The sequence below is a fragment of the Falsiroseomonas tokyonensis genome (assembly GCF_019024325.1).
GTDB lineage: Bacteria > Pseudomonadota > Alphaproteobacteria > Acetobacterales > Acetobacteraceae > Falsiroseomonas > Falsiroseomonas tokyonensis.
This window is the reverse complement of record NZ_JAFNJS010000016.1, coordinates 1-45,254: the sequence shown is the minus strand read 5'-3', so window position 1 is coordinate 45,254 and position 45,254 is coordinate 1. Positions and strand designations below refer to the sequence as shown.

General features: G+C 68.1%; 50 protein-coding genes. 10 read left to right on the top strand and 40 right to left on the bottom strand.

Going from position 1 to position 45,254, the window contains the following annotated elements; genetic code table 11:
* Positions 1–143: 143 nt before the first annotated feature.
* The 3 genes from J3S20_RS28315 to J3S20_RS28305 are packed head-to-tail and all read right to left on the bottom strand — an operon-like array spanning position 144 to position 2,621.
* Complete coding sequence (locus J3S20_RS28315) at positions 144–998, bottom strand: segregation and condensation protein A (protein WP_216840287.1); 855 nt, start codon at positions 996–998, stop codon at positions 144–146.
* A complete protein-coding gene (locus tag J3S20_RS28310; RefSeq protein ID WP_216840286.1) occupies positions 988–1,620 on the bottom strand; it encodes a hypothetical protein in 633 nt (210 codons plus the stop codon). Before J3S20_RS28310 ends, J3S20_RS28315 begins: the two co-directional genes overlap by 11 nt.
* Positions 1,617–2,621: a tyrosine-type recombinase/integrase gene (locus J3S20_RS28305; protein ID WP_216840285.1), complete on the bottom strand. Its 1,005-nt coding sequence runs from the start codon at positions 2,619–2,621 to the stop codon at positions 1,617–1,619. The genes J3S20_RS28310 and J3S20_RS28305 overlap by 4 nt, the downstream gene beginning before the upstream one ends.
* Positions 2,622–2,825: 204 nt before the next feature.
* On the opposite strand from J3S20_RS28305, the gene J3S20_RS28300 reads away from it, so the two are divergent.
* From J3S20_RS28300 to J3S20_RS28265, 8 genes are all read left to right on the top strand, one after another.
* On the top strand, positions 2,826–3,116 hold the full coding sequence (locus J3S20_RS28300) for a hypothetical protein (protein ID WP_216840284.1): 291 nt from the start codon (positions 2,826–2,828) through the stop codon (positions 3,114–3,116).
* Positions 3,117–3,440: 324 nt separating this feature from the next.
* Entirely contained in the window at positions 3,441–4,373 is a 933-nt protein-coding gene (locus J3S20_RS28295; RefSeq protein ID WP_216840283.1) for a replication protein RepA, read from the top strand.
* A 67-nt stretch (positions 4,374–4,440) separates the two neighbouring features.
* Positions 4,441–4,725, top strand: a complete 285-nt coding sequence (locus J3S20_RS28290) for a type II toxin-antitoxin system Phd/YefM family antitoxin (RefSeq protein WP_216840282.1) — start codon at positions 4,441–4,443, stop codon at positions 4,723–4,725.
* A gap of 4 nt (positions 4,726–4,729) precedes the next feature.
* Positions 4,730–5,158, top strand: coding sequence for a type II toxin-antitoxin system VapC family toxin (locus J3S20_RS28285; protein ID WP_343215323.1), 429 nt, complete (start codon positions 4,730–4,732; stop codon positions 5,156–5,158).
* The gene (locus J3S20_RS28280; RefSeq protein WP_216840281.1) at positions 5,155–5,907 is read left to right on the top strand and encodes a ParA family protein; all 753 of its coding nucleotides are present in this window, start codon (positions 5,155–5,157) and stop codon (positions 5,905–5,907) included. Before J3S20_RS28285 ends, J3S20_RS28280 begins: the two co-directional genes overlap by 4 nt.
* 19 nt (positions 5,908–5,926) lie before the next feature.
* Entirely contained in the window at positions 5,927–6,916 is a 990-nt protein-coding gene (locus J3S20_RS28275) for a ParB/RepB/Spo0J family partition protein (RefSeq protein WP_216840280.1), read from the top strand.
* 246 nt (positions 6,917–7,162) lie between these two features.
* Positions 7,163–8,056 carry a DUF3991 and TOPRIM domain-containing protein gene (locus tag J3S20_RS28270; protein ID WP_216840279.1) on the top strand — a complete coding sequence of 298 codons (894 nt, stop codon included), beginning with the start codon at positions 7,163–7,165 and terminating at the stop codon, positions 8,054–8,056.
* 186 nt (positions 8,057–8,242) lie between these two features.
* Entirely contained in the window at positions 8,243–8,884 is a 642-nt protein-coding gene (locus tag J3S20_RS28265) for a MobC family plasmid mobilization relaxosome protein (RefSeq protein WP_216840278.1), read from the top strand.
* 49 nt (positions 8,885–8,933) lie between these two features.
* On the opposite strand, the gene J3S20_RS28260 is transcribed toward J3S20_RS28265, so the two are convergent.
* The 17 genes from J3S20_RS28260 to J3S20_RS28180 all read right to left on the bottom strand — a co-directional run bounded on the left by J3S20_RS28260 (position 8,934) and on the right by J3S20_RS28180 (position 24,552).
* A complete protein-coding gene (locus J3S20_RS28260; protein ID WP_216840277.1) occupies positions 8,934–10,007 on the bottom strand; it encodes a relaxase/mobilization nuclease domain-containing protein in 1,074 nt (357 codons plus the stop codon).
* Positions 10,008–10,009: 2 nt separating this feature from the next.
* Positions 10,010–10,810, bottom strand: a complete 801-nt coding sequence (locus tag J3S20_RS28255; protein WP_216840276.1) for an LPD7 domain-containing protein — start codon at positions 10,808–10,810, stop codon at positions 10,010–10,012.
* Positions 10,811–10,984: 174 nt separating this feature from the next.
* Entirely contained in the window at positions 10,985–13,024 is a 2,040-nt protein-coding gene (locus J3S20_RS28250) for a type IV secretory system conjugative DNA transfer family protein (protein ID WP_216840275.1), read from the bottom strand.
* A complete protein-coding gene (gene virB11 / locus J3S20_RS28245) occupies positions 13,021–14,052 on the bottom strand; it encodes a P-type DNA transfer ATPase VirB11 (protein ID WP_216840274.1) in 1,032 nt (343 codons plus the stop codon). The genes J3S20_RS28250 and virB11 overlap by 4 nt, the downstream gene beginning before the upstream one ends.
* Positions 14,049–15,161, bottom strand: a complete 1,113-nt coding sequence (gene virB10, locus J3S20_RS28240; RefSeq protein ID WP_216840273.1) for a type IV secretion system protein VirB10 — start codon at positions 15,159–15,161, stop codon at positions 14,049–14,051. The genes virB11 and virB10 overlap by 4 nt, the downstream gene beginning before the upstream one ends.
* Entirely contained in the window at positions 15,161–16,015 is an 855-nt protein-coding gene (virB9, locus tag J3S20_RS28235; RefSeq protein WP_281419645.1) for a P-type conjugative transfer protein VirB9, read from the bottom strand. Before virB9 ends, virB10 begins: the two co-directional genes overlap by 1 nt.
* The gene (locus J3S20_RS28230) at positions 16,015–16,722 is read right to left on the bottom strand and encodes a virB8 family protein (RefSeq protein ID WP_216840271.1); all 708 of its coding nucleotides are present in this window, start codon (positions 16,720–16,722) and stop codon (positions 16,015–16,017) included. Before J3S20_RS28230 ends, virB9 begins: the two co-directional genes overlap by 1 nt.
* Before the next feature lie 26 nt (positions 16,723–16,748).
* Positions 16,749–17,018 carry a hypothetical protein gene (locus tag J3S20_RS28225; RefSeq protein WP_216840270.1) on the bottom strand — a complete coding sequence of 90 codons (270 nt, stop codon included), beginning with the start codon at positions 17,016–17,018 and terminating at the stop codon, positions 16,749–16,751.
* 11 nt (positions 17,019–17,029) lie between these two features.
* On the bottom strand, positions 17,030–18,049 hold the full coding sequence (locus J3S20_RS28220) for a type IV secretion system protein (RefSeq protein ID WP_216840269.1): 1,020 nt from the start codon (positions 18,047–18,049) through the stop codon (positions 17,030–17,032).
* Complete coding sequence (locus J3S20_RS28215; protein WP_216840268.1) at positions 18,046–18,480, bottom strand: EexN family lipoprotein; 435 nt, start codon at positions 18,478–18,480, stop codon at positions 18,046–18,048. Before J3S20_RS28215 ends, J3S20_RS28220 begins: the two co-directional genes overlap by 4 nt.
* A 14-nt stretch (positions 18,481–18,494) precedes the next feature.
* Positions 18,495–19,193 carry a type IV secretion system protein gene (locus J3S20_RS28210; protein ID WP_216840267.1) on the bottom strand — a complete coding sequence of 233 codons (699 nt, stop codon included), beginning with the start codon at positions 19,191–19,193 and terminating at the stop codon, positions 18,495–18,497.
* A gap of 14 nt (positions 19,194–19,207) precedes the next feature.
* Positions 19,208–21,622: a VirB4 family type IV secretion/conjugal transfer ATPase gene (locus tag J3S20_RS28205; protein ID WP_216840266.1), complete on the bottom strand. Its 2,415-nt coding sequence runs from the start codon at positions 21,620–21,622 to the stop codon at positions 19,208–19,210.
* On the bottom strand, positions 21,615–21,953 hold the full coding sequence (locus tag J3S20_RS28200) for a type IV secretion system protein VirB3 (RefSeq protein ID WP_216840265.1): 339 nt from the start codon (positions 21,951–21,953) through the stop codon (positions 21,615–21,617). Before J3S20_RS28200 ends, J3S20_RS28205 begins: the two co-directional genes overlap by 8 nt.
* A gap of 2 nt (positions 21,954–21,955) precedes the next feature.
* On the bottom strand, positions 21,956–22,282 hold the full coding sequence (locus J3S20_RS28195) for a TrbC/VirB2 family protein (protein WP_216840264.1): 327 nt from the start codon (positions 22,280–22,282) through the stop codon (positions 21,956–21,958).
* Entirely contained in the window at positions 22,279–22,995 is a 717-nt protein-coding gene (locus J3S20_RS28190) for a lytic transglycosylase domain-containing protein (protein ID WP_216840263.1), read from the bottom strand. Before J3S20_RS28190 ends, J3S20_RS28195 begins: the two co-directional genes overlap by 4 nt.
* Before the next feature lie 30 nt (positions 22,996–23,025).
* On the bottom strand, positions 23,026–23,439 hold the full coding sequence (locus J3S20_RS28185; RefSeq protein WP_216840262.1) for a hypothetical protein: 414 nt from the start codon (positions 23,437–23,439) through the stop codon (positions 23,026–23,028).
* Between the two features lie 453 nt (positions 23,440–23,892).
* A complete protein-coding gene (locus tag J3S20_RS28180) occupies positions 23,893–24,552 on the bottom strand; it encodes a hypothetical protein (protein ID WP_216840261.1) in 660 nt (219 codons plus the stop codon).
* A gap of 397 nt (positions 24,553–24,949) precedes the next feature.
* On the opposite strand from J3S20_RS28180, the gene J3S20_RS28175 reads away from it, so the two are divergent.
* Positions 24,950–26,890, top strand: a complete 1,941-nt coding sequence (locus tag J3S20_RS28175; protein WP_216840260.1) for a ParB/RepB/Spo0J family partition protein — start codon at positions 24,950–24,952, stop codon at positions 26,888–26,890.
* Between the two features lie 755 nt (positions 26,891–27,645).
* Here the strand turns inward: J3S20_RS28175 and J3S20_RS28170 are convergent.
* The 16 genes from J3S20_RS28170 to J3S20_RS28095 form a co-directional block, all read right to left on the bottom strand.
* Positions 27,646–28,119 carry a DUF411 domain-containing protein gene (locus J3S20_RS28170; protein ID WP_216840259.1) on the bottom strand — a complete coding sequence of 158 codons (474 nt, stop codon included), beginning with the start codon at positions 28,117–28,119 and terminating at the stop codon, positions 27,646–27,648.
* Between the two features lie 183 nt (positions 28,120–28,302).
* Positions 28,303–28,689: a c-type cytochrome gene (locus J3S20_RS28165; protein ID WP_343215322.1), complete on the bottom strand. Its 387-nt coding sequence runs from the start codon at positions 28,687–28,689 to the stop codon at positions 28,303–28,305.
* Between the two features lie 207 nt (positions 28,690–28,896).
* Positions 28,897–31,266: a heavy metal translocating P-type ATPase gene (locus tag J3S20_RS28160; RefSeq protein WP_216840257.1), complete on the bottom strand. Its 2,370-nt coding sequence runs from the start codon at positions 31,264–31,266 to the stop codon at positions 28,897–28,899.
* A gap of 14 nt (positions 31,267–31,280) precedes the next feature.
* Positions 31,281–31,751 (bottom strand): hypothetical protein, encoded by a 471-nt coding sequence (locus J3S20_RS28155; protein ID WP_216840256.1) that lies wholly within the window; start codon positions 31,749–31,751, stop codon positions 31,281–31,283.
* Positions 31,752–31,782: 31 nt separating this feature from the next.
* On the bottom strand, positions 31,783–31,992 hold the full coding sequence (locus J3S20_RS28150; RefSeq protein WP_246603362.1) for a DUF2933 domain-containing protein: 210 nt from the start codon (positions 31,990–31,992) through the stop codon (positions 31,783–31,785).
* Between the two features lie 127 nt (positions 31,993–32,119).
* Positions 32,120–32,323: a heavy-metal-associated domain-containing protein gene (locus J3S20_RS28145; RefSeq protein WP_216840254.1), complete on the bottom strand. Its 204-nt coding sequence runs from the start codon at positions 32,321–32,323 to the stop codon at positions 32,120–32,122.
* 163 nt (positions 32,324–32,486) lie between these two features.
* Complete coding sequence (locus J3S20_RS28140) at positions 32,487–32,633, bottom strand: DUF411 domain-containing protein (protein WP_216840253.1); 147 nt, start codon at positions 32,631–32,633, stop codon at positions 32,487–32,489.
* Between the two features lie 19 nt (positions 32,634–32,652).
* Positions 32,653–33,489 carry a copper resistance D family protein gene (locus tag J3S20_RS28135; protein ID WP_216840252.1) on the bottom strand — a complete coding sequence of 279 codons (837 nt, stop codon included), beginning with the start codon at positions 33,487–33,489 and terminating at the stop codon, positions 32,653–32,655.
* Positions 33,490–33,513: 24 nt separating this feature from the next.
* Positions 33,514–33,891, bottom strand: coding sequence for a copper resistance CopC family protein (locus J3S20_RS28130; RefSeq protein WP_216840251.1), 378 nt, complete (start codon positions 33,889–33,891; stop codon positions 33,514–33,516).
* Between the two features lie 54 nt (positions 33,892–33,945).
* A complete protein-coding gene (locus J3S20_RS28125; RefSeq protein WP_216840250.1) occupies positions 33,946–34,848 on the bottom strand; it encodes a DUF305 domain-containing protein in 903 nt (300 codons plus the stop codon).
* 698 nt (positions 34,849–35,546) lie between these two features.
* A complete protein-coding gene (locus J3S20_RS28120) occupies positions 35,547–36,917 on the bottom strand; it encodes an ATP-binding protein (protein ID WP_216840249.1) in 1,371 nt (456 codons plus the stop codon).
* Positions 36,914–37,657 carry a response regulator transcription factor gene (locus tag J3S20_RS28115; protein ID WP_216840248.1) on the bottom strand — a complete coding sequence of 248 codons (744 nt, stop codon included), beginning with the start codon at positions 37,655–37,657 and terminating at the stop codon, positions 36,914–36,916. The genes J3S20_RS28120 and J3S20_RS28115 overlap by 4 nt, the downstream gene beginning before the upstream one ends.
* 35 nt (positions 37,658–37,692) lie before the next feature.
* Positions 37,693–38,418: a copper resistance protein B gene (locus J3S20_RS28110; protein ID WP_216840247.1), complete on the bottom strand. Its 726-nt coding sequence runs from the start codon at positions 38,416–38,418 to the stop codon at positions 37,693–37,695.
* Positions 38,418–40,208, bottom strand: coding sequence for a copper resistance system multicopper oxidase (locus tag J3S20_RS28105; protein WP_216840246.1), 1,791 nt, complete (start codon positions 40,206–40,208; stop codon positions 38,418–38,420). Before J3S20_RS28105 ends, J3S20_RS28110 begins: the two co-directional genes overlap by 1 nt.
* 16 nt (positions 40,209–40,224) lie before the next feature.
* Positions 40,225–40,776 (bottom strand): cupredoxin domain-containing protein, encoded by a 552-nt coding sequence (locus J3S20_RS28100; RefSeq protein WP_343215320.1) that lies wholly within the window; start codon positions 40,774–40,776, stop codon positions 40,225–40,227.
* 130 nt (positions 40,777–40,906) lie between these two features.
* Positions 40,907–41,314, bottom strand: coding sequence for a hypothetical protein (locus J3S20_RS28095; protein ID WP_216840245.1), 408 nt, complete (start codon positions 41,312–41,314; stop codon positions 40,907–40,909).
* 531 nt (positions 41,315–41,845) lie between these two features.
* Here J3S20_RS28095 and J3S20_RS28090 point away from each other — a divergent pair.
* A complete protein-coding gene (locus tag J3S20_RS28090) occupies positions 41,846–42,709 on the top strand; it encodes a DUF932 domain-containing protein (protein WP_216840244.1) in 864 nt (287 codons plus the stop codon).
* A gap of 120 nt (positions 42,710–42,829) precedes the next feature.
* On the opposite strand, the gene J3S20_RS28085 is transcribed toward J3S20_RS28090, so the two are convergent.
* The 4 genes from J3S20_RS28085 to J3S20_RS28070 form a co-directional block, all read right to left on the bottom strand.
* Positions 42,830–43,450 carry an SCO family protein gene (locus J3S20_RS28085; RefSeq protein ID WP_216840243.1) on the bottom strand — a complete coding sequence of 207 codons (621 nt, stop codon included), beginning with the start codon at positions 43,448–43,450 and terminating at the stop codon, positions 42,830–42,832.
* Positions 43,451–43,452: 2 nt separating this feature from the next.
* Positions 43,453–43,947, bottom strand: coding sequence for a copper chaperone PCu(A)C (locus tag J3S20_RS28080; protein ID WP_216840242.1), 495 nt, complete (start codon positions 43,945–43,947; stop codon positions 43,453–43,455).
* 451 nt (positions 43,948–44,398) lie between these two features.
* On the bottom strand, positions 44,399–44,725 hold the full coding sequence (locus J3S20_RS28075; RefSeq protein WP_216840241.1) for a YnfA family protein: 327 nt from the start codon (positions 44,723–44,725) through the stop codon (positions 44,399–44,401).
* Positions 44,722–45,254 (bottom strand): M23 family metallopeptidase (locus tag J3S20_RS28070; RefSeq protein WP_343215319.1); only part of this gene is annotated, 533 nt, incomplete at its 5' end. The genes J3S20_RS28075 and J3S20_RS28070, both read right to left, overlap by 4 nt.

The window sequence follows — 45,254 nt, the reverse complement described above, 5'->3', positions numbered from 1 at the left end:
GCCTCCATGCGTGAGAATCTCCACGCATACAAAAGCACAGCCCAATCAGGCAAGTTCTTTATGACACAGTAGTACTAGAAGGGGCCAAGCGAGGCGAGAGCTTTCGCGTTGAGGTCGATCTCTCTGAAGGCAGACAGCGCCGGTCACGCTGCTTCGATATCCAGCGAAGGCGGACGATGCACCGATGTCGGGTCTTGTCCCAAGCCGGGCACCCCGGATCCCAGTCGGCGCGCGCTACTTTGAAGATGGATAGCGCCGAAGGCGGCCTCCTGCTCGAGCGTGACCGCCCCGTCACGCCCGAGCTCGAGCGCAGCGACGAGCGTGCTGGCGATCGCCGCACGCCGCTGCAGCGGTGTGCTCGCCCTTTCGCCGCCGCCCGGGATGAAGTGCGCAAGCGGAGCGCCCTGCACGGGTAGTGCTGCCAGCAGCTCGCGGATCCTCGCCAGCGCGTCCGGTACGCGCCAGAGCGGCGGTGGGTTCGGCCGGTAGACGAGGTGGCGCATCGGCAGGGCGATCAGCCGCAGGCAGGCGCGCAGCAGCTCGGTGATGTCGGCCAGCGGCATTGGCGCGGGGTCTGGCTCCGGCGCCCCTCGCCCGAAGACCTCCCGGCCCAGCTGTGGCCGCCTCTCGAGCCAGTCCGCCATCGCCTGCACCGCCGCGCGGTCGGCCAGCCGCCGCCGCAGCTCGGCCGCCTCCGCCTGCGCCGCCCGGTCCGGCTCGGAGCCCGCCGGCAGCAGCAGCCGCGAGCGCAGCAGCAGCAGCCAGGCGGCCATGACCAGCCAGTCCGCCATCTGCGACAGCGGCACCCGCCGGCCCGCGATGGCGCGCTCCACCGCCGCGCCAAAGGCCTCAGCCAGTTGCACGACTGAGATCGCGGCGAGGTCGACCCGCTGCGCCCGGGCGAGCTCGAGCAGCAGGTCGAGCGGTCCCTCATAGCTGCCGAGCCGCAGCGCCGGCGCGCCGGAGTTGCCCAGCTCGACGTCGCCGTCAGGGGCCATCGTAGAGTGGCCGCAGGTCAAGGCGCAGGCCGGGCCAGCGGGCGCGTAGCGCCAGCAGCACGGGCCAGGGGGTCCAGTCGGCGGACCAAAAGCCGGCCCAGAACAGGCCCGGGTCGCGCCGGCGCGCCCCGCCCCGCCCGCCGATTGGCAGCTCCACCACGCCGCGCAGCGCCTCCGTCGTGCCCCAGTGCGACCAGAGCCAGGCACGGCTGTCTGGGTCGTCCGGCCCGAGCCGCAGCAGGCGGTCGGGCACCGGCAGCAGGCGGTGCAGGTCGAGTGGGCAGGCCCGGCTCTGCGGCGCGCGCTCGGCCACCAGCTGGCCTCGTGCTTCGACCGCATCCCGAAGCTGGCCGGCGAGGATTCGGGCGCCCTCCAGGCTGATGGTGCGGCGGGCCGGCGGCGGCGGGGCCAGGAGCAGGTGGAACCAGCGCTCTGCCGCGGCGCCGTGGTCATGGGTCCAGGGGATTACGCCGGCGCCGGCGGCGGCTGATCGGAACAGCGCCACCGCCTTCGGCGCGCCCGTGACCCGCAGATGGTGGTAGAGCCAGTCGGTGTCGCCCGGCGCGAGAGGCGCGGCCGCCCCCTCCCCGTCCCGCGGCTCGGCGGCCGGCGCCGCGGTCACAGGTCGAGCAGTTTGGTCGCGCTCTCCGTCACCAGCTTCGCGCGCCGGACGTAGCCGCGCATGGTCTTGAGGTCGCGGTGGCGGGTATGGTCCATGACCTGCTCGTCGCGGGCGCCGGCCATATAGGCCTCGGTGACGAAGCCCGCCCGCAGCCCGTGCGGCGACAGGCGTTCGCCGCCGTCCACGGTGATGCGGGCGGCGGCGGCCCGCTTCAGGAGGATGTCGCGCACGGCGTCGCCGCCCAGCGCCCGGTGCTCGATGGTCCCCCAGCGGTCGATCTTGCGAAACACCGGGCCGTAGCGGCAGTCCGAAATCTCGAGCCAGGTTTCGAGGGCGCGCACCGGGCAGGTCTCGGGGCGCTTGCCGCGGGTGATGCCGAGCTCGACCCCCCTGCCCTCCTGATCGGTCTTGGAGGAAGGCAGCATCAGACGCGCCCCCGCCTCGGTAAACCGCAGATGCTCGCGCTCGACCGCCACCAGTTCGGAGCGGCGCAGCGCCCCGGCAAAGCCGAGCAGCAGCAGCGCCCGGTCGCGCAGGCCGGCGAGGTCGCCACCGCAGGCGGCGACGAGCTTCTTCAGCTCGGCCGAGGTCAGGGCCGCCGCCTGGCGCCGGCGGCTGCCATGGGTCCGGAAAATGCCGCGGAGCGTGGTGCGGATGACAGGATGTCCGGCGGACCAGTCGAGACCGCGCAGGCGGTGGGCATGGCCGATGGCGGCCAGCCGTCGCTCGAGCGCGGAGCGGCCGTAGAGCGGGGCCTGGGCGGCGAGGTAGGCGGCCACCGCCGCGGGCTCGGCCGGCAGCGGGGCGCAGCCGGCAGCCTGGCACCAGGCGGTGAAGTGGGCCCAGTCGGTGGCGTAGGCGCGCAGCGTCTCGGGCGCCAGCGCGTCACGAGCATAGGCCTTCGCCGCAGCCAGGGCTGCCGCGGCCAGCGGCGTGACGGCCGCGGTGTCGGGCCGGGCGATCGGCAAGACCGCGGTCTCCTTGATCGCCGCCGCCTCCATGCGCCAACTCCCTCCCCCGGAGGCGGGACTCTGGCGGAGAACCGCCATTGCGGCAAGCATCTCCTCACACGCGGTAAGGGAGACTTATCGCGGGTGACCGTCTGACGCGACTTGCCTCAACCCGGGCGGACTTCACCTCATTGCGCCTCGAATTCAGATCCGACGCTAAAAGCTTGTCGGTCATTCGGCAGGCCCTTGCCCCTCATGACCCATCCCCGCTCCCGCGCCCCGACGGCCACCCTCGCCGACAAGCAGCAGGCCATCCAGCCGACCGCGCTGCTCATGGGTCACGTCGCGGGACAGCGACAATTCGGCGAGGTCCGACACCAACCTTTCGAGGGGACCGCGAAGCTGGTCCTCCTGCGCGCCGCTGGCGCCGCGGCCGGAAAGCTGCCTTTGGTCGCGCGCCGCAGCGGGACGGCCTGGTCGAGAGTAAAAGCGGGCAATCCCGGCCTCGCGGTTCGTTGCATCCTCGACGAGGCTAGGCGGTGTTAGGTCCGGCCCCAGCAGCCCGCCTTCGTGCAAGCCGCCATCTGCCTTTCCGGCCATTCGATTCGCGCCCAGAGACGCTGAGTTATCCCGTGGGGTCTCCCGACACCGCTTCAGTTATCCAGAGCAGACCCGCTTCGTCCCGTGGGGTCTCCCGACGCTCTGTGTGGGGTTAGGTGACGCGAATCGGGGTTATCCCGTGGGGTCTCCCGACCACTCTACTAGTAAGAATCTAATACCCTTCAAATAGCTTCGTCGGTTAACCCCACACTTGACCTAGGGAACCCAACTCCTTCAACTTGCTCGCATCGGGTATGTCAGGAGGGAGCCATGGGGGAGCTACATCGGCTGGTCCTGCTGCACGGCAAAGAAAAGGCTCGGGAGATGGTCCCGGCCAAGCAGCGTACCCTCGTCGATATCGCTGCCGAGGTCCTCTGCGACGACGCGCAGCGGCTCGGCATTACCTACTCCGGCTTCTGCCTAACCGGCTTCCCGCACAAGAAACTCGACGATGATGAAGTCTGGGAAAAGCGCGGGCACAACGTCACGCTGCTCATCGAACCAGGCCGCCTGCGGATGGGGCCGGGGCCTGCCACGCTGCTGGGCGTTCCCTACGGCGCCCGTGCGCGGATGATCCTCATCTACCTCCAGACGCAGGCAGTCCGGACGGGCAGCCGGGAGGTCAGGCTCGGGGGCTCCATGCGCGACTGGATGGGGCGCATGGGCATGTCCGTCGGCGGCGAATCCGCCCGCGCACTACGCGACCAAGCACGCCGCATAAGCGCCTGCTCGATTAAGTTCTTTTGGACAACGGCTGATGCCCAGGGCCGCGCGCAGGATGGCTTTGAGCGGGGTGCGATTGTCCGCAGCGGCCTCTTCTTTCGCGAGGACGACGCAGGCGGCCAAGCCAGTTTGTTCGACGACGTCGTGACGCTCGACGAGACCTTCTACAAGGCCCTACGGGACCATCCCGTGCCGCTCCTGGAAAGCGCCATCCGCCGGCTCAAGGACCGGTCCATGGCGCTCGACATCTACGTTTGGCTTGCCTACCGGCTCCACGTACTCGACCGCGTCACGCCTGTCGGCTGGACCTCCCTGCATGCACAGTTTGGCGGCGGCTTCAAACATGCTCGGCAGTTCCGGCCTCAGTTCCTAGACGCGCTTTCAGCCGCGACGGCAGCCTATCCAGAGGCAAATGTTAGTCTCTCCGAGACAGGCATCACCCTCTCGCCATCGAACCCGCCAATCCGCAAGTTGGCGTGAGCGTCGGGAGACCCCACACCTAAAAGGACACTTGAACCGGTCGGGCAACCGGTCCTATCTATCCCTCATGTCCAGCACCCATTTGGCCGCGACCTTTGTCGGCGCCCACGACGCCAAGACCCGCCTCGCCGAGCTTCTCGATCGCGTCGAGCGAGGCGAGGAGGTAGTCATCACTCGACACGGGCGCCCGGTCGCAAAGCTCAGCCGCACCGGCCCTGGCCACAACGTTGCCGCCGCGCGCGCCGCCGCCGCAGCTCTCATGAAGCTCCGCGAGGAGATTGCTGAGGAGGCCGGAGGCCCTTTTCCCCTCGCCGAGATCCTCGCGCTCCGCGACGAAGGTCGGCGGTACTGATCCGGTGCCCGGCTTCGTGCTCGACGCTTCCGTGACCCTCGCCTGGGCGCTGGCCGGCGAGGTCCGGGCGGAGGAGGCCCGCACCCTCGCGCTCCGCGTGGCCGAAGAAGCTGCCGTCGTGCCAGCGCTATGGCGGCTGGAGGTCGGCAATGGCCTACTCATGGCCGAACGGCGGGGGCGTGTTAGGCCGGAGCGCGTGGACGCCGTCTTGCGCCAGCTCGGCGAGCTGCCGATCGAGATCGACGCGGAATCCAACGCGCGCGCTTGGAACGGCACGGCCGCTCTCGCCCGCAGGCATAGCCTCACCCTCTACGACGCTGCCTACCTAGAACTCGCCGCCCGCCGCAGCCTGCCGCTGGCGACTTTCGACGGACAGCTTGCCCGCGCCGCGGCGGCCGAAAAGGTGCCGCTTGCAATGGATGCTGCGCCATGAAGACCCTTGTGGTGATGAACGAGAAGGGCGGCGTCGGGAAAACCAACATCGTCGCGCACGCTGCCTGGTACTTCGCAGAACGCTACCGTACCCTCGTCATCGACCTCGATCAGCAAGCCAATCTCTCGTACACGCTCCAAGCCTACGGCTGCCCCGTGGAGAGCGTGCAGCTTTTTGGTGAAGCGACCGCAGTCCGGCCACGTGACGGCGGGGGCGGCACTCTCACCCGCTCAACGCGGGCGCTGATGGAGGTCGAGCGGGCACCAGAATCTGTTATTGGCGTATTCCGCGACAGCATCCGCGCCAACGACTCAGCCTACGACATCTGCGTCATAGACACGCCCCCTGCCCTTGGTATGCGGACCTTCGCCGGGTTGCTCGCGGCCGACGCAGTCCTCGCGCCGATCGGCGTCAACGACTACAGCCTCGCTGGCATCACCGAGCTCATGCGCGCCATCAAGGGTGTTGCCACCCACTACAATCGGAAGGAGCCGCACTTCCTTGGCCTCCTTCCCTCCCTGGTCGACCGCAAAAGTAAGCGCGAGCGCGAGCTGTTTGAGCAACTTGCCGGCCAGCTAGGGAAAATTCTGTTCCCCGGCATCGTTGCAAAGCGTGATGCTTATGCGAGGGCCGGCAGTGAGGGCATCCCTGTCTGGCGCATGAAGGGTCAAGCCGGCCGCGAGGCAGCTGAGGAGATCCGCGCCATCTTCTCTCGCATCGAAACCAGCATGGAGCTGACTCATGGCTAAGGCAGCTTTTGGCGGCGGCATGCTGACCTCGCTCCGGGCTTCTTTCGGCGACGACACAGGCGCGGCAATGAAGCTGCGGCTTGACCAGGTGGAGGAGGACCCGGACCAGCCGCGGCAGGCTTTTGACCCCGAGGAACTTGAGCAGCTCGCCGCCTCCATCCGCGTGGTCGGCGTCCTGCAGCCGATCGCCGTGCGCCCACTGGCTGGGGACCGCTACCGCCTGGTCTACGGCGCCCGGCGCCTGCGCGCGGCGAGGCTCGCGGAGCGTAGCCACATCCCAGCCTACGTGGTGGAGGAGGAGCAGGCCGGACTAACGGCGCAGGTCATCGAGAACCAGCTCCGCGCCGGGCTCAACAACAGCGACTTGGCGGAGGCGATCCGGCGGCTGTCCGAAGGCGGGATGAAGGTGAAGGAGATCGCTGTCGTCACGGGCTTGCCGGACTGGCGCCTGCGCCACTTCCGCGCCGTGCCGACGTTGCCGCCCTTCTTGCTGGCGCGCCTGGACCAGGCCGATATGCGGGCGCTCTACGAGCTCCAGGGGGTGTGGGAGAAGGCAAAGGAGCCAACACGAGAAATGCTGGAGACGGCGGTCGGGGCGCTGCCTAAGGACGAAATGCTGACGGTGACGGAGGCTCGGCGGATCATTGGTGCCGTGACCGGGAAGCCGACGCACAGCATTGCCCTGGAGCGGCCCCCGGAAGCCCCGACGGATACCCCTCCCCCGTCCGTCGCCGACGAGCCCGAGCCCGAGCCTGCGCGAGCGCCACCCGTTAGTCCATCGGCAGACAAGTCGCGCCATCCGCCCGCCTCATCCCCCAAGCCCTTGACGACGCCGTCTAACACCAAGCCGGGCAAGCGGCCGGAAGTCGTAGTCGCGATGGCCGATGGGAAGCGCGGCGCCCTTGTGCTCGACAGGAAGCCGTCCGGCAGCGGACTCGCTTTGGTGGAAGTCGAAGGCGAGGTGGTGGAACTGCCCTGCGGCGACCTGCGTCTGGTCGAGGTGAGATAGCTCCTTCCCGCGCCTCCGGCGCCGATTGAAGGGGAACCACGTGGCGCCGCCCCAAGGTTCCCCAGACACGCGCCTTAAGGCACGTCACACCCGCTTCGGATCGCCTGGCGGGGCCGCCGCGCGGCCGGCGCAGGCCGGATTGCGTTGTGACCCCAGATAACGGCCGTGGCGGTGCGCGTGGCCGCTGAAAGCGGGCAACCAGGAAGGCGCGCCGAGCGTGCCTCTCAAGCCGCTGGTGAGGGCATCATGGCCGGATACGACAACGAGATCGACGCGCTCCGAGCGCGGGTGGACTGCCGGACGGTGCTCGAACGGGCGGGGTGGCAGCTCGATATAGCTGAGAGCACGCGCCGGGCGGTGAAGTACCGGCTTGGCGCAGGGCGCATCGTCATTGTTACGCACGAGGGCAGGGGGTGGTTCGATCCCCTCGGTAGCGGGCGCGGTGACGTGTTGGCCCTGGCGCAGCACGTCTGGGGCGGCACCCTCGGTCATGCGCGGCAGCGACTACGGCCGCTTGCCGGCATCGCGCCGAGCTTGCAACCGGCCGAGGCGGCGCCGAAGCGGTTGAAGTTCGACCCGGATGCTTGGCACAAGGCGCCGCCGCCACGGGTAGGATCTGCAGGATGGCGCTACCTAATCGGGGAGCGGGGATTGCCTGCATCGACCGTCTCCCGCGTCGTGGCAGAGGGCTGTTTGCGCGAGGGCATTCTCGGCACGGGCTGGGGTGCCCATGCGGATGCTGAGGGCCGGATCGTCGGATGGGAGATGCGTGGCCCGCGCTACAAGGGGTTCGTAGCCGGTGGGACCAAAGCGATCTTTGCGGCCGGCGCCGAAAAGTCGCGGCGCCTCGTTGTGTGCGAGGGCATGATCGACGCGCTGAGCCTTGCCAGTCTGGAGGGATGGCGAGAGTGCACGCGCTACGTCTCGACCGGGGGCGGTTGGCGGGACGCCGCAATCGGGTCCCTTCGGACGCTGCTGGTGCCGGGGAGCCTGCTGGTGGCTGCGACGGATCGCGGCACGGGGGGAGAGCGTCTGGCGGAGCGGCTTGCCCAGATTGCGGCTGGGTTCGAGGTCGCGTTTGAGCGCCTGCTCCCGGCCAACAAGGACTGGAACGACGACCTGCGTGCCGGCATAGGGTAGGGTGCTGGCCCGAAGGATCGCACACGGTGTGCGGTAGGGACCATCACGGATGAGAGCGGAGCGCTGCATAGCACTCCCTCCCTCTTGCCCAGATCCATCGCACACAGTGTGCGTTCGAAGGAGGGAGTACTGGCCAAGTCGGACTAGGGCCGGATATGCTTGTTGTAGGTGTTCTATGAGACAAGCATGCCCGTACCCGCCGATAAGACGCTCCTCAACGCCTATGTGGACCGCGATCTCGCGGATCGCTTCAAGGCCTGGGCCAGGCCGCACGGAGGCGTTTCCGCCGCCCTTCGCAGGGTGGTCGAAGGTGCCGTCGCGGAGCACGAGCCGGAGCCGCCCCTCGGTGCTGCTGGCTTCCATGTCACGGTGCGGCTGCGCGAAGGAGAGCGCGAGCTCCTGCTCGCCGCTGCACGGGCTCGGGGCATGCCGGTAGCCGCCTACCTGCGCTCTCTCGCAGTCGTTCACCTGGCTGGGCGCCCGCAGTGGGGCCCGGAAGAGGCAGAGGCGTTGCGGGAGCTTGGTGGCGAGCTCAGGCGTATCGGCAACAACGTCAACCAGATTGCCCGCGCTCTAAACGTTGCCGTCCAGAAGGGCGAGTATCCGGCTGGGCAGGGGGCGGAGGCCAAAGAGGCAGCGAGGCTGGTCCGCGCACAGTTGCGCCGCCTCCTGGCGATCTACACCGGCAACTTGGGGCGTTGGGGGCAGGTTCGAGAGGGTTTGGAGGGAGTGCCGCGAGGGCTGATCGCCGAGGCTGAGGAGCGCGAGGGGCGGTCGCGAGCAAAGCGCCGGCCGAAGCCGAGGAGGCCCGCATCCTTCAATGGCTAAAGCGCTAATTGTCGAAGTAGGCGATGGACCGCACACGCTGTGCAATCCACTATTTCCTGCGGCGCAGCGGATTGGGTTCGGGGACAGGCGTCGGCAAGCTGCCCTGCCCAAGCGTCGGGATTGCGGGCTCAGGCGGCAACAGCGGTGTGGCGGTGGGGGCGTCCCGGCCGCGCCGCAGTTCTGCTGCAAGCGCCTGCCGCCGATTCAGTGGAACTGGCATGCCCGCGACAAAGGTGCGGATGTCGGCCGCCAGACGCCGGTCGGTCTCGTCGCCCGCGTCCAGGATCTCGGCGTTAGTCAGGTAGGCGGCTCGAATGGACGCCTGCCGCTGCTGGATCGCCTTCTCCCAACCTTGGGGCTCGCGTAGTGGCGCGGCCGCGTCGCCAGCGGCCCTCCGCCGCTCCTCGCGGACGGCGCGCGGCTCGAGGCCGCGCAGCCGCACTTCCCGCACCACGGTCCGCTCCGCCTTGGCGACCAGGCCCCGCGCATGCCGCGGCGTGGCCTCCGCCACCACTCCGAGCCGCCGCAGCTCGGTGGCGAACCGCTCCCGCCACGCCTGGAGGTCGGCCGGGCCGGCAACCAGGCGCCGGCCATCGCTACCCACGGCGCGGACGGTGACGTGCACGTGCGGATGGTCCCGGTCGTCGTGCCGGACCATCAGCCAATCGTGGCGATTGCCGAAGGTCTCCCGCGCCCAGGCGCGGGCGGCGTCCTGCACGCGGTCGGGCGGCGCACCGACGGGCATCGAGAGGATGATGCCGACCGATTGCGCCTTCTCCGGCCCGACGCGCACGCCGCGGTCCCGCTCCATCAGCGCGTTTGCCATGAGCCAGTCTTCATGCAGCGCCCGTAGGGCAGCGCGGTCGGAGACCGGCTGGCCGTCCTGCGTCTCGGCCTCCAGGCGGCCGTTACGCGTCAGGTAGTCGAAGTGGGACTTCAGGTGGACGATGCCGCGCGAGCGGCCGGTGATCTTCACCATCACTTCAGGCGCGCGGCGCACGATGCGCGCCAGCCGCGCTTTGGCGTCGGGCGAGAGGGAAGGGCGGTGACCTGTGGTGAGGGGGGTGTCCGTCCCGCTCCGGCGCTCCGCCAGGCGCCAGGGATCCTCGCCGTTGCGCGGCATGGTCAGCGCCGCCGCGCGAGGCGCTGCTCGAACTGCTCAGGCGGCAGTTGAGCAGCTGTTGGCGCGGCGGGTGCCGGGGCAGGCTGGCGGGGCTCGACGAGCCTGGCTGCAGTCGTCACGCCGCGCTGCTTTGGCGTCAGGGCGACCGGCCCGTCTCGGCTCTCCTTTTGGGCTAGCTCAGTGACAGCGAAGGCCTTTAGCTCGGCCTTCGCCTCCATCGTTAGTCTGTGCATGGAGGCGTCGACCTTCGCCTCAATGGCGCGGAGGACGAGCTGCCCATCGGCCGAGAGACCTGCTTCCGCCTTGCTCCGGGGATGCGACACGGCGGCTGGGGGAGCTGCCACCGTCTGCGCCGGGGCGGCCTGTACCGGCTGCTTCACCGGCTGGCGCAGCGCGCGGCGCCGCTCCGCCTCCTGCTGGTCGAGGTCGCTGGCGCGGTGACCCTGCGCGGGCAGGCCACGTGCCGCCGCCTCGATCCATGCCTCGCGCCGGAAGGCTGCTGTCCCCTTGAGCGCGACCTCGCGCCAGCCGCGCGCCTCCGCAACATCGAGCATGGCGCGGATGGTGTTTAGGTCCTCGCGCTTCGACGCCACGCGGCCGGCGCCTGCCTGGAAGGCAAGGTTCTTGCCCTGGTAGTCGTCGAAGTAGCGTCGCTCGACACCGCTGTCCTGGGTGTAATAGCGGCGGCGGATAGCCTCCGGATCGGTGTGTCGCACCTCGCTTTCGGCGCGATGCGAGACGGTGATGGGCGCCTGTTTTATGACATTGCTCGGCGTCAGGGCCTCGCGGGCACGCTGAAGCATAACGACCTCCCTCTCTCCGATTACACCGGTAGGGCCGCGACTACGGCCTCGATCCAGGCCTTGGCCTGCTTGGCGTTCACGACATTCCCCAGGGCCGCGACCGCACACAGTGTGCGGTCGGCGACCTCCTCCGCTATCTACTGGCGAAGCAACGCGCTCTTCTGCGCAGGCCGGTCACGGATGCGCCTCGGCACGAGGAAGGGAGGCTCGACCGTCATCCAATCTCCTCCCCCGCGGCCGCGGCTTCGGGCGTTCACCCTCGGCCTTGTCCTCGCCCTGCACCTCGGCCGCCGCCGGCTTCCGCGCCGTCGGCACGGCTGCGATCAGGGCGGCGACGGCCGCCTTGCCGTCGTCGAGGCCCATCTCCGAGAGATCGACGGGCGCGCCAGCGACCGCCGCCCACAGCGCGTCCGCCTGGTGCGGCTGCACCTCGATCGGCGGTGCGAGTGTGGGGGCTGGAGCTACGGGTCCGGCCGCCGACTGCACCGGCTCGGGCAGCGGCGGGCTCCCGCCGTCGTAGCGGACGTCGATAGCGATCGGCGGCACGACCGGCGCCGGCCGCAGTAGGCGCGTGAAGCGCTTTTCCTCGTAGTGCCGGATGCGCGTCGCGCGGACCGGCCGCATGCCGGCTCGCAGGACGATCTCTTCGCGCGCACCAAGCCGCGCGATCTCCTGCGGCAGCATGAGCGCGCGCCGCTGCGCCGAAGCGGACTGGCTTTGCCGGTCGCGGTTCCACCATCCGCCGAAGCGCGGCCCGGAACGGGTGAGGGATTCGACGGTGTCGTAGCCAAGCCGCTCCGACAGCTCCTTCATTAGCGTCAGGTCCTTCGTGCCGAAGACGACTTCGGCGCCGCAGTTGTCGAGGACGGTTGTCGCGACGTCCGGGCCGTAGGTCGCCCGCATCTGCGCCTTGCTCTGGAGCACGAGCAGCATCCGCACGCCGTAGCCGGCCACGAAGGCGAAGGCACTCGTCAACGTCGGCATGGCGCCAAGCAGCGGAAATTCGTCGAGCACCATGAGCACCTGGTGCCGTGCCGCCGGGTCGTGCTGCGGCAGCGTCTTCACGGTCACGTCCACGACCTGCTGGAAGAACAGCGCGAGCAGCGGCCGCAGCCGGTCGATATTGTCCGGCGTGACGCCAACGTAGATGGCGTGGAGGTTGTAGCGCAGCCGCCGGAGGTCAAAGTCGCTCTCCGCCGTCGCTGCGTCGATGCGCGGGTTGAACCAGAGCACGAGCTTCGTCGTGACAGATTTCCGTATCCCGCTGACGGTGTCGGCCGAGCCGCCGAGGTAGTCGTTCAGCGCGCTGATGCAGGCGGCCGTATAGGGTTTCCCGGCGAGGCGTCGCGCCTCGATCGTCCCTGTCAGGTAGCCCTGCAGGTCGCGGCGCGTGAACATGCGCAGCACCTCCCCAAGCGTCAGCGGTAGCCCCGGCGTCTCGGCAAGGAAGGCCGTGACGCCGATGAAGGCCGAGCGCGCGCTGTTGGTCCAGAATTCCTGGTCGCCGGTCGCCTCGGGGTAGAGCATCTGCGCGATGCGCTGGATGTCGTCGAAGGCGTCGATCGTGCCGCGGCGCACATAGCTCAGCGGGTTGTAGCGGGCGGTACGACCCTCTGGGTCAAGCGGATCGAAAAGGAAGACGCGCTGCCCGGCCTCGGCGCGGATGCCGGCGCTTGCCCCCCAATTCTCCTTCTTCACGTCGAGGACGACGAGGCTGCCGTCCCACAGCAGGCAGTTCGGGATAACGACGCCGACGCCCTTGCCGCTGCGCGTCGGCGCGTAGAGCGCGACATGTTCCGGCCCGCCGAAGGTCAGGTAGCGGCGTCCAGTGCGACCGACATGGATGCTGTCGCTGACGTCCCGGAACCGGTTCTCGCGGATCTCTGCCTCGCCCGCATAGCCGGTCTCACCGTGCAGCGGGCGGTCGCCGGCTCGCACCCTCCGGACTGCGAGAGCGGCAACGAGGGCGACCACAAGGACGGTAGCGGCGCCGCCGGCGATGCGGAGCCAAAGGCTGACAACCGGGTGGTCCGGGTAGTAGCGGAGGTAGGTCCAGAATTGCGCCAGGGGCACGTCGTGCTGCGCATCGAGAAGTCCCGTGCCGATCAGGAAGATGAGCGATGCCAAGCAGGACCAGAGCGCGCCGAGCACGCCGATCACCGCAGCGACGGCGATTGCCTTCCCCGCCAAGGGCCAGGAGCCGAAGCGCGTCACTTGGCAGCCAGGTGAGCGGTAGGAATGGATCGGCACTTCGCCGCCGGGTCAAACCAGACCTCGGTGATGCGGAAGCGGCCGGTGCTGCGGTCGCAATGCGCGACCACGTCCACAAGCTGACGCAGCAGCGTGCGCACGTCGGCATCGGCGAGGTGCCGGCCCGCCGGGTGCTCCTTCACCATCAGCGCCATCGCGTCGAAGGCGCCGCGCGCGCCGTCGGCGTGCAGCGTAGTAATGGAGCCGGGATGCCCAGATGCCGCGCCGCGCAGCCAGGTGAAGGCCGAGCCGTCGCGCAGCTCCTGGAGCAGCACGCGGTCAGGGCGCATGCGGAGCGAGGCCTCCAGTAGGTCGCCGGCGGTCACCTGCGCGAGGCCCTGCGCACCCTTCGAGTAGAATAGGTGGACGCGGTTGGCGTGCGGCACCTCCAGCTCGGGCGTATCCTCAATCGTGACGACTCGGTCGGTCTCGGGGATGGCGCGAATCAGCGCCTTGGCGACCGTCGTCTTGCCGCTGCCCGTCGCGCCGCAGAGCACAACGTTCTTCCGCGCCTTCACGGCGGCTGCCAGGAAGCCGCTCCAATCGCGCACGGCCAGCAGCGCCACCAATCCAGCGTCAGCCTCCGACAACGCCCCGTCCGCCGTGCCCGTGCCCTGGAAGGTGCCGCCCTCGCGGAGTGAATCCAGCGACGGCGCGTAGGCGCTTGGCTTGCGGATCGTCAGGCTCAGAGTGCCGACCGCCACGGCAGGCGGGCGTACCACCTGCACGCGCTGCCCGTCGGGCAGCACGGTGGCGCAGAGCGGACGCGACGGCCCGACATCCTGCGCCGTCATCGCCGCGGCGAGGGTAGCGATCGCGTCCAGCCGCGCGAAGTCGAGGACCGGCACCTCATGCCGCTCCCAGGCGCCGTGCCGCTCTACAAAGACCTCGCCTGGCTGATTCAAGCAGACCTCGGTCGTGGCTGGGTCGGACAGCCAGGCTGCGAGCGGCTCCAGCAGCATGCGCAGCGTGCGCTCGCCGTGCCGGTTCATCGGGCGCCAAGCCTCGTGAGGCGCACGTCGTAGACTCCGGAAAAATCCAGGTCGCGCGCGACGAAGATCGAGACCTCCTCGCCCTGGTTCTTTCGGAGAACGGGCGGAATGTTGATCGTGTTGCGGATCGCCTCGGCCGCCGCGCCGCGCCCGGCAGTCGCGCCATAGCCGTAGTAGCGGGCCGTACCGCCGTCGCTCGCCTGGTCACCCGCGAAGGCGGCACCCGCGTCCACGAGGGAGAGAAGCAGCGCACCGCCAAAGCGGTCCCAAAAGCGCGTGTCCACCTCCCCGCTGAAGCCAGAGCGGCCAAGCGCGTCGGCGGCCGGACTGGCGAGGTTCACGACCACTCCGTGCGGCGTTTCGGCCCGGGTCCACAGCACGAAGAGCCGGCTTTGTCCTTGGCGCATGCCGCCGCGGAACTCGCCGACGACGCGTGTGCCCTTCTCCAGCAGTACGACAGTGCCGGTGGAGCCAAGCACGTCGCGCGGCAGCACACAGGTGGCGAAGCCGGGGAGGGTGCTGTCGAGCGCTGTCTCCAGCACGCAGGGGAGGACGGCGCCCTGCGTCACCAGCATCGGCCGGTTCCGAAGGACATTGGCACGCACGCCTTCGAGCCGCGTCGGCACGAGGCGGGCGGCGAGCTCGCTGTCCTCAGCTTCACCCGAGGCGGCCCCGCGAGGCTCCGCTGAGACTGCTGCGGCCGTCGTACTGCTTTGGCCGCCGAATGCCATCAGCGGTGCCCGGCGTGCCGCTGCGAGGGGATCCTGCGTCGGGCTGCCTGGGAGCTGGAGCGGCTGCGTGGGCAGTTGCGGAGCAGGGGCGGCCATCGGCAGCGACACGGGCGTTGCCGGCAAGGGAGGAAGCGCTGGCGGAAGGCGCGCCGGCTCAAAGGCGCCGCGCTGGCCAACGCGGAGCGCGGCAGCATCCTGTTCCGCGCGTGGATCGACGCGCGTTGGCTCGGGGCGGAACAGGATGAACATCGACGCCAGGCCGCCGGCGAGGGCGACAAGGGCTATGCCCTGTGACCGGCTGAAGCGGCGTCGCTGCTCACCGGCGACGGCGGAGACCGTGCGCTCGCCAGTCACACCTTCGGTGTTCGCGTCGCTCATCACCGGGTGCTCCGGGGCGTGCGCACTTCGCGGGCGACCTCGGGCGTTACCGTGCCGGTGCCGGGGTTCTGCCCAAGGGGGTCGTAGCCGTGGTTGAAGACACAGAGCACCTCCCCGCCTCTCCGGAGCCGGAACTGCGCCGCGGTCGCGTGCACCAGCACCAACTCGCCGCGCACCGTTCGGGCGGCGATCGCCTCGGAGCCGTCCGGCGCCACCGTGTAGATCGCTGGCACCTCGGCATTGGCCGGGAAGCGGAAGGCGGTCAGGCGGCCGTTGTCGCTGACCTCAGTCGCTTCGATCGCGGTCGAGCCCTGTGCCGAGTAGCGCCAGTTGCGGGGGCCGTAGAAGTGGTCAACGTCGAGGCGGTCGCGGGCGAGCCGCTCTGTAGCCGCCGCGCGAGCCTCGGCTGCCCGTGCCGCGGCGGCGCGCCGCTCGTCACTGGGATAGCGGAAAATGACTTTGAACATAGCCTCGCCTGCGTCGGCTGTGACGGCGCCGTCGCGCGCTTGCAGCTCGAACTGGTAGCTGCGGCGCTCCCCGCCGCTGCGGCGCGTGACGACCTGCATGTTGGTCGGGCCGCGCAGCTCCGTGGGCTTGAGGAAGAGCAGGTTGGCAGCCGGTGCCACCTGCCAGGCGGCTGCATCGCCGACAGCGATGTGGGCAATCTCCTCCTCCGGCCCGAACACCACCTGCGTCGAGGCGAGCAGGGTGCCGACGACGCGCACGACGTTCATCTCGTCGTAGACGACGGTGCGCACGCGCGGGTCGCGCGTGCCCGCCTGCGGCTCTTGGACCGCGAGTGCAGGCATGGCTGAGAGGCTGGCTAGGAGGACAGCGGCGATTGCTGCGCGCATCACGGCGCCTCCGGATCGACGCGGTAGTCGGTGACGAGAAAGCCGAGCGGGTTCTCCAACCGATCCTGGTTTCCAATGGCCGCCTGTGACCAGTCGAAGCCAAGCGTCGATACCCAATGCGACGTATCGACCGTGCGGCCCTCGCCTCGCCGCACCTCGCGCGTCCAGCGGACCTGCGCCAGCTTCGGGCCGATAAAGCTGATCGACCTAATGGTCACGCGCGCCGTGCCGACACGGCCGAGCGTGACCTGCGGGCTTTCGGGGTTCGAGCCGCGGAACCAGGTAGCGTAGCGCGCCTGCTCAGTCGCGGTGCTTAGCAGGGAGATCGTGCGGAACTGGTACTCCGCCTCTGTAAAGGCGTAGCCTTCGCGGGCGCGGACGTAGCGTGCGACGAAGTAGCGCGCGACCGCCTCGGTCTGCGTCTGCGGGCCGCCCTGAAGGTCGTGAACTGCGTCCACGATCCCGGTTGCGGCGTCCACGCGGAAGACGAGAGGCACCACGGTCTTAAGCGGCGTGAGGCCGGCGACGGCGAGGCACGCCGCGAAGGCGACGCCCGAGGCCACGGCCGCGACCGTCCATGCCAGCCGGCGGGAGCGGCGTTCGTCGCGGAGGCGTTCGGCCTCGAAGCTCTGCACCTGGGCGAAGTATGCGGCGAGCAACTCCGGATCGGCGGGAACCGGGCGGGCGGTGAAGGCGGCCTCGGCCAACGCGGCACCTGGGGATTGGATGGCGTTCACGACGCAGCGCCCCAGCGCGCAGCCTCGGCGAGCATGGGCGGCGCGCAGTTGCCGAGGGCAGCCGTGCGCTGCGCGGCCGGCGGTGCCAGGAGGTCGTTCGGCGAGGCCTGCCAGCGGTCCAGGTTAAGCTGGCGCACGGCACCCGTGCAGCCCGGCGGTGCTTGGCCGGCGCAGCCCGCGAGCGCCAGCAGCGCCAGCAGGGCGACGGTGAGATGATTCCGGTTATGTTCTTTTCGACGGATAGAGTCCGCGCGATGCGCACGCATGGAGGTGGTTCCTACGGCAGGCGGGAAGGGGGCGTGGGCAGGCGGGGGCGGATGTTTCCGCCGCTTCCGGTCAGGGCGCGGCGCGAGGTCGCCGCGTTCCAGGCGCCGGCCTGGATGACCGCGGCGCCCCGGGCACGGGCGTCGGGCAGGCCGCGGGCGGCCTGGATGGCGTTGCCGAAGGTTAGGCGGGCCAGGGTTCCGGTGTGGAAGGAAAAGCCGCCGGCAAGGGCCGAGGCCAAGCTGGGAAGCTGCATCGCGAGCATCGCGCAGATGATGAACAGGACGCAGACCGCGAGGAGCATTTGCAGCCGCTGCGCAGGCGAGGCTGCGGAACTGGTCGCCACGATCCGATCGACGAGGGCGCCCTCCGCCAGGATCATCAGCTGGAGCAGCATGACTGCCAGCACGCCTAGGACGACGAACTGAACGACCTGTCCGAGCCAGCGCTCAAACAGGGCACGCGTGGCGGGGAATAGGGCGAATGCCACGAAAATCGGGCCCACTGCGATGACGAGACCAAGGCCGATCCGTGAGGTGAGCCAGACGAGGTAAGAGAAGGAGATTGCGATGCCGGCGCAGACCCACATGAAGAGCACGGCAAGCGAAGGGCCGATGTCTGTCCAGCCTAGCGTGCTCCAAACCGACATGCCGACGCCAAGTGCCTTGCGCCAGACCGTATCGAAAGCGGCTGCGGACGGCAGAGATGCGCCTGTCGTGGCCGTGATCTCGTTCGCCAGCTCGGTCGGCAGCGTCGTCAAGAAGAGGTCGCGAACCCAGATGTTGTAGGTCGCCGCGTTCATGACGATCCACGCAACGATGCAGAGCCGCACGATGCGCCCGAGCACCGCGGCGAAGGTGTCCTGCGACAAGCCGCGCATCATCATGAAGCCGGTGAGCGCGACGTAGATGACGAGCGCCGTCGCCATCGGCCCGGCGAGCCACGCGACGAGAACGCCGATCAGTGCGTCTACCTGCGCCAGGAACGGCACCTCGATGAGGTTGTTCACCTGGCTGAAAATGTCGGTGATCACTTGAGCGGTATCTCGGGCGGCAGGCGGCTGGTCAGGCGGAGCTGGTCGTTGACAACCGACTGCCGCGCGGGCTCGCAGAGACCGTATTGCCGCTTGGCCTCGGCGTTCATGTTGCGGCATGCGCCAAGAGCCGTGCGCCGCATGTCGGGGTGGTGCGAGAACCACTCTGGCGTGTTCGGGCTGCCGCGATAGGTTCCGGTCAAGCGGTTGCCGGCGTCGGCGAGGTCGGCGCGCTGCGCGTTGATGCAGTCTGGGTGGTTCCGCAGCCGCCCAGGGTCGTTGCGACACTGGTCGAGCACCGTCATCCGCACGTAGGGGTTCCGGCCGTACCAATCCACAGTCCGCCCGTCTCGCGCATCGGTCTGCGCAGCAGCGGCGCCGGATAGCGCCGTGGTCAGGAAGAGGGAAGCAAGGAGGGTTCGCATCGCCATGTCTCCGGTTGTGGTCACCGGAGCAACGCGTCAGAGGTGGCTTCAAGGTCGCGGCGCATCTCCTCGCGGCGCCGTTGCTCGGTGCTGCGCTCTTCGGCCGCCTGCCACATCATCACCGCCTGGGCCTGCTGCTGCTGCGTGGCAATGAAGGCTTGCTCAGCCCCGATCCGGGCCTGGAGGTCCATCGTCTCCTTCGGGTCCTGCGCTGTCGAAAGCCGCGCCTGGAGTTCCTGAAGGCCCGGCAGCCGGTCCACGGCGGCCTGGTAGAGACGCTGCGCCATGCCAAGTGAGCCAGCGATCGACTGTGCGTTCCGCACCAGCTCCGTCGAGTGGAAGTCGGTTCCCGACGGCGCGAAGACCTGCGTACGTCCAAGTGCGCCTGACACCATTCCGCCAAGCGTACCGAAGCCGGACGGGCTGCCGGTGCCGGAGAGCAGCATCCCGGCGTCGTAGGCGTTCGACGGCAAGGGCGAGCGGATGCCCCCGGCCGTCAGGCTCCCGGCCAAGTTGTTGATGTCGGTCAGCCGTGACAGCGAGCCATAGAGCTGCTGCGCCTGGGCGAGTTGCTGCTGGAGCATGCTCAGCTGCTGCGTGAGCTGCGTCACCTGCTGGATCTGCTGGGCGAGGCTCGCCGCATCGGTTACCGGGATTTGCGCCCCCGCCGTGCCGGTCGTCGCGAGGACAACCACCCCCGCCAGAAGCACCTTTCGCATCGTCGCCTCCTTCCTCATGCCCCTGCCGTCCGCCATTCGCGCAGGAAGGCTGGCAGCCACGCCTCCGGCGTCGGCCCGTGCACTGCGCGTAGCCGTTCCATCAATGCGACCGTCGCTGCTCGCCCCGACAGCACGGCGACGAAATCCTCCAGCCCCGAGAGGTCGAGGTCGCAGGCAACGGAGGCGGTGCCTTGCTTAACCAGGAACCGGCCACGCGCGCCGACGGTGAGATCCTCGCGAACCATCCGGAACTCCGGCCCGGTCAGCTTCAGCCCGTCGCGGTAGTCTTCCTCCGCCGCGCGCGGGTTCGGCATGAGGAGCTGCGTCGGGCACTGTTCGACAAGGGAATGGGCGATCGGGCTGGAGAGGGCGTCCCGCGGGGACTGCGTTGCCAGCAGCATCACGCCGTTCAGCTTCCGAATGGTCTTGAGCTTGTCGTTGACGACGGCGCGGAAGGCAGGGTCGGCGAGTGCCTTCCAGAACTCGTCGATCGCCACGACCAGGCGCCGCCCGTCGAGGAGGGCCTCGATCCTGTGGAACAGATAGGCCATGGCCGGGCCGCGCAGGATGGGATCGTCGAGCAGCGCGGTCATGTCGAAGCCGAGGAAGGGCGCGTCGAGCGAGACGGCATCCGCTTCGCCGTCGAAGGCCCAGCCAAGGGCGCGGCCGTCGCACCACCTTTCCAGCCGGGCGCCGGCGCCCTCCGGGTCGGACTGGCCTAGAAAGGCGCGCAGCTCCCCGAGCGAGCGCGCTTCGGGCGGCAGCGCCATGACGGCGGCGAGGCCGAGCTCGATGCGGCGCTCTTCCTCGGCGGACAGCGCGGTGCCGTCCGGTTGGATCAGGCCGCGCACCCAGCCCGCGAGAAAGTCGAGGTCGGCGGGAGCGTTCGTTAGAGCCTTGAGCGGCGCGAGGCCGGTCGGCTCACCGGAAGGTAGGACAAGGTATGTGCCGCCGACGGCCCGGGCGAGGATCTCCGCACCGCGGTCCTTGTCAAACAGCACGACCTGCGCGCCGGCCTTTTCCGACATCGCCAGCAGGAAGCCGAGCAGCGTTGTCTTGCCCGAGCCGGAGGGACCAAACATCGCCACGTTGCCGAGGTCGCCGACGTGAAAGTGGAATCGGAAAGGCGTGCCGCCGGAGGCGCGGAACAGCGCAAGCGGCTCGCCCCAGTGGCCGGTGGCCGCCCCCTGCGGGTAGCCGTGCAGCGGCGCCATGGCGGCGAAGTTGCGTGAACTGACCACGCCAGGCCGGGCGCGTAGATGTGCATTTCCCGGAAGCTGCGCCCAATAGGCTGCTTCCAGCCCAAGATCCTCGCGGACGATGACTGCGCCGCCGTCGGCCAGGTCGCGTCGGGCCTCGGCCGCCGCGTCGGCGAGCTGCGGCAGGCTGTCTGCCAAGACCATGAGGGAGAGGTGATGGTCGCCCATGACGAAGGCGTTGGACTGGAGCTGGTCGGACGCCTCGCTCAGCGCCTCGCGTTGCGAGGCGGCCTTGTCCTGCGCGCTGACCATCTGGTTCTGCTTGCGCGTCAGGACACCCTGGCCGGCAGCCTTCGACAGGAAGCCGAAGCCCTGCGTCAGCACGCAACGGTAGGGGGCGGCAAGGATCGCGTCGAACTGGCCTGGCCATGTCGTCGCCGGGTATTCACGCAAGCCGAACACGGCGGCGTAGGTCGAGCCGGCCGGGCCGCGCATCTCAATTGCCTGCCGCCCAACGATGACACGGTCAGTGTGGATGGCGCCGCCCAGATGCCCGTTCACCAGGGGCACCGGCAGGTTTTCGCCCGTCAGCACCAGGCGGAGCGCCTCTCCGATTTCCGAGAAGGCAATGCCGTTCGCCTCGCGCAGGCCGAGCTGGACGGCGTCGTGGCCGGCGAGGTCGGCTGCAAGCACCCCCATCGTCTCATCGAGAGCGCGCAGGTCGGCGGTCGTCGCCTCGACCGCCGGGCCGCGGCGGCGCGCGAGCCAGGAGCCCACGCGTTCCCCAGCCGGCAGGGGAGGGCGGCGCAGGACCGAGACGAAGATGTGGTTGCGGTAGAGCGTCCGCCCGAGCAGGCGTTCCCGGTAGGCCGCATCGAGCGTTGCGGCGAAGCCGCTTCGGAAGTCGCCCGACGGGTATTCCCGCGCATCCGCGAAGGTGCGGACGACGTGCACCATGAGCGCCAGGCGGTCGGAGGCGACATTGCGATAGAGCATGTTGAGGCGGGCATGGACGCCGTTCACCTCGGCGAGGTCGGCGGTTTCCCAGGCACCGCCGGCGAGCCGCAGCATGCCGAGCAGGCCACCCCCTTCCATAAGCACCGCCCATGGCGCCGCGTGGCCGACGTAGGGGAGGTAGTCTCGCGCCGTCCGCTCGCGCCCGATGGCGCGAGCCGACGCCGCCGGCAGCGCGGCCGCGGCACCGCGGAGGCGGGTTGCACCGTCAGGCATGGACGCGCAGCTCCCGCGCCCGACGGACCGGGCGCAGGTCGAGCGGGCTGACCGAGGAGCCGCCCCAGAGGCTGCCGTTGCGCGACCGCCCTTTCGTCTCGACCCACAGGAACAGCACCCGGAAGCAGTTGTGGTCGCGGTCGGCGAGCGCCCGGAAGACGACGTGGAGGCCAATGCCAACCACCCCGTAGAGTGGGTTCTTCATCAGGATGAAGACGAGGCTCGTCAGCATGGCGTTGACCGCCATCGCCTCGATCGGCACGCCCCAAACCATGGCCGGCCGGGTGCAGGCCAGGAACAGCGTATCCTCGGTGAGGCGGGCTTCCTCCATCGTCAGATGCCGCCGCCGCCTGTGATCTGCTGCACGATCCAGGCAGCCGAGAAGACGATCGCAACGCCGGCAACGGTGCCAAAGAAGGAGCGCGGGGAGGCGGCGCCCATCATCCACGCGACCCCGCTGATGGCGATCGCGAGCACCGCGATGAGCTGGCCGACCCGGCCAGTGAGAATGTTCACGATATTGCTGAGGAAGGTCTCAAGGGACCCGCCGCCGCCCACGGCCTGCGCGAGAGCTGGGTCGGCGGCGAGCAGCACGAAGCCGCCGGCCAGGAGGCCGAGGGCGATCGTGCGGGAGGGCAGGCGGAACGCGGGCGCGATCATGGAGCGGGATTTCCTGCTGGGATGGATGCGGTCGCGGTCCTGACCGAAGCGGTCGGATTCTGGACCGGGAGCGGGGAGGGTGTGGGGTTACCCGACAGGTAGACATGCTGTCGGGCCTGCTGCGCCTGGCCGAACACGTCCCAAGCCGGCGGCCCAGATGGGGCGGGACTGGCGGGCGTCTGAAGTGGCACAGGGGGTGTGGGGTTAACCGACGCCTCGCCGCGCAGCCGGATGGCGGGCACTACCCGCTCAGCCGAGGCCTCGATGCGCCCAACGTAGCCGTTGGCGAAGCCGCGCTCTGGGTGACCGGTGTTGTAGCGGCTGAGCGCCGTGCGGAGCGCCCGCTGCGGGTCGGCTTCGCCGCGCGCCGCGGCGGCGTAGCCCTCGGCCAACACGCGGGCGCCGGCTTCCAGGCTGCGGCAGGGGTCAAAGGCATCGGCGATCGTCAGGCCGAGGCGACTGAGGTTAGTGCTGTTCACCTGCATCAGGCCAAGGTCAACGGAGCGGCCACGCACGACGACCAGCTCCGTTGCCAGCGCGATCGCTTCCTCCCTCCCACCCACAGACTGCGTCCCGCCGTGTGCGCCGTTCAGGTTGATGGCGAGCACGTTGAAGCCGCTCTCGGCGCGTGCAATGGCAGCGAGGGTCTCCGGCGCAACGCCGGGCGCGCAGGTTGTGGCAAGGCCGAGAAACGCGGTGAGTTCGAGAATCATGTCACGGCCGTCCGGCCATGGCATGCGGCGTCACACCGGTGAAGCGGGTTCAGCCTCGTCTTCGTCTGGTGGGTTGCTGCCGAAGATGTCCATCGGCGGCATGTCGTCGTCGTCGCCCTTCTTCGCGCGCGGCGTCGGCTCGACCCCGAGTGCGTGTGCGACGGCACGCACTCGGCGGAGCTTCGGGTCGTCCATGTCGAAGACGCTGACGCCGTCTGCCCAGCCGAGCTCGCGCACCAGCCGCAGGAGGCGGTCGAAGTCTCGGTAGCGTCGCTCGCCGCCGCGCCAGCGAACAATGCGGTAGTAGCCGCGGCGCCAGGAGAGCAGCAGGAACGGGGTGTATTCGAGCGCGTCGTCAATCGTCCGGGCGACGACGATGACGCCCGTGATGCGCTCTCCACCGCGCAACTTAGCACGCAGATCGCCTTCGCTGATCTCTCCCACACCGTCCCCGTACGACTCGTGGGGATGGAGGTTACGGCTGAAGTTGCGAGCGGCGAAGGTAGGTAACGTTTGGCCTGGGCCGCGCTGGTCCGTGCGCAAGGGGTATCAATGGCAACCAGAACAATACGGCAAAATCTGAAATATGCTTTCAAGGACAGCCTGCTTGCGCAACCGAGCGCTGTGAAAGGCTAGTTGCAGAATCCTGTCCCTAACAAGTCTAAGTTTTGTAGATTCACAGGACGGTGATCAAGAATTTTCATTCTTTTCCGTGCTTAATTCGTAACAAGCAAGAATTTTGCTCGGTTTAGGGATCTCGCATGTAGGAGCCTAACGCTCTGGCACCATGCTAAAGGAAACGCTTCCGATGCTGGATCCTGAAGCAGCATGGTCTCTACATTACCAGCATTAGACGGACCGGAGCGTGTTCCGCGATGACGGTGGTGTGAGCGGCGCTCAGAGTTTGCTACCCTGCCCGCCCGGCGCTCTGCGCCTGCCGCTAGGGCCGGCTATGCCCGGTGCGAGGGGAAGCTGCAGCGCTGGGCCGGCGTTGCGTCGCGAACCTGTCCCCTCATCCGGAGCCATTGGCACCGGCCAGAAGCACTCCACCGCACCGTCCTCGCCACGCAGCGCGAGGAACACCACCCTGGTCACCTCGCCGCCCTCGCCCGTTTCGACGGCAAGGCGGAACATCAACCCCTCGGCCGTGTCGGCATCGCCGAATGCCAGGGCGAGCTGCTGCGCCTCCGTCTCCTGCTGGCGCAGCGTCCGCTTCGTCGGATCCTCGGCATCGCCCCGGAAGAAGCGAACCGGCACGCCGTCGATGAGGAAAACAAAGTGGTGCGTCGAGTCCAGTACGCCGAGCCATGGGTACCGGCCGCCTTCCGCCGCTTGGCGCAGCCGGTTACGAGAGAAGGAGTAGGCGCGGCACCCGATCGACCATGCGTCGTCACCGGCCCAAGGATCGGCCATGGCAACCGCGTCGGTGCGGCCGCGCGCGAGGAGGCGTGCACAGGCGGAGAGCCGCTCCGCCGTCAGCGCCGGGTGAAGGTCCCATGGCGCGCGGCGCGTTCCCTCTCCCGAGCCCGATCTCTGTGCATCGATCTCGTTGTCCATCGCACCAATTACCGGGCCTCGCCGCCCCGCGTCCAGGAAGCATGTCATGGCGTCTCCCCCTGCCCTTGGCGGGGGCCGCGCCCTACTCGCGTCCGCCGGCCGCTCCCGAAGCCCGGCTGCGCCGGTCTTCGCCCTCCGGGTGACGGTCGCTGACGCAGGACGCTGGCCGCGGACGCGGCCCACCGCGGAGAACCATGGGGCGCCGCCCCAAGGTTCCCCTCGGCATGCGCCCTACGGCGAGGCAGGGCCGCTCTCTCGCAGGGCGCTGCGCACCCCGCTCCCTCGCAACCCGGCCTCGCCCTGCCGCATGCCACCCCTCCTTCCCCGGTCTCGCCGACGGGCAAGGAAGCAGCGCGGCTGCTTCCCGCTGCGCAGGAAGAGAGAAGGAACACAGACCGTGACACGCACCATCACCAACCCGGCGACACCCACCATCAACGTGCCGCTGAACCGGCTCTACCCAGCCACCGAGAACGTCCGCCGCACCGGCGCCGAGGCTGGGCTGGACGAACTCGCCGCCTCGATCCAGGCGCACGGACTTCTGCAGAACCTCAATGTCCGGCGGGAGGTCGGGCCGCGTGGCGCACCGACCGGGCGCTACTTCGTCGTCGCTGGCGGGCGGCGGCTCTTGGCGCTGCGGCGCCTGGCTGCAGAGGGGCGGATCGGCCGCACCGCCCGCATTCCTTGCCGCGTGGTGGAGGACGACCAGGCGACGGAGGCCAGCCTCGCGGAGAATGTCGTGCGGGTGGCGATGCACCCGGCCGACCAGTTCGAGGCCTTCGCCCGCCTCGCCAACGCCGGGCAGCTTCCAGAGCGGATCGCAGAGCGCTTCGGCGTATCGGTCCTGACGGTACGCCAGCGGCTGCGCCTCGCCGCGGTGGCGCCCTCGCTGCTGGACGCCTACCGGAACGGGGAGTTGACCCTGGACGCCGTGACGGCCTTCGCGGTGACGGACGACCATGAGGCGCAGGAGCGGGTCTGGCGGCAGACCGCCGCCCATGCACATCCCGCGACCATCCGGCGGCTGCTGACAGAGGGGCGGGTGCTGCTGGCCGACCGACGCGTGCGGTTGGTCGGACTCGCGGCCTATGAGGCAGCGGGGGGCGTCGTTGATCGCGACCTGTTCGACCTGGACGAGGGCGGCGGATGGATCGCCGACCCCGGCCTACTGGACCGGCTGGTCGAGGCGCGGCTCATGGAAGCGGCCGAGGCGGTCAGGGTGGAGGGCTGGCGATGGGTGGAGGTCGCACGCGACTTCCCACAGGATCGGCTCTGGCGGATGCGCCGGGTGCAGCCGGAAGCGGTGCCGCTGACTGAGGAACAGGCAGCGCGTCAGGAGGCGCTGGCAGAGGAATACGACGCCATTGTCGCCGAGTTGGGCGACAGCCCCGAGGGCGAGGCGGCGGATCGGCTGGAAACCATCGAGGCCGAGCTTGCAGCGTTGGAAGCAGGTGAGACGCGGTGGACGCCGGATTGCCTGGCCGTTGCCGGAGCCGTGGTCTGCCTGGACCCTTGGGGCGAGGGCGTCAGGATCGAGCGTGGCTTCGTACGGACCGAGGACGCGGAGCCTGACGCGGTGGCGAATGACGACGAGTCGGCCAGGGACGACGATGCGGCAGGCTCCGCGCCGGAAGCCGAGGAGGAGCGGATGCCGTCAATGTCGGGCGCGCTGCGGGCGGAACTGCTGGCGCATCGGACGGCCGCGCTGCGGGCGACGCTGGCGGAGCGGCCGGACCTCGCGCTGCGCGTGACGACTCATGGCATGGCGCTGGCGGTGATCTACCGGCGGCCCTACGGCGGCGTCGTGCGGTCGCCGCTGCCCGGCACCGGCTTCGATGCCGGCGTGCCAGGCGTGGAGGCCTCGAAGGCGGCGGTCGCCCTGTCCGTGATCCTTGAGCGGTGGCGTGCTGCACTGCCAACGCAGGCGGATGGTCTCTGGGCTTGGATTGAGGCGGCCCGGACCGAGGATGTGGGCGCGCTGCTGGCGGCCTGCGTTGGAGCCTCGGCCGATGCCGGCAATGCGGATTGGACGATAGAGAACGGCACGGCCTGGCCGGCGGCGCGGGCGGCGACGCTGGGCGGCCTGGACCCGACGGCGTGGTGGTCACCGACGCGGGCGTCCTATCTCGACCGGGTGCCGAAGGCACTCATCCTCGAGGCGGTCCGCGAGGGTGCGGGCGAGGCCGCCGCGTGCAGACTGGCCGGCGCTAAGAAGGACGATATGGCCGAGACGGCGGCCAGGCTGCTGGCCGGCAAGGGGTGGGTGCCATCCCTACTACGCGTGCCCGCCACTATGACGGTAGGGGACGAGGCGACGGTGCAGATCGCGGCAGAGTAGCCGCTTTCCTCTCACAGATTTGGCGAGCCGCCGGTTATCCGGCGGCTCGCTTTTTTGGGTAAGCCCACATGCGGCAATAAGAGGCGTCGGTATTAAGCCCGGTCACCTGGTCGGAGACGACCCCATCGACCGTTCCATCTGGCTGCACTGTGCCATCATCTGCTGCATTCCAGCAGGTGCGCTTGCCCCCGGTTGGGCCTGCTGCCGCATCTGGGCACAGTGGGCCATCATCGCCTGGTGATCCATCCCCGACATGTTGTGGCCCTGCATCCCCGACATGTTGTGGCCCTGCATGCCAGACATGTTGTGACCTTGCATGGAGGCGGCAGGGGCGCTCGGAGATGCCGCACCCGACGTGCTCTGCTGAGGCGCGCACGCTGCCACGCCGAGGCCGAGCAGGAGTGTCAGAGCCAGTGGTCGCGCCAGGTTTCGTTCCAACATATTCGTCTCCTCGTTCGGGATCGGCTTACCTGCGGTGAATCCCTGACCGGGTCCGCAGGCATCCCCTGGTAACGTCGGCGACGGTAGTACGGTAGTGCCTGACATACTTTGTCGGATTGTGACTGTCGAAGAACCGTCTGGATCCTCCGGATCAAGCGCATGCGACCATTGCCTCATGCCCCGGCGCCGCGCGCTGCGGCGCGGAATCCCCTCAGCCGCAGCGCGTTGCTGAGCACGAAGACGCTGGACAGGCCCATGGCCACTGCGGCCAGAATCGGTGAAAGCAGGACACCTGACGCAGCGCACCGGCGTGATCAGACCGGCTCGCCACCGCGGAAGCGCATGAAGCTCATCCGGCCGCGCTCACCATCGAAGGCGATGATGTCGTAGGTTTCAGGAGCCACGCCTGGCATCTCCATTCCCGGCGACCCGGCGGGCATCGCCGGCGCCGCCAAGCCCCGGATGCTGGCAGGGCGCGTCGCCAGCAGGCGCTTTACCGCCGCAGCAGGAACATGTCCTTCCAGCACATACCCATCCACCAGTGCAGCGTGACAGGATAGCAGGTCCGATGGAGTGCGCAGCCTTCGGCGAATTGCGGCGACGGATTGCACAATGTTGTCCTCCAACGGGAAGCCGGCGGCTCGCATGTGCTCCACCCAGCCTCCGCAGCAACCGCAGCCGGCATCCCGCCAGACCTGGACGCGCGGCAGCGCCTGCGCCCGGGCGACTGTCGGCGCCACGAGAAGGCCAAGCGCCGCAAGGGCCAAGCCGCGTTTCGTTGAGAGCATGCCATATCCTCCTTCGTTGCCGTGGTTTCGGCAGCGCGACCGCAGCCAGCAATCCGCCGCAGGTGTCAAAGCTGCTGGCGCAGGCGGTGACCGACGGGCAGACAGACAATACTTGGCGTCCAATCAAAGAAGCGCAATTTGGTTGAAATGACTTCCGCCACCGGCTGGTGCTGGTAAGTCAGCTTATCGGCGCCGGAGTTCTTGCGGCCAAGTACTGGCGATATAGGCAACGACGGCGGCGATCTCGGTGTCGGTAAGCACGCCTTCAAAGGCGGGCATGTCACTTTCGTAGCCGGGCACAAGGCCAGCAACCCCTTTGCGGGTCAACTCAATCAACTGGGCCGTTGAGTGGTGCCAAGTGTGGCCGGTTGCGTCATGCGGCGGGGCGGGCAATCTGCCGTCCGGCCGGCGCGTTCGCCAGTCCGGCTGGCCTTCAAGGTTCGCTCCGTGGCACGAGGCGCAGTACTCCGCATATACACGCTGCCCGAGTAGAAGATCCGCAGTAGCTCCATCTGCACCTTGATTACCTGGCCCCCAAACGCGCCATCCACCGGCGGCCGCCGTCGCCACGAAAACAGCGGCTGCCGCGGTGAGTAGGCAGGTCTGAGCTCGCGTCAAATGCGTGGTCCAAATACGTATTTGGCGAGTGCGAGGATCCCCAGGACAATAAGGGCGAGGAACAACAGCCCAACCAGACCCATTCCCCAAAACATCCCGCCACCCATCGTTGCTCCCTGCATCATGTCTGCCGTCCCTTCTCCTCAGCGCTGGGTATCGTTAATCGAGCCGCGTCGCGCGGAGCCTCAGCGCGTTGCCCACTACGCTCACCGAGGAAAGGGCCATCGCTGCCGCCGCGATAATGGGCGAAAGCAGAATCCCGAACATGGGATACAGCACCCCCGCGGCGATCGGCACGCCAGCCGCGTTGTAGGCGAAGGCGAAGAACAGATTTTGCCGAATGTTGCCCATCACGGCCTCTGACAGCCGCCGCGCCCGGACGATCCCCATGAGGTCTCCGCCAAGCAGCGTCACACCGGCACTTTCAATCGCCACCGCCGTACCGGTGCCCATAGCGATGCCCACTTCGGCCGCCGCCAGCGCTGGGGCGTCATTTACGCCATCGCCGGCCATGGCCACGCGGCGCCCCTCAGCCTTCAGCTTTTCGATGATGCGCTGCTTGTCCTCGGGCAGGACCTCCGCCTCGACCTCGGTGATGCCAAGGCGTCGCGCCACGGCCTCGGCCGTTGTGCGATTATCGCCAGTCAGCATCACCACCCGGACGCCATCCTTCGCGAGCCCCGCGAGCGCTGCTGGTGTCGTCGCCTTGACCGGATCTGCCACGGCGACAATTCCGAAGGCGCTGCGATCCACCGCCACGAAGAAGACTGTTGCGCCATCCCCACGCTGGCGCTCGGCTTCCGCCGACAAGGCGCCGAGATCCACGTTGGCCTCCGCCATGAGGCGAGCGTTGCCGACCGCGACCTGGCGTCCCTCAACCTGGCCCGTCACTCCGCGGCCAATAGGGGCATCGAAGCCCTCGACCGGCGGCACGATCATGCCCCGTTTCTCCGCCGCTCGCACAACGGCTTCGGCGAGGGGATGCTGGCTCGGCCGCTCCAACCCCGCTGCTAGGCGCAACACCTCCTCCTCGGCCACGCCCGCCGCCGGGATCACCGCCACCACGTCCGGTCGCCCCTGGGTAAGCGTGCCGGTCTTGTCCACGACCAGCGTGTCGATGCGCTCCATGCGCTCCAGCGCCTCGGCGTTCTTGATCAGCACGCCGGCCTGCGCGCCACGGCCTACGCCCACCATGATGGACATCGGTGTTGCCAGCCCCAGCGCGCACGGGCAGGCGATGATCAGCACCGTCACCGCAGCAACCAGCGCGAAGGCAAGGCGCGGCTCTGGTCCCCACACCGACCACGCCACGAAGGCGACCAGCGCGATGATTACCACCGCTGGCACGAACCACCCGGCAACCTGATCAGCCAGGCGCTGAATCGGGGCGCGCGAGCGCTGTGCGCCCGCGACCATGCGCACGATCTGCGCCAGCACCGTGTCCTGGCCGACGCGATCGGCGCGCATGATGAAGCTGCCCTGGCCGTTAAGCGTGCCGCCAACGACCTGATCACCGGCAGTCTTAGTGACCGGCACTGCCTCACCCGTCACAAGGCTCTCATCGATGTTGGAGGCGCCCTCGAGCACCTCGCCATCCAGCGGCACCTTGTCGCCCGGGCGGACACGCAGCCGGTCGCCAACCACGATCGCGGCCAACGGCACTTCCTCATCCGACCCGTCCTCGCGGAGCCGCAGCGCCTGGGCGGGCGCCAGGTCGAGCAGGGCGCGAATGGCACCTCCGGTCTGTTCGCGTGCGCGCAGCTCCAGCACTTGGCCGAGCAGCACCAGCACCACGATCACCGCCGCCGCCTCAAAGTACACAGCGACGGAGCCATCGGCCGCATGGAACGCCGCGGGAAAGATACCGGGGGCGACGGTCGCCACGACGCTGAACACCCAGGCGACACCGGTGCCGAGGGCAATAAGCGTGAACATGTTGAGGCTTCGGTTCACCAGGCTCTGCCACCCACGGACGAAGAATGGCCAGCCAGCCCAGAGCACCACGGGCGTTGCCAGCGCCAGCTGAATCCAGTTGCCGACGCGCGGCCCGCCGACGAGGTGCATCATCCCCGTCAGGTGACCGCCCATTTCCAGGAGGAAGACCGGGATGGTCAGCACAAGGCCGATCCAGAAGCGCCGTGTGAAGTCCACAAGCTCCGGGTTGGGTCCCGTCTCGGCCGAGGGGGTTTCTGGTTCGAGTGCCATGCCACAGATCGGACAGCTGCCCGGGCCCGGCTGCCGGATCTGAGGGTGCATCGGACAGGTGTAGATGGTTCCCGACGCAACGGCCTCGGCACGCAGCGGCGCGCGTGCCTGCAAATACTTGCCTGGCTCGGCGATGAACTTGGTGCGGCAACCGGCTGAGCAGAAATGGTAGGCATGTCCCGCATGATCGGCGTGGTGAGCAGTCTTTGCCGGGTCGACCATCATGCCGCAGACTGGATCCTTCACGGTGCCTGTTGCCACCGCAGTCCCTTCAAGCTCGGGGCCATGTTCGCCGTGGGCTGTGCGGGGGGCGTGATTTTCCATGTCCGTTCAACTCCTCAGCGCGTAAAAGGCCGCGCGGGCGGCAGCGCTACCAGCATTGCCAGGGGCGGCAGAAGCAGCCACTGGAGGAAAGGAGCGAGCCCGGTTCCCCACGGCGGAAGTCGCGGCATGGCGGCCGTGTAGGTCCAGGACTGGCGCAGATCGACATTCAGCCACTCGCTGAACACCGTGTAGCCAAGGCCGATGAGGGTTGCGACCACCAGGACGCTGCCCCGTCCCTGGCGCGGCCAGCGCCAGGATTGCGTCAGCAGTATCGCTACCGTAAGCGCGGCAGCCGCAATCATCGCGTCCCCGCCAGTGCAATGCAGGACGGCGAAGGCGATCTCGTCCGGCGTTCCCTCTGCCCACAACGTGTACAGGGGGAGCTGCGCTGCTTCCCAGACTAGGTTTAAAGCCAGCATAGTCGCGAGGTAACGTGCCGCGGGAGCAGCCAAGCCAGCCCATCCTCGCTGCACATCGTGGATCATTTGGCGCCAGTTCCGCGGCCTGAACCAGGGTCTATCCGTCTTTGCCGTGGCCATGCCCGTGGTGCATGAACAGGTGCATGAGCGGGCAGGCCAGGAGAATGAGATACGGAAGCGTGCCGAACGCGTGACCCCAATGCTCCCGCAGGACGTAAAAAGCTGCAACCAGCGCGAAGCCGATTACGGCGATTCCGGTACGAGTGCGCCACCAAGATGACGTGCTCTGCACGTGGACGCCATTCATTCGCTTCATGTCACCGCATTCCCATCTGCATGCCACGGAGGTGTTCGGCCATAAGCTCGTCGGCGGTGCGGCGCTGCTTCTCGGACAGCGCCGCGTAGAACGGTGTCGCCGCCGCGCTGACCTGCAGTCACGCAGCGATACGCTCGACCTGCCATCCGGCATCGCGTAACGCCTGCTCCAGGTGCACTGTCTCCAGGCTCGACATCACGGCCGCTTCGCGCGGCTCCAGCGCGATGTCGACCTGCGCTAGAGGGTCCGCCCGTCGCAGCGCGGCCGTGACGCCCTTCGCGCAGCCGCCGCAGTTCATGTTCGCGATTCGAAAGCGATGCATCACGCCCTCCTAATGAATTCTGGTTCCAGATGAGAGGTGGTGATTGCCCTTATGGGAGGGTCAAGGGCTCATCGCTACCAAATCCACACTTTCAGCGTACATCACACTGGTGCGCCGCCGCGGAAGCGCATGGAGGTGGTATAACGGCCACGCGCATGGCAGGTCAGACGTCATAGCTATCCAGCACCTGGCCAGGGACTTCCATGCCAAGTGAGCCCATCGGCGTGCCAGGCACGGCCAGCCTGCGGATGCCGACTGGGCGCTGTGCGAGTAGTCGGTTCACTGCCGCTGCCGGGACATGGCCTTCCAACTTCGAAAGCGGTCAGGAATCAGGCACCGACAATCCGGGGCGGCATCGAGACAAGCACGGCCGCAGCAAAGAGGACGGCCAACGCGATGAGGGCTTCAAAGGTGATGGAGCGCGCAAGCCGTGGCCCCGCCCCCCGCTTCCTCGTCTCTAAAGCAGGCGTCAGGCGCCAGAGATGCCAAGCCGCAAGCGCCAGCATCCCGGATGTCAACGTCGCCTTGGCAAGCAACACGACGCCGTAGCGCGTTCCCACTAGATTGGCGACGCTTCCGGTCAGCAGCCAAGCGAGTACGACGCCTGCGGCGAGCATCAACGGAACAGCCCAGGCCGCAGCGCGCGACCAATCGCGAAGCAGAGCGGTGTCGCGCTCTCCGCCGCGACGCGCGGCCCAGGTGAGCGGTGGCAAGCTGCCGATCCAGAAGGCGCCGACGAGCAGATGCACGAGCAGCAGCGCCGAGGGCAGAGGCCAGCTACCCGCCACCGGCGTGTGCCCGAGCAGGGTGAAGCTGGCACAGGCTAGGACGCCGCCGACGATTGCGACGCCGCGTGCCGCGGCCATACCAAGCGCAAGCCCGATCAGCCCTACCCCGTAAGCCATACCAACCCGCGATCCGAGGGTTATCTCCCAGAGCTCGCCATCGAGGATGGTGGAGCCGCCTGCAAGATCGGAAACGTTGAGGGTGAGCAGGGCAACGGCGGCGGCCGACCCGAGCGCGAAGGCCAGCACGCGCCAGCGACGCAGCCGCGCCGAATCGCCAGCGGCCAGGTCTCGTACGAAGAACGCAAAGAAAAATGCGAGACCGGCGCCGCCGAGTGCGGCGACATACCAAGTGGCGCGAAGCAGTTCGGTGATCGGCATGGGACCTGTTCCGGCAGCCGTTGATTAGCGCCGGCTGGGATCAATCAGAAAATTCACAGCGCCTCCGCCGACATGGCCATCGGCGGAGAGGCCACGGAACTCAATCCGGAAGGCTCCCGGCGGCAGAGGCGACGTCAAGGTAGCCTGTGCTTCAGTAACGGCTGCAGTGCGCGAGCCCTGGCGTTGCAAGGCGCGCTCGCGTCCCGAAAAGTCGAGCAGGCGGAGCGAGGTAACCTGCATCGGTGCTGTGAAGCGCAACGAAATGCGCTCCGGCGAACTCACCAGTACAGATCCCTCGGCAGGCTCCGAAGCGATAATGTCAGAGTGCGCATACGCCTTGGGCGCGTTCGCCAGAGTGGCCAGGACAACGACGCTGCACAGCGCGGTGGAAAACAGTTTCATCTTCAATCTCCAACAAGAAGGAGCGCCCCGGCCAGGTGGCCGGGGCGCTCTCGGTCAATGATGGCCTTGGTGCAGCCCGCCTCGTGCGGCCCCTGTGGTGCCGCCGGACCGGTCGGCTGCCGCACCAGCACCGGTTCCGTGTGCAGCGTGGCCGGCGTGCGGATTGCCGCCGCCCTGCGTCGGACTTGCAGGAGTTGCTGTCGTGTGCGCCCCGTGACCGCCTGAACCGTGCTGCATGCCTTCCATGCCGTGGATCATGGAAGGCGGGACTTCAATCAGATCGGCGTTCCCAGGGTAGGCCGCGGTGATCCGTTGCAAGAGAGCAATTTCCTGCGTCTGGTCCGTCTGGACGTAGATGTTCATCCATCCGAGAAAGCCGTTTCGTGCGCCGGGATTTGCCAGGTAGTCCTGCGCCATTTCCACCGCGCCTTGGTGATGGATGATCATCGCCTTGGCGAAGCGCACATCGGTCTCCGAAACTGGCCCGATCGCATGGGTCATCCTAGACGGAATCGGAGCCTTGAGGAACCGCTCGGCCTGCGCCATGCCGTCAGTCGCGATCGGCTGCAGCGTCAGCCCGAACAGCCGGACGGGTGGCGCGTCGAGATTGCGAGCGATCTCGTCCAGCACCCCGATCTCGAAGGTCTGGTTCGCGACGATCGCACGCGAAAGCGCTTGGAGGAGCGGCGACGATCGGCCCGGATCGCGCAGGTATTCGGCACTCATGCTTAAGGCACCCGCGTGATGAGGGCGCATGCCCGTCACGTACTCCCGGTCGATCCGCTGGGCGGCTTCCGATCGGAGGGCGAACCACGTGCTGGTCGGCGCACCGCCACCGGGCTCGTATTCTTCACCGATTGCAGCCCTTGCCGGATCGCTGACCAAAGCGGCGCCGGCGGCCACTACCGCTGTGCATGCCAAGAGGCGTAGTTTTGCGCGGAAAATACCGAGTATCATTTTCTAAGTTCCTGTCTTCCGGCACGAGGCTGGATCCCGTTTCGCCAGTCGCCCTGCCGCCTTGTAAATGGGTTTATCGATGCTGCTGAAGGGCAGCTGTCCAGTGCGCGTGGCGCAAGTGCTGCCGATCAGGCGCGACGAGGAGGTGGCACGTCCGGACAAGCGGTGATTCCAACCGACCCAGCGTCACGGCCGGCGGGCGAGATCGCCGCGAAGGCGGGATGCAATGGGCTAGTCGTGATGCATGCTCCGTCAGAGCCAGACCAACACCCCTCAGCGATGAGGCAGGCGAGATCATCCGTTGGAACGTGCTCAAGATCTGGGCTCCCCCGCACCAGCATCCCGAATGCAGGCTCATGTCCGGTACTCGACATGCCGCAATGGATTTGGCCTGCGTCCCCATCGACACCCGGTGTGTGAGCGCCGTGGAGGTGGGGCTCCGCCAAAAGCGGCAGGCTAAAGGCGACAAGGAGAATGGCCGCGATGAACGTCCGAAAGGTCCGCCGAAGGCGGCCAGGCCTGTGATGCTCAACATCTGCCATCGTGCGCCCAACTGCCTCCTGTTCGCGGCGAGCGCTTGCAGCGATTTAGACGTGGTTCCGCCCAAGCGACGTTCAAGATCCACGCCGTTCTGAAGCGACGACGGTCAACGATGGTAAGTCCGGTCAGCAGAGCAGCAAGCTTCGTCACACTTGGGTTCACGACACAGCCTCCTTGGTAGCCTGGGTCGCGGATCGTGGCAGGAGGGCCTCGGCCAGCAATCCGCCGTCCGGCCGGTTCGCCAGACGCAGAGCGCCTCCATGCTGCTCGAAGGCTTGGCGCGCGATGGTCAGTCCGAGCCCGCTGCCGCCGGTGCCGCGGTTGCGGGAGGCCTCAAGTCGCCGGAATGGCTCAAAGACCACTTCGAGGTCGGTCTCGGGAATGCCAGGGCCATTGTCCTGCACGCGCAGAACCAGGGCATCCTCGCGATCTACGAGTTCCACCCGCGCGCTGCCCCCGTACTTCACCGCGTTGTCGATGAGGTTTGAGAAGGCGCGCTTCAGCGTCACTGGGCTGCAGACCAGCCGCGCCTGCGGAGGTCCGGCATAGGCCACGTCCGCGCCCGCATCGGCGGCCGCATCGCACAGCGTCTCGATCATCGCCACCAGGTCGGCCGGCTTGCGCGGCTCGCTCTCTGTCTCGCCGCGCAGATAGGCGAGCGTCGAATCAATCATCGCCTCCATCTCGTCGAGGTCGGCATCGATGGCGAGCGCCGCCTCGGCCTCGTCCAGGAAGCCGGCGCCCAGCCGCACCCGCGCTATGGGTGTGCGAAGATCGTGGCTGACCGCGGCCAGGGCCTGGGTACGGTCGGCGATGAGGCGGTCAATGCGCCCCTGCATCCGGTTGAAGGCCTGCGCCGCCTGACGGACCTCGCGCGGCCCTTCGTCCGGGATTGGCGCTTGCGGCCCGGCCCCGCCGATCCGATCCGCCGCCTCAGACAGTGCGCGCAGCGGCCGGCCAATCAGCCGGACCACGAACAGCGCGAGGATGAGGATGCCAACCCCCATGGCCGTGGTGGACAGGAGTGTCGCATGTTCAGGAGAGCCCGAGCGCAGCAGTGTCGCTGAGAAGTTGAGCCAGCTTCCATCCGCCAGCGGCAGGGCACCCAGCAGCAGGTGGCGCGCCGGGTCGGCTTGCACCGCGCCCTGCCCAGCATAGCCTAGGCGAAGTCCGGCCAGGTCGGAGACCGGCACCAGCTCGCCCAACCTGGCCCGCAGCGCCTCTATGCGCGGGCTTGCCTCCTCCACCAGGTTCACGGCCGGTTCTGCCGTCCAATGCAGGTCCAGGCTGGCGGATGACAGGGCATGGGCCGTGCCATCGCGTTCCGCCAGCGGCAGCGCGGCCACGGCCCGCTTGGCAGAAACAAGCCGCTCAGCCAGCACCGATTCCCATGTCGTGCCGAGCAGCGCCTCCGTTCCCGCCTGGTGCAGCCAGAGGCTGCCGACGTGGAAGGTTAGCAGGCCAACCAGTAGGACGAGGACGACACGCCCGCCGAGCGTCCTGGGAACCAGCCAGCCGAGCCGCGTCACGCGCCGCGCTTCACGGCAGGCACCAGCATATAGCCGGCGCCCCGGATGGTCTTGATCACTGCCGGACTCTCGTCTGTCGGCTCCAGTTTCCGGCGCAATCGGCTCACCATCACATCTACCGACCGGTCAGTGCCGTTGAAGGCATGCCGGTTCCGCGCAAGATCCAGCAGCTGGTCCCGGCTCAGTACACGCTGCGGGTGCTCGCAGAAGGCGAGCAGAAGGTCGTATTCGCCGCCTGAGAGGTCCACCGCTACGCCTTCCGGCGAAGCCAGCTCACGTCGGCGCGCATCAAGCGACCAGCCACCAAAATTCAGCGTGTCGCCCATGGCGCCCGCCACCGGCTCGCCGGCCGCGCCACTGGACCGGCGTAGCAGCGCGCGCACCCGCGCCAGCAGTTCCGCGCGGCCGAACGGCTTTGGAATGTAGTCATCCGCACCCAATTCGAGTCCTAGCACGCGGTCCGCCTCCTCCCCGCGCGCCGTCACCATGATGATCGGCACGCCGGACTTGGCCCGCAGGGCGCGGCACAGGTCGAGGCCGGATTGCCCGGGCAGCATGACGTCGAGGAGGACGAGATCCACCGGCGCACTGCCCAGCACATCCCACATCTCCCGTCCGTCGCGCGCGCCGGTGACACGGAAGCCGTTTTGGCGCAGAAACTTGGTGATCAGATTCCGCATTTCCCCGTCGTCTTCGACAACAAGGAGATGCGCCTCGGGCGACAACTGATCGCTCCGCATCGCTGCCTACTTTCCTAAACGCGGCCTCGGAAGCATCAGAAAAGCGACCGGATGCCAATGACGGCGTAGCTATTGGCAACACGCTCGCCGTTGGCGCGCGCCAGGTTTGCCGTCTCGCCCAGCTGCCGCTCCCACCCCACCTGGACATAGGGCGCAATCTGAGGCGTGAATTCATAGCGCAGCTGTAGCGACAGCTCCATATCGGTCACTCCTCGTCTGACCTCCAGCTCGCGGTCGTTGCCGGCACTCGCGTTGAGCTCGATGGCGGGCTTGAGGTAGAGCCCTGGCCCGGTGTCGTTGAAGACGCTGCGGGCGATGAGCAATTCGGTCGCCAGCTCCAGACGCCCGCTCAGCACGCCTTCCTCGCTGACATAGGCGGTGGCCTCAACCTCAAAGAAGTAGGGCGCAATGCCCCTGAAACCGACAGCACCGTAGTTCCTGTTGGTTCGGAAGAAGTCGCGGCGCCACCCGACGTTGACGTCCCAGAATTCCGAGATGGGGCGGTTGTAGAATAGCTGGATCTCAGCCTTCTCCGTTTGGCCACGAATTTGCTCGCCTTCAGTACGGAAAAGAAGCCGATGATCGTATGTGCCGATCAGGGCATCGAGATCCCATGAGAGGCGGTCGCCCTGCGAAGACCCGCCGTAGTCAAAATTATTGAGGCGGACCACTGAGTTGATGGCGTTATGGTTGTGTGCAAGCGCGGGTGTCACCGCCGCAAAGGAAAGCCCCGCGGCGGCAGCAAGCAGGAGAGTCCGCATCAGCCCGCACTCGCCACACGGGCAGGCTCGACGATGAAGCGAGTCATCATGCCTGCCTCCATGTGGTACAGGAGATGGCAATGCAGCGGCCAGTCGCCGACCTCATCGGCAGTTAGGAGGACGGAGGCTTCAGCGCCTGGGCGGACAAGCACGACATGCTTGTAGGGTAGCCGGTCGCCCGCGCCGTTCTCCATCTCCATGAACATCCCGTGCAGGTGCATCGGATGCGCCATCATCGTCTCATTCATGAATCGGATGCGAACCCGATCGCCCTCGCGGACCCGAATTCCCTCCTCCATGCCGAAGCGGCGGTCGTTCAGCGACCAGGAATAGCGCCCCATCTGGCCGGTAAGACGCAGGATGATGTCCCGCGAGGGCTGCGGCGCGTTCGGCCGAGCTCGCGTGCTACGGAGATCCGCATAACGCAGGGCACGCTTTCCTGCCGGCGTGCCGGCCTGTTCCCAGCCTAGCGGATTATTCGGATCGGCCATGGCCGCAGCGCCAGGCATCGCATGTCCCGCATGGGGATTAGCCGCAGCCGGCGCCGGGGCGGCTGTGCCGGTGCCGCTTCCACCCATCGGCATGCCGCCATGATTCATGCCAGCCATCGCCGAGCCGCCTGCCGCGGCGCCACCCATTGCCATGGCGCTATGGTCCATGCCGGCCATCGCCCCGCTGCCCATCGCCATGCCACCATGAGCCATGCCCATATCCGCCATGGTCAACACAGTCCGTGGCCGACGTGGCGGGATCGGCGCCTCCATCCCTTGGCGCGGCGCCAGCGTGGCGCGCGCATAGCCGCTGCGGTCGAGGGGCTCTGACATGATGGTGAAGGCGCGCGCTTCCGTCGGGTTGACCACCACGTCGTAGGTTTCGCCGACGCCAATGCGGAACTCGTCGACCGGTACCGGGATCACCGGCAGCCCGTCTGCGGAAATCACCGTCATCCGCAGGTCAGGGATTGCCACGTCGTAGATGGACATGGCGGAGCCGTTGATAAAACGCAGTCGTACCCGCTCGCCCGGCGTGAACAGGAAGGTCTTGTTGTCCTGCGGACCTCGTCCGTTGACCAGAAACTGGTAGCCGGTGACATCCGCCAAATCCGTCGGGTCCATCCGCATTTCCCCCCAGGACATGCGCTCGGCCATCGTGGCGCTCCAGCCGTCGCGGCGGACGTCGCGCATGAAGTCTACGAGCGTACGCTGGCCACGGTTGTAGTAGCCTTCGCGATTCCGAAGGTTGCGGAAGATGGCGTCAGGTGCCTCCGAGCTGTGGTCCGAGAGCATCACGACGTAGTCCCGCGTGACCCGCACCGGCTCTGGCCGTGCCGGCTCAATGACGATTGCGCCGTACATGCCCGCCTGCTCCTGCGCCGCGGAGTGGCTGTGGTACCAGTAGGTGCCGGCCTGGCGCAGCTGGAAGCGGTAGGTGTAGGTCTGACCGGGCTGGATCGCCTCATAGCCGTTGAAGCCGGGCGCGCCGTCCATGACGCCGGCGAGCAAAAGGCCGTGCCAATGGATGGAGGTCGGCTCGCTCAGGCGGTTGGTGACGCGGATCACCACCTCCTCGCCCTCGCGCCAATGCAGCAGCGGGCCAGGTACCGTCCCGCCGATGGTCAGCGCATTGGTCTGCGCGCCATCAACGGTGATTCGCGTAGCCTCCACCGCCAGATCCTGCACCCGATGCGCATTGGCGAAGCTCTGGCGGCCTGGGAAGGCGGTGACCACGCCCGCCATCCCGGCGGCGGCGGCCAGCTTCAGGGAGTCACGACGGGAAAGCGGGCTGGTCATGTGCGTTCTCCGTCGTTCAGCGCGGCGTCACGACGAGTTCGGCCGCCATGCCGCTCTCGTAGTGGCCGGGGATGTTGCAGGCGATCTCAATGGTGCCGGCGCGCGTGAAGCGCCAGGAGATCTCGCCGGTCTTGCCCGGCTCGACGAGCACCGTGTTGGGCGGCGCCAGGTCCATGCGCGTGCCGTCCGGCATCGTCATCGTCAGGCTGACGACGCGCTCCGGCGTGATCATGCCGTGCTCGAACATACGTGCCATCTCGGGCCGGTGCGCGGCCGCGACGGCAGCCGGCGCAAAGCTAAACTCATGTACGAACTGGCCGCGGTTCACCGCCACGAAGCGGATCGTCTCGCCCGCGCGAACCTGGATGCGCGGCACGCTGTAGGCATTCTCCGTCATCTCGATCCGCACCACGCGGCCGGTGCCGCGCGCGGCCGGCTGGCCGAGTAGCTGGGCGTTGTTGCCGTGGCCTTCCGGTGAGGCGAGCGCAGGGGCTGGAGCGAGAATCGCCGGCGTCGCGGTGGCGGCCGCCAGCAACGTCAGGGCAGCCAGATGGGACAGCTTGATCACAGGTCTCTCCTGGAATGGTCGGACAGGGGCAGGCGGAACAACCCCTCGACATGGAGGATGCCTTGCCAACATGTATGGGACACGTCCCGATCATGACAAAGCATTGCTGACCGGGACGTCTGGAGGATGGTCAGCGGACCGAATTGGACAGCCGCTGGAGGTTCCAGAGTGCCGCATTATGGCCCCCACCCATGTCGGGCATCGTGTGAGGCGCGGCGGCGGTCGCGGCCTCGTTGCACTCGCTGCTGGCGTTCTCCCCGGTTCCGACAATGCGTGGATTGACGCAGCTGACGACAGGCCTCGGTGTGGCGGAGGTGTCGTATTCGATTTCGACGTTTTGCCCGCTGCCGGTCACGCGCCGAACCGGCAGTGAGGTCACCGGCGAAGCGCGGTCGGAGTAGATCATGACGGGCAGCCGTCCGAGATACATCGGCTCCAGGGAGACCACTGGCCGGCCATCGGCGCGCGCGAGGCCGGGCAGTGCGGCGATGCCGACCGCGATGGCCACGGCAAATGCGGTGCGGAATAAGGGGGACATGAAAGATCTCCTGGAAATGCCCGCACCCCTTTGGTGCGGTACACCGGGAGGATGGCAACCGCATATGACGAGCGTCTTGCGCGACCAAAACAAAACATGTGGACCGGGTCGCTATCCGACAGAACGTTCATGATGCGACATGCGAGCCGCTCGGAAGGACATCGCCTTTTTATCTGAAGAACCTAGGGCGTCTCCCCGCGATGGCGGGGCCGCGCCCTACTCGCGTCCGCCGGCCGCTCCCGAAGCCCGGCTGCGCCGGTCTTCGCCCTCCGGGTGACGGTCGCTGACGCAGGACGCTGGCCGCGGACGCGGCCCACCGCGGAGAACCATGGGGCGCCGCCCCAAGGTTCCCCTCGGCATGCGCCCTACGGCGAGGCAGGGCCGCTCTCTCGCAGGGCGCTGCGCACCCCGCTCCCTCGCAACCCGGCCTCGCCCTGCCGCATGCCACCCCTCCTTCCCCGGTCTCGCCGACGGGCAAGGAAGCAGCGCGGCTGCTTCCCGCTGCGCAGGAAGAGAAGGGACACAGACACCATGTCGTTCATCCGCAACCGCCAGGCTCTCCGTTCCAACGGCGTCACCGCCCTGTCCGACGAAGAAATCCGCCGCCTCGCCCCGTCCGCCTTTGCGGCGGAGGCGCATGAGAGCCGCAGCCATCGCTACGCCTACATCCCGACCGCCGATGTCATCGCGGGCATGCGGGAGAACGGGTTCCTGCCGATGTCGGCAGCCCAGGCACGCACCCGCGATGCCGGCCGCGTCGGGCACACGAAGCACATGCTGCGTTTCCGGCATGCCGGCGCCGCGCTGGCCGCCGAGCGCCGTGTCGGCGACACCTTCCCGGAGATCGTGCTGCTGAACGCCCATGACGGCACGAGCGCCTACCGCGTGATGTCCGGCGTGTTCCGCCTCATCTGCCTCAACGGCATGGTGGTGGCAGACCGGCAGGGGGCGGAGGTGCGGGTGCCGCACAAGGGCGACGTGGTGCGCCAGGTGATCGAAGGATCCTATGCCGTGCTCGACGATGCGCGGCGCGCGCTGGATGCGGCGGAGGCCTGGCAAGGCGTGACACTGTCCCGGGACGAGCAGCGGGTCCTCGGGGAGGCCGCGCGGACGCTGCGGTTCGGCGACGCGGACGGCCATACCGATACGCCGATCACGCCGGAGCAGATGCTGGCGCCGCGGCGTGCAGCGGATGCCGGTAACGACCTGTGGCGCGTGTTCAACCGGGTGCAGGAGAATGTCATTCGGGGCGGGCTAACCGCCTGGACGCGCGACGCGCAAAACCGGCCACGCCGGGTCACGTCGCGGGAGGTTGCCGGCATCGACGGGGACGTGAGGCTGAACCGTGCCCTCTGGCAACTGACGGAGCGCATGGCCGAGCTCAAGGGCGGCTGAACTCTGCCGGGGGCGGGGCACCCGCCCCGTCCTCATACCGGCACCGCAAAAGCAGCGATCGTCCATAAATCGCGGCCCGCCCAAGGGGCGGGCCGCGGCGGGAGGAAAAGCCCAGAGGCTTCAGCCCCGGGTGGCAAGCATCCGAAGCTTCTCAACCGCCACGTCCACGCTCTCCTTGTAGTCGAGCGTTCCGGCAAAGCGCCCCTCTGCATCGAGCAGGAATACGCTGGCCGAGTGGTCCATCGTGTAGCCACCGCCTTCGAGCGGGACCTTCCGGTAGTAGACCCGGAAGGCCCGCGCCATGTCGCTGATCTGCGCCTCGCTGCCGCTTAGCCCGACGATGCGCGGATCGAAGGCGGACAGGTAATCGGCCATCGTCTGCGGCGTGTCGCGCTCGGCATCCACGCTGACAAACACCCATTGCACCCGCTCCGCCGAGGCATCGAGCGCTGCAATGAAATTCGTCATGTCGCCGAGGGTGGTGGGACAGACGTCGGGGCAGTGGGTGAACCCGAAGAAGATCGCCATCGGCCGGCCACGAAAATCCTGCTCGGTGACCGCGCGCCCGCGCTGGTCCGTCAAGCTGAATGGCCCGCCGATTGCCAGGCTCGCCGGTCCCGTCGCCACGCGCCCTGTCCCAAGAGGACCGTCGGTCACCAGCCAGCCGCCGGTGGTCGCCAGCAGCAGCAGCCCCAGGACAGCAACGCCCCCCCAGGCTGCCCAGCGAATTGCGCGGAGCATCCTCAGTGCCCTTGATGTTCGGTGGCCGGCGCCCGGGCGCCGGCGCTGGCCACTTCCAGCTCCACGATCACGGTGCCTGCGCGTTCAAAGCGCAGCGTCAGGGGCACGCTGCCACCCGGCACGAAGGCTCCGGTTGGCCCGACCAGCATGAGGTGCATTCCTCCAGGCCGCAGCCAGACCGTGCCGCCGGGCGGAAGCGGAATGCCGCCCGGCATCGGCCGCATGCGCATGACGCCGTCGGTCATGTTCATCTCATGGGCTTCGACGGTCCGCGCCATTGGCGTCTCGGCTGAGATAAGGCGATCAGGCAGGGATCCGCGGTTCGCGATCGACATGTACCCGGCGGCGGTCGGTGCGCTCGCCCCGACCGCGCGGGACCAGGGGTGGTCTATGACGAGGTCACCGACACGAAAGTCGTGCGCGGAGGCGGGTGAGGCAGGCAGCAGGGAAACGGAAGCGCAGGCCAACAGGCCGGCACTCAGGAATCGGCGACGCATGGGATGATCCTTCCGAAAGCAAACAGGGCAGGCGCCGGCTTCGGCACCTGCATAACGGCTGTTCAGGCGAGCGTCGGAGGGTAGGGTGGTGCGCGTGCAGGCGGAGGACCGCGCGTTGGCGGACTCCAGGCCGATTCCTCGTGCCAGGATATGGCAACAGGCACTGTTGCAAGGCGTGGCGCTGGCAGCAGCACCAAAAGGGGCGGCGCGAAGCCGGTCGGGTCAGGAAGGCGGCAGAGTGCGCAATGGTCGCCACGGGCAGCCTGAGACCCATCCGTTGTTTCGCCAGGGGCGGGCAGGCCAGAACCAAGGCAAATCTGTCCACGCAATGCGATGTCGAAGGCCACCTTCTGCGTGGCCGCCATGGCTCCCAACGGCATCAGCAGGCGGGCGACAAGCCCCAGCAGCACCATTGCCGAGACCGCGCCGCGCAGCTCCTGCCAGAGGCGTCTCATGCGCCGCGCGGAGCCCAGAGAATGATCGAGGCGCCGAGGAGGCAGACCGTGCCGCCGATCAGGTCCCAGCGATCGGGCGGCACGCCTTCCACGAACCGTAGCCAGACCAGGCTGGCGGCGATGTAGACACCGCCATAGACCGCATAGGCCCGGCCTGCGGCGGCGACTTCAACCAGGGTGAGCAACCAAGCAAAGATGCCGAGGGAAACCATGCCCGCGGCCGCGAACCAGAACGGCTTGCCGAGGCGCAACCAGCCCCAGAAGGCGTAGCAGCCGACGATCTCCGCGACCGCTGCGGCGGCAAAGATCGCTACCTGCCTCACCGGATGGGTCCCGCCTCCGCGACTTCGGTCCAGCTCGTGCAGGCCGTGCGGGTCATCCAAGGCCACGGGTCGATCGGGCGGCCGCCGCGCCGCAGCTCGACATGAAGGTTGGGGCCCGTCGTGCGGCCCGTGCGGCCGACCACGCCGATGGCCTCGCCCATGGCAAGCCGCGTGCCGCGGGCCAGCCCCGGCGCGAAGCGCGCGAGATGCGCGTAGCGCGCCCGCGTTCCGTCCTCATGTTGTACTTCCACCATCAAGCCATAGTCGAAGTAGCGTCCTGCAAAGACTACGGTACTGGGAAGCGTGGCATAGACCGGGGTACCAACCGGCGCCCGCAAGTCCACCCCAGAATGCATCCCGCCATGGCGTCGCCCAAAGCCGGAGGAGAACTCGCCCGCGACCGGCAAGGCGACTGGACAAAGGGCGGCCAGGGCTTCCACAGGCATATTGAGGGCCAATAGAGCTAGGAAAGCCGAGGGGCGCATTATCATGAGCCCGCTGTGCCGCACGACAGCCCGATGCGCAACCC

Bases quoted from the DNA above. Each gene is read 5' to 3' on its own strand.
- J3S20_RS28315 (WP_216840287.1), bottom strand. From the start codon at position 998: ATGGCCCCTGACGGCGACGTCGAGCTGGGCAACTCCGGCGCGCCGGCG.
- J3S20_RS28305 (WP_216840285.1), bottom strand. From the start codon at position 2,621: ATGGAGGCGGCGGCGATCAAGGAGACCGCGGTCTTGCCGATCGCCCGG.
- J3S20_RS28300 (WP_216840284.1), top strand. From the start codon at position 2,826: ATGACCCATCCCCGCTCCCGCGCCCCGACGGCCACCCTCGCCGACAAG.
- J3S20_RS28295 (WP_216840283.1), top strand. From the start codon at position 3,441: ATGGGGGAGCTACATCGGCTGGTCCTGCTGCACGGCAAAGAAAAGGCT.
- J3S20_RS28290 (WP_216840282.1), top strand. From the start codon at position 4,441: ATGTCCAGCACCCATTTGGCCGCGACCTTTGTCGGCGCCCACGACGCC.
- J3S20_RS28280 (WP_216840281.1), top strand. From the start codon at position 5,155: ATGAAGACCCTTGTGGTGATGAACGAGAAGGGCGGCGTCGGGAAAACC.
- J3S20_RS28275 (WP_216840280.1), top strand. From the start codon at position 5,927: ATGCTGACCTCGCTCCGGGCTTCTTTCGGCGACGACACAGGCGCGGCA.
- J3S20_RS28270 (WP_216840279.1), top strand. From the start codon at position 7,163: ATGGCCGGATACGACAACGAGATCGACGCGCTCCGAGCGCGGGTGGAC.
- J3S20_RS28265 (WP_216840278.1), top strand. From the start codon at position 8,243: ATGCCCGTACCCGCCGATAAGACGCTCCTCAACGCCTATGTGGACCGC.
- J3S20_RS28260 (WP_216840277.1), bottom strand. From the start codon at position 10,007: ATGCCGCGCAACGGCGAGGATCCCTGGCGCCTGGCGGAGCGCCGGAGC.
- J3S20_RS28255 (WP_216840276.1), bottom strand. From the start codon at position 10,810: ATGCTTCAGCGTGCCCGCGAGGCCCTGACGCCGAGCAATGTCATAAAA.
- virB11 (WP_216840274.1), bottom strand. From the start codon at position 14,052: ATGAACCGGCACGGCGAGCGCACGCTGCGCATGCTGCTGGAGCCGCTC.
- virB10 (WP_216840273.1), bottom strand. From the start codon at position 15,161: ATGAGCGACGCGAACACCGAAGGTGTGACTGGCGAGCGCACGGTCTCC.
- virB9 (WP_281419645.1), bottom strand. From the start codon at position 16,015: ATGCGCGCAGCAATCGCCGCTGTCCTCCTAGCCAGCCTCTCAGCCATG.
- J3S20_RS28225 (WP_216840270.1), bottom strand. From the start codon at position 17,018: ATGCGTGCGCATCGCGCGGACTCTATCCGTCGAAAAGAACATAACCGG.
- J3S20_RS28215 (WP_216840268.1), bottom strand. From the start codon at position 18,480: ATGGCGATGCGAACCCTCCTTGCTTCCCTCTTCCTGACCACGGCGCTA.
- J3S20_RS28210 (WP_216840267.1), bottom strand. From the start codon at position 19,193: ATGCGAAAGGTGCTTCTGGCGGGGGTGGTTGTCCTCGCGACGACCGGC.
- J3S20_RS28205 (WP_216840266.1), bottom strand. From the start codon at position 21,622: ATGCCTGACGGTGCAACCCGCCTCCGCGGTGCCGCGGCCGCGCTGCCG.
- J3S20_RS28200 (WP_216840265.1), bottom strand. From the start codon at position 21,953: ATGGAGGAAGCCCGCCTCACCGAGGATACGCTGTTCCTGGCCTGCACC.
- J3S20_RS28195 (WP_216840264.1), bottom strand. From the start codon at position 22,282: ATGATCGCGCCCGCGTTCCGCCTGCCCTCCCGCACGATCGCCCTCGGC.
- J3S20_RS28190 (WP_216840263.1), bottom strand. From the start codon at position 22,995: ATGATTCTCGAACTCACCGCGTTTCTCGGCCTTGCCACAACCTGCGCG.
- J3S20_RS28180 (WP_216840261.1), bottom strand. From the start codon at position 24,552: ATGGACAACGAGATCGATGCACAGAGATCGGGCTCGGGAGAGGGAACG.
- J3S20_RS28170 (WP_216840259.1), bottom strand. From the start codon at position 28,119: ATGCTCTCAACGAAACGCGGCTTGGCCCTTGCGGCGCTTGGCCTTCTC.
- J3S20_RS28160 (WP_216840257.1), bottom strand. From the start codon at position 31,266: ATGGAAAATCACGCCCCCCGCACAGCCCACGGCGAACATGGCCCCGAG.
- J3S20_RS28155 (WP_216840256.1), bottom strand. From the start codon at position 31,751: ATGATCCACGATGTGCAGCGAGGATGGGCTGGCTTGGCTGCTCCCGCG.
- J3S20_RS28150 (WP_246603362.1), bottom strand. From the start codon at position 31,992: ATGAATGGCGTCCACGTGCAGAGCACGTCATCTTGGTGGCGCACTCGT.
- J3S20_RS28145 (WP_216840254.1), bottom strand. From the start codon at position 32,323: ATGCATCGCTTTCGAATCGCGAACATGAACTGCGGCGGCTGCGCGAAG.
- J3S20_RS28135 (WP_216840252.1), bottom strand. From the start codon at position 33,489: ATGCCGATCACCGAACTGCTTCGCGCCACTTGGTATGTCGCCGCACTC.
- J3S20_RS28130 (WP_216840251.1), bottom strand. From the start codon at position 33,891: ATGAAACTGTTTTCCACCGCGCTGTGCAGCGTCGTTGTCCTGGCCACT.
- J3S20_RS28125 (WP_216840250.1), bottom strand. From the start codon at position 34,848: ATGATACTCGGTATTTTCCGCGCAAAACTACGCCTCTTGGCATGCACA.
- J3S20_RS28115 (WP_216840248.1), bottom strand. From the start codon at position 37,657: ATGCGGAGCGATCAGTTGTCGCCCGAGGCGCATCTCCTTGTTGTCGAA.
- J3S20_RS28110 (WP_216840247.1), bottom strand. From the start codon at position 38,418: ATGCGGACTCTCCTGCTTGCTGCCGCCGCGGGGCTTTCCTTTGCGGCG.
- J3S20_RS28105 (WP_216840246.1), bottom strand. From the start codon at position 40,208: ATGACCAGCCCGCTTTCCCGTCGTGACTCCCTGAAGCTGGCCGCCGCC.
- J3S20_RS28095 (WP_216840245.1), bottom strand. From the start codon at position 41,314: ATGTCCCCCTTATTCCGCACCGCATTTGCCGTGGCCATCGCGGTCGGC.
- J3S20_RS28090 (WP_216840244.1), top strand. From the start codon at position 41,846: ATGTCGTTCATCCGCAACCGCCAGGCTCTCCGTTCCAACGGCGTCACC.
- J3S20_RS28085 (WP_216840243.1), bottom strand. From the start codon at position 43,450: ATGCTCCGCGCAATTCGCTGGGCAGCCTGGGGGGGCGTTGCTGTCCTG.
- J3S20_RS28080 (WP_216840242.1), bottom strand. From the start codon at position 43,947: ATGCGTCGCCGATTCCTGAGTGCCGGCCTGTTGGCCTGCGCTTCCGTT.